The sequence below is a fragment of the Ruminococcus sp. AM26-12LB genome, from assembly GCF_003480785.1.
GTDB classification, from domain to species: domain Bacteria; phylum Bacillota; class Clostridia; order Lachnospirales; family Lachnospiraceae; genus Blautia_A; species Blautia_A fusiformis.
The window spans coordinates 148298-203870 of record NZ_QUJX01000004.1 but is presented as its reverse complement, the minus strand read 5'-3'; the positions used below and the strand labels follow the sequence as shown (position 1 = coordinate 203870).

The window sequence follows — 55573 nt, the reverse complement described above, 5'->3', positions numbered from 1 at the left end:
AGGAATTTCCTCTGACTCTGCTGTTTTCCGCAGTGGATGACAAGGACTATACGGATATGATCCGCACGATCTGTAGCAGGATCCGTTTTCGACATGTGATCGTCACACAGGTAGGCGGATACCGTAAAGTTCCGGTAGAAGAGCTTGCGGAGATCTTCCGTGAAGACGGAGTACCGGAAGTGGAAGCAATAGAGGATGTTCCAGCAGCTTTTGAACGGGCAGTAAAGGAAAAAGGTGAGGATGGAATGCTATTCTGTGTAGGATCCCTTTATCTGGTCGGTGAGATCAAGGCTGTGATCAGGAGGAAAAAATTATGATCGATTACGAAGAGGAACTGAAGAAATTTGAACCATGTCTGGATGTGGCAGATGTAGAAGGTGTCATTTATGACCGGGAGATCACAGATATCATGGATGTACTCCAGGAGATGCTGCGTGAGGTCAAGAGCAACAGACGTGTAAGATAAGGAGAAGTGGATGAACTGCATAAACTGTGGAGCGTTCCTGACGGATACAGATCTGGATTATTGTCCGCACTGTGGAGCCAATGTACTGATCCAGAAGAAGGTGGATTATCTTTCCAAGCTTTATTATAATCAGGGGCTGGAAAAAGCCAGCATCCGGGATCTGTCCGGGGCGATCAGCTGTCTGAAGCAAAGTCTTGCTTATGACAAACGGAATATCCGTGCAAGAAATCTTCTTGGTCTTGTATATTTTGAGACCGGTGAGGTGGTTGCCGCACTGAGTGAGTGGGTCATCAGCAAGAATATCCAGAAGAACCGAAATCTGGCTTCAGAATATATTGCCAGGCTTCAGGCAAACCAGAACAAACTGGAAACAATCAACGAAAGCATCAAGAAATATAACAATGCCCTCGCCATGTGTAGGGAAGGCCATGAGGATATGGCGGCCATCCGCCTGAAAAAGATCCTGTCCCAGAATCCCAAGCTGATCAAGGGGTATCATCTTCTTGCTCTGATCCAGATGAAGAATCAGGAGTGGAATAAGGCGAGAAGAACCCTGAAAAAAGCAGCCAGGATCGACAAGACCAATACCACCACACTTCGTTTCCTGCGTGAAGTTGACGAGCAGACGGGTGTTACCACAAAGATGGAAAAACGGCGTAAGGGCTTGTTTGGAAATGAAAAAAATGAGAATGATAATATTTCAGGAGAAATCGTTGTAAGGCCGTCGTCTTATAAAGAAAGATCAAAGATATCACTTTTCTTTACCACGGTACTTGGATTTGCGGCAGGGGCGGCAGCATTCTGGCTCCTTGTACTGCCGGCTGTGAAACAGGATATTTACAGGCAGGCCAATCAGCAGATCATACAGTACAGTGATTCTCTTTCCAGCCAGAGCGTGGAGCTTACCAAAGCTCAGGGAGAAGCTGCCCAGTCCAGTGATACGGCAGATGCAGTTGCCAAGCAGGCAGAGGAAGAGCAGAAACGCAGTCAGAGCTATGAGGCTTTGTTTAATGCATATACTGCCATGCAGCAGGAGGATTTGGATACAGCGGCGCTGGAACTACAGAAGGTATATGTGGATACACTGTCAGATTCTGCAAAGGGGATTTACAGTACTATCAGCGGAAAGACCGGTGTAAGCGGGATCGAGAGCGGAGCTTCTGGCGGAACGTCCAGTGCTGACAGCAGCACAGATGGAACAGCTGAAGCTGGAGCGGATGCCGCAGCTTCGGCGGGAGAAGATGCACAGAGCCCTGACGGAGATTCCGGAGAAGACAGCAGCTACAGTGACGGAGGAGATGAGGATTCCTCTTACGATGGAGGTTATACAGAATAAAAAAGATCATAACTCATACAGAGGAGAAACCTCGGATAAGGGGAATGTGCGTTGGCGCATTCCTCTTTTTTTACCCTTTGGTCATGAGAAATGGAATAAAAAATCAAAAATGGGGGAATGATAGAATGACATCAGGTTTTGAAAAATCCGGAACCGTGCTGACTGTACATCTTCCGGCGGAACTGGATCATCCGGCTTCTGATGAGATTCGGAGAGATTCAGACCGAATTATTGGACATAACTATATAAAAAATATGATTTTTGATTTCTCAGAGACCGTTTTTATGGACAGTTCCGGGATCGGTCTGCTGATGGGTAGGTACCGGGCACTTGGCATGAGGGGGAAATGTGTGCAGGTTGTCAATGTGAACAGTCATATTGCAAAGCTTTTACGGCTATCCGGAGTGGGAAAATATATTGAAATCTGTGGAATTAAAAAATCGGCAGGTGAACAGGAGGGTGTTTATGATGGAAAACACAAATGAAATGACGATCATTTTTGACAGCAGACCGGTAAATGAAGCACTGGCAAGAGTTGCTGTGGCTTCATTCTGCACACAGCTGAATCCTACGCTGGAGGAAATTTCGGATCTGAAGACCGCAGTATCGGAGGCAGTGACCAACTGCATCATACACGGGTATGAAGGAGAGATACATAAGATCCGGGTAGAATGTCGTCTCCGGGGGCAGGAGCTTCAGGTAGATGTGACAGATCACGGAGCCGGGATCCCGGATATCAAAAAAGCCATGGAGCCTCTGTTTACCACAAAGGCTGATAAAGACCGCTCCGGTATGGGGTTTACATTCATGGAGGCGTTTATGGATGAGCTTCAGGTGGAATCGGAGGTTGGCCGTGGAACTACAGTGCACATGAAAAAGATCATCAGGAGGTAACTATGGATCGTACTCTTGTCCTCATCGGGCGTGCACACCAGGGGGATAAAGCGGCAAGAGATCTTTTGTTTGAGGAAAATACAGGACTGATATACAGTGTGGCAAAGCGTTTTCTGGGACGAGGGGTGGAGATGGAGGATCTGTTCCAGATCGGCAGCATCGGACTTCTGAAAGCTGTGGATAAGTTTGACATGTCCTATGATGTGAAATTTTCCACCTATGCCGTTCCCATGATCATCGGAGAGATCAAACGTTATCTCAGGGACGACGGGATACTGAAGGTAAGCCGTTCTCTGAAGGAAAACCACTACAGGATCTATCAGGTGAGAGAAGCACTGACACGCCGGCTGGAGCGGGAACCTACGACGGGAGAAATGGCAGAGGAAATGGGAATTTCCATAGAAGAACTGGTAATGACCATGGAATCCGGTGCAGAGGTGGAATCTCTTCACAAAACGATCTATCAGGGTGAGGGAACGGAGATTTCTCTGATGGACAAGCTTCCGGAAAAAGAAAATCGGCAGGAAAAAGTACTGGACAGGATTTTTCTGGAAGAGATACTGGGGACTCTGGAGGCAAAGGAGCGGAGGTTGATCTATATGCGGTATTTTCAGAACATGACCCAGATGGAGATCGCCCATGAGCTTGGCGTATCCCAGGTACAGGTATCCAGAATGGAAAAGAGGATCCTGCGCAGTCTGCAGGAATCCGCAGAGAAAAAATAAAAGAGAGCCATGAGAAATGCTGCTGTTTTCTCATGGCTCCTTTTTGTGGGCAGCAGATTTAGTCAGACTGCTGCTTTTTTATGAAAAAGTACATTTTTGTATTTGGAAAGTGCTCCAAGAAGGATCATACCGATCACACCGGCTGAGATAAATTCGCCGGCTCCTACTGTGAGCATCATAAACGGGATAGGAAGGTTAATGCCATATCCGTAACGAAGCACAAGAGGAACGATCACAATGTTGGAAACGATCGGCGGGATCGGGGCTGTCCATTTGCCTGTATTGCGAAGCTTGTAGGTAAAGAATGCACCGATAAGTGTGGCAATGCTTCCGAAAATGATGTCAACCGGAATCGCACCGCCAAGAAGATTGGCAATGATACATCCCACAAACAGTCCCGGGATGGCAGCCGGTGTGAAGAACGGAAGCACGGTCAGCGCCTCGGAAAACCGGATCTGAACTTCACCGAAGCTAAGTGGCGCGAATACCAGTGTCAGGACAACATATACAGCTGCAATGGCAGCTCCCTGTACCAGAAAATGAGTACCTTTGTTTTTCATGTTTTTTATTCTCCTTTAGTTTTGTTTTACGAGTGGAAGGTCACGAACACTCGGCACATTTATAGGCGGTGACCGCCTTGTAAGCCCTGTACGACCTTGGTTTTTGCGGGCTTTTGCAGCGAAACTGAGTATAGCATAAGGGACGTGGAAATGCAAGGTACGATTCTGACTATTTGATAACCCTGGCCTGTGTGGACAGACCCTGGCTCTGAAACAGCTTTTTGTAAGAGGAAAGTCTGCTTGCCGGAACCTTTACAGTCAGTTTTTTGTAATTATTCTGACCTGCTCTTGTGAAGATATATTTACCTGAGCTTTTGGAAGTAAGACGTCCTGTCTGTATGGTGACAGAGGTAAGGGCCTTACAGTCACAGAAAGCTTTTGTGCCGATCGCAGAAACTCGGGAACCGATTTTTACAGTACGAAGACTTGTGCATCCCTGGAAGGCTCCGGCACCTATGCTTGTGATATTTCCTGAAATCGTTACCTGTTTCAGGTTTTTACAGTTTTTGAAGGCATTGGCTGCAATGGCTGTGACTTTGTAGGTTTTTCCGTTAGCTTTGACAGTGGCCGGAATCTTTGCAGTGACAGTATTGCGTGAACGTGGTCCCTTTAGTGCTACGGAAGTCCCGGTGGTATTGACTGTGTAGACATTATAAGCATCCCGGAATGTTTTTGCAGTCTGTGGCTTTGGTGTGGCTGCAGGAGTGATCTGGAAATTTAAGGTGATGGTTCCGTAGAAATGGTTATCACCGATGATCTTCAGGGTAGCAGTTCCTGCTTTTTTATTGTTCTGGTATGTCACATGATAATCATTGATGCCAGAAAGCTTTGCTTTTCCAAGAGTTACGGTTGGAACGGGCTTTATGTCAGAGCCTGTATAGGTATATGTTTTTTTGATCCCTGTTACAGCTGCATCGGAAATATTGCATGCATAGCTGATATTGTTTTTCTTGGCATATGTAACTGCGTAAGATCCGTACGGAGCATGGATCTTGCAAAAATATGCATGAGAGCTGTCAGACCAGTAATAGCCGCACCACACAGCATCCGTTCCAATGCTTTTAACAGTATCAGGTATGTTGATCCTGGATAGCTTGTTACAGTAGGCGAAAGCTTCTTTTCCGATCTTTGTGACCCCTTTCTGGATGTCCACTTCTTTCAGCTCAGGAAGATAAACAAAGGCCCTTTCGGAAATACTTGTGATCCCGGGCTTTATTATTACCTTTCTGATCTGGTTTTTGATAGCTTTCCAGGAGGAATCGTTGGAGAAGATAAACCAGCCTTTTGTTGAAGAGACCGGGTATCGTTGGTTTTCCTCTGTGGAAATAGAAAGTGGTCCGTAGCCGGAGATCGTAAGGATACCGTTTTTGAAATTCCAGGTTGCGTTGTCACCTGCGATATGGTAAGTTTTTTTGTCAGCTTTTCCGTTGTCGGAATTAATGGAATAAAAGTTCAAGGTGTTGGAGTTTGAAGCATAATAAACGACCCTGGAATCCTTTACCACAGGCTGACAGTCAGAAATCGGAGCAGCTGTTGTAAACTCTTTGCTGAGACTCTTTCCCTTTCCGTCCACAAAAAGATAATGAAGGGTGCTGGAAGAGAGCGGATCGTTAGCGGAAGAGTTTTTCTTGTTATCGTCGGAGACGTATTCTTCCCAGGAAATCATAAAACGGTTGTCATTTATTTTGGTGATCTTTACGCCCGCAAAGCTTTTTCCTCCGCCTGTAAAGTTGGTAAGCTTCCTGGTAGTGGTTGCTTTTTCGGAAAAGTCAGACATTGGTGTGACGGACAGATAAAGGTTATGAGGCGTGTTTTCAGATACCTTATCATATTTGGACTGATCGATGGAAGTGCCAACGCATAATACACTGTCAGAGGAAACAGCCATGCCGTCAACGCTTGCGTAGCAGGCCAGTGCCCACACAGAAGTATGTGAGCCTCCGTATGGCAAAAGCTCTATGGTGGTGCAGGCAAGTGTAGTGCTGTCGTATCTGGAAAGCTTTGTACATCGTGAACCCTCACTCTGCTCCAGTACGTAGAGATAAGAACCTTGTGATTTGATATACTGTGCAAAGGAATGCCACAGATCGCAGGAAACGATCTTTCCTTTCATGGTTGCCTGGTCGATCTCGGCCATAAGGAAGCCCTGATGTCCCTGACCGACAGAGGGATCCACATATCCTTCGTGACCGGTAACAACATAGAGTTTGCCGTTGCTTTCTGTCATTTCCACACAGCCATAGTCAAAGGGCGTGCGGACCTCACCGCCAAAAAGCTCCGGGTTACTGGTAATTGCTGCTGCACCGTTCCGGTTCCAGTTTGTATCGTAGCGGATAACGCGGATGACCTCAGCGGAATCGTTTTCTTTGTTGTTTGTCTGGCCTTCTACCAGATAATATCCGTCAGATCCGGCATAAAAGCCACCCCACAGTGGAAGCTCCATGTTGATCTTGCGCTTGCTTCTGATCTTCAGATCATTATCGTAATATTCAACGCCGACAGAATTTTTCTGGTGGAAGATCCTCATGTATCCGCCAGAAACAGGAATAAGATCAGAGGTACGGCGTAACCTGACATTGAGATTGTCCTGTGCGGTTGGCGTAAGAGAGCCTGCCCGGGCTGTCTGTGGAAACAGGATCAGACAGAAGCAAAGACAGCAGAACAGAAATAGCAGAGATGTTAATTTTTTTAGCTTTTTCATAAGTTTCTCCTTTGTATGTGTTTTTAGATGATCTCCTGTTTAGATTATAATTCATGGGACAGAATTTACAATACAAAATCGGGAGTTATGGAACTCCCGATCCTCAGGATTTCTGTAAATTCTGTTCACAAAAACATCTTGAGGAAATACTGCTGGTGGGCAGTAACATCAGCAGCAGGAACCTTATGGAAACAGGGGCTTTTTTCTTGACAGTTTTTTGTGATATTGATAAAATATATTACAGTATATAGGTTAAAGGGGCATTGGTTTTGATCTAAATCAATGTCTCTTTATTTTATATATCACACATATTACACCAGGGAGGTAGAAAGATGTTAAAAGTATGGATCGCAGGTGCCAACGGACAGATCGGACGGGCACTGAATGATGTTCTGGATCCAATGCAGATCGAGACTCTGAACACAGATCTTGATGAGCTGGATATCACAGACACAGATGAAGTGATCAACTTCGGTTCCATTAACCGTCCGGATGTGATCATCAACTGCACCGGTATCACAGATACCGATGAGTGTGAGAAGAATCCGGAACATGCATACCGTGTCAACGCACTGGGAGCAAGAAACTTAAGCATCGTGGCAAGAAAATGCGGGGCAAAGATCGTCCAGCTTTCCACAGATGATGTTTTCGACGGAAAGAGCAAAAAACCGTATACAGAGTTTGACGATACCAATCCGCTGACTGTTTACGGCCGTTCCAAGAGAGCCGGAGAGAACTATGTAAAAGAGTTTACACACAAACATTTCATTATCCGAAGCAACTGGGTATACGGAAAAGGCGGAAACAATTTTGTAAACCGTGTGCTGGAGACAGCAGAAAAAGGCCAGGCGCTTTCCGTTGCTTCGGATCAGTTCGGATCACCGACCAGCGCCAAGGATCTGGCAAGAATGATCCTGTATCTTATCGATACCAACGAATATGGAACTTATCACGTAACCTGCAGCGGTGTATGCAACCGTTATGAGTTTGCAACCGAGATCCTTCGCCTTGCAGGAAAGGAGATCGAACTGAGATCCGTGCCGACAGAGCAGTCAGATCTTTCTTCTGTCAGACCGCCATATGCTGTCCTTGATAATTTTATCCTCCGTATTATTGAAGTGTATGACATGCCGGACTGGAAAGCATCGCTGAAAGAATATATGGATGAAAGAGCGGAGGACTAGAATGAAAGAGAAAAATATAAAAGAGAAAACACAGCAGAAAAAGAAAATGGGCCTTACCACGAAGATCTTTGTGGCGCTGATCGCAGGTGCGATACTGGGAATCATTCTCTGTTACCTGGTTCCTGACAGCAGCTTCAAGAAAGATGTGATCGTGGAGGGAATCCTTTATGTGATCGGACAGGGATTTATCCGTCTGATGAAAATGCTGGTTGTACCGTTGGTATTCTGTTCCCTTGTCTGCGGAAGTATGTCCATCGGTGATACCAAGAAGCTTGGAACCGTAGGTGTGAGAACACTGGTATTTTATCTGGCAACTACAGCTCTGGCTGTTTCGGTTGCTCTGACGGTAGGTAATCTGATCAATCCGGGTGTGGGACTCGATATGAGCTCTATTCAGTCCTCCGCTTCCTCTGTGGAGACTATGGAGGCGACCTCTCTTACGGATACCATCCTGAATATCATTCCGGACAATCCGATCAATTCCCTGGCAAGCGGAACCATGCTTCAGGTTATCGTATTTGCCCTGATCGTGGGTGTGATCCTTGCGAAAATGGGAGAGCGCGCAGAGACAGTAGCGAACTTTTTCAGCCAGTTCAATGACATCATGATGGAGATGACCATGATGATCATGGCACTTGCACCGATCGGTGTATTCTGCCTTATCAGCAGAACCTTTGCAAACATCGGTTTCAGCGCATTTATCCCACTGGCAAAATATATGATCGGTGTTCTCCTTGCACTGGCAATCCAGTGCTTCGGCGTATACCAGATCCTGCTGAAGATCTTCACAGGACTGAATCCGATAAAATTCATCAAGAAATTTTTCCCGGTTATGGCATTTGCATTCTCAACAGCTACATCCAATGCCACGATCCCGATGTCCATTGATACCCTGTCCAAAAAAGTGGGTGTTTCCAAGAAGATTTCTTCATTCACCATTCCTCTTGGAGCTACCATCAACATGGACGGTACCTCTATCATGCAGGGTGTTGCCGTAGTATTTGCGGCACAGGCTTTTGGTATCCACTTAAGTCCGATGGATTATGTGACAGTTATCGGAACTGCAACCCTTGCTTCCGTAGGAACTGCCGGTGTACCAAGTGTTGGTCTTGTTACTCTGACCATGGTATTTAACTCTGTAGGACTTCCGGTTGAGGCAATTGGTCTGATCATGGGTATTGACCGTATCCTGGATATGACCAGAACAGCGGTTAACATTACCGGTGATGCAGTCTGCACAACCATCGTTGCACACCAGAACGGTGCACTGGATAAAAACGTGTTCAACGAATCAAACTAAATATCCGGTTCAAAAAAAGATCCGACCCTGTCGGGTGAGAAAAAAACGAAAAACGGCTGTACATATCGTAAGAGCGATATGTGCGGCCGTTTTTTTACTGGATCAGGTAAGTCCCCTGCTTATTCCTGTTCCAGAACACCCATGACAGAGGGCAGTTCTAGCTGCTGATAGGTGTGAAGGATCTTTTCCAGCTCAAAGATAGCAGGGGTAAGAAATTTATTCTTGTGATAGACCAGCTTGAATTTCCGGTTCCATTCCCCTGCTTCGTTGCAGAAGACCCGGACTGAACGGTGACGGATCTCATGATGCATAAGACGTATGGACATAACAGAGAGCATTTGGTTATACAGCACTGCGTTCAGCAGTGCCTGCGGACTGTTGGCTTCCCAGGCAGTCCGGATTTTCAGATCATGGCGAAGGGTGTAATCCTCAAAAAGCTGTCTGGTACCGCTTCCATATTCCCGGACTGCAAATTTCTGGTTGTTCAGCTCCTGGACATGGATGCGTCCTCTGCGGTAAAACGGATGCTTTTTTCCGGTGGCAAGGACCAGACAGTCGTCGATGATGGGAAGAACGACAAGGTCCGGGGAATGGATCTCACCTTCTACCACAGCAGCGTCCAGCTCAGAACGCAGAAGCTTCTGTTCGATATTTTGCGTGTTGGTGACAAAGGAGTAAACGTCAAGGTCCGGGATTTTTTTCTGCAGATCCAGGATAATGGATGGGGTCAGGCAGGTTCCCACAGTGAGGGTGGAGCCAAGCTTCAGGGTGGAAGACTGTCCCTGGTTCTGCATCAGCTCTTCCAGCTGCTGAAACTGGCGGATCATTTCACGGGCATGGGGAAGAAGAAGCTTTCCCCGTTCTGTGAGATAAAGCTTTTTTCCAAGACGTTCAAAGAGAAGGCCGTTATAATGAGCTTCCAGCTCACGGATGGCCTGACTGACTGTTGGCTGGGAAAGATAAAGATGTTTGGCAGCAGCACTCATGGAGCCCTGTTCCGCAACGGCCGCAAAAACAGTGAGATGGCGGATGGTCATATGGAATCTCCTTTTATTGTAAATTGGTATATAGGTAAAACCTATCATTTTTATAAAATAATATCATTTCTCAAATACATCTTCAAGTGGTATAGTAGGAAGTACGTGAAAACGATTTCAACATTGCAAAATACAGGGCAACGATACCGTGGGAAAGTATCGGAATGCCGGTGAGACCAGGAGGAGGAAATATGTCAGCATTAACTGTAAGCAAAGAGGAAGAGAAAAGACTGAAGGGGCAGGGTTTTTTAAATAACCGGGGAACCGATGAATTTTCTGCACGGGTGATCACTGTAAACGGAAAGGTGACAGCGGCACAGCACAGATGTATGGCGGAAGCAGCAGAGAAATTCGGCAACGGAAATCTTACCTACACGACCAGGCTTTCCGTGGAGATCCAGGGAATCCCCTACGAAAAGATCGAAGAGTTTCAGGAATTTATTGCGAAGGAAGGTCTGGAGACAGGAGGAACAGGAGCAAAGGTCCGACCGGTAGTATCCTGCAAGGGAACCACCTGTCAGTATGGACTTCTGGATTCCTATGCAATTTCAGAAGAGATTTTCCGGAGATTCTATAAAGGCTACCGTCAGGTTGCACTGCCGCATAAATTTAAGATCGCAGTAGGCGGATGCCCGAATAACTGTGTGAAACCAAATCTGAATGATGTGGGGATCATCGGACAGAGGATCCCGCACTTTGACAGCGAGGCATGCAAGGGCTGCAAAAAATGTGCCATTGAAGCTGCATGTCCAAACAAAGTGGCGAAAGTCGTTGACGGGAAACTGCACATTGATGAGGAGCTTTGCAGACACTGCGGAAGGTGTGTGGGAAAATGTCCATTCCATTCCATCCCGGACGGTACCTACGGATTCAAGATCTATATCGGTGGACGCTGGGGAAAGAAAATTTCTCATGGAAAGGCCCTGAACCGGATCTTTACGTCAGAGGAAGAGGCACTGGATGTTATTGAGAAGGCAATCCTGCTTTTTAAGGACCAGGGATTAAAGGGAGAACGTTTTGCCGAGACTATAGAACGAATTGGATTCGAAAATGCAGAAAAACAATTATTGGAAAAAAATCTTCTGGAAAGAAAAATGGAAATTTTGTCCAAATAGAGATATAAAAAACTTCCTATTATATAAGCTGTCTGAAACTGAAAAAATGCGAGCAATAATATAAAAAATTTTTATCCCATTTATATAAATTTTTATTATATCACAATATTAATAAAAAACTAAGTGAAAATTCTATTTGAAATATGCAAAATAATGTGATAAAGTATTAACAATACATGAACGGAGGTAAAAAGAGTGGAAAACTACATGTATTTGGTGCCGGTGGCAGCAGTACTGGCACTTCTGTTCGCAGCATACCTTGCAGCGAAGGTCAGCAAGCAGGATGCAGGAACAGACAGAATGAAGGAGATCGCAGGTGCGATCGCAGAAGGTGCCCGCGCCTTCTTAACAGCAGAGTACAAGATCCTGGTTATTTTTGTAGCCGTACTTTTTGTACTGATCGGAATCGGAGTTGGAAGCTGGGTAACAGCAATCTGCTTCGTAGTAGGTGCTCTGTTTTCAACAATCGCAGGATACTGCGGTATGACCGTTGCAACAAAGGCTAATGTAAGAACAGCAAATGCAGCAAAAGAGGGAGGAATGAACAAGGCTCTTTCCATTGCATTCTCCGGCGGTGCTGTTATGGGTATGTGTGTTGCAGGTCTTGGTGCACTGGGTGTCAGCGTTGTGTATATCATCACAAAGAACGTTGACGTACTTTCTGGATTCAGCCTTGGTGCTTCTTCCATCGCACTGTTTGCACGTGTTGGTGGTGGAATCTATACAAAGGCAGCTGACGTAGGAGCTGACCTTGTAGGTAAGGTTGAGGCAGGAATCCCGGAGGATGACCCTCGTAATCCGGCTGTTATCGCGGATAACGTAGGTGATAACGTAGGTGATGTTGCCGGTATGGGTGCAGACCTTTTTGAGTCCTATGTAGGATCTCTGGTATCTGCCCTTACACTTGGTGCGGTAGCCGGAGCAGTTTCCGGTGTTCTCTATCCGCTGGCTATTGCAGGCTGTGGACTGATCGCATCCATCATTGCAACATTCTTTGTAAAAGGTGATGATAATTCCAATCCGCAGAAAGCCCTCACAAGAGGAAGCTATGTATCTGCAGCACTTGTTATCATCGTGTCCCTGATCCTCAGCAAGACTCTCTTCGGAGACATGAAGGCAGCCATTGCTGTGATCGCAGGTCTTGTTGTCGGTGTCATCATCGGAAACATTACAGAGTATTACACATCTGCAGATTACAAACCGGTTCAGGGAATCGGCGAGCAGTCTGAGACAGGTGCAGCTACAACTATCATCAGTGGTATCGCAGTAGGTATGAAATCTACAGCATTCCCGATCCTGCTGATCTGTGTTGGTATTTTTGTAGCATACGGTGTGGATGGATTATACGGAATCGCTCTTGCAGCAGTTGGTATGCTTTCCACAACAGGAATCACAGTTGCCGTTGACGCGTATGGACCCATCGCTGACAATGCCGGTGGTATTGCAGAGATGTCAGGTCTGGATGAGTCAGTTCGTGAGATCACAGATAAGCTTGATTCTGTAGGTAACACAACAGCAGCTATGGGTAAAGGCTTCGCGATCGGTTCCGCAGCTCTTACAGCGCTTGCTCTGTTTGTATCTTATGCGAATGCAGTAAATCTGGATGCGATCAATATCCTTGCTCCTCGTGTTACGATCGGTATCTTTATCGGTGGTATGCTTACATTCCTCTTCTCGGCCTTCACAATGGAATCCGTTTCCAAGGCTGCTTACAAGATGATCGAGGAAGTAAGACGCCAGTTCCGTGAGAAACCGGGTATCATGAAGGGTACCGAGAAACCGGATTACAAATCATGCGTTGCGATCTCCACAACAGCAGCTCTTCACGAAATGATGCTTCCTGGAATCATGGCGGTCGTTGTTCCGGTTATCGTAGGTGTTGTTCTTGGCGTTGAGGCTCTTGGAGGACTTCTTTCCGGTGCGCTTGTAACAGGTGTACTGATGGCAATCTTCATGTCCAACGCAGGTGGTGCATGGGATAATGCAAAAAAATACATCGAGACAGGTCATCATGGCGGAAAAGGCAGCGAGGCGCACAAAGCAGCCGTTGTCGGCGATACAGTCGGCGATCCGTTCAAAGATACATCAGGGCCTTCCATTAACATCCTGATCAAGCTTATGACTATTGTATCACTGGTATTTGCTCCTCTGTTCTTATCCATCGGAGGACTTCTGTAAATATCATTTCAGAAAAAAAGTAAACCCATATTATATAAAAAAAGCTCTTTGCAGAGAAATCTGCAGGGAGCTTTTTTTGTGCGACAGGCGGCGGAATTGTACGGATATGAGAGTGTGCTCTGGTTATGATTCAGTTTCTGGATTTTCTGTTCGTGCAGCCTGTTCGATCAGTGTCCGGTTTACATCATCCTCATAGGTCCGCATCTGCACCTGCATAGGTGTGGGATCATCGCTTAGCTTCAGATGCCCGAAATGATTAAAGAAGATCAGTACGCCGAGGCCGATCCCGATGGAGTAGGAAATCTCCAGGATGGTAAAGCCGGAGGAACTTTTTCCCGTAACAAGAGTGTAAAACTGGCTAAAAAGGCTACCCATATCTACGTCATTATTAAAGGTCATAATGGAAAAAGCGGCGCCGAAAAAGGAAACCAGGCATACAAAAAGGATTTTTACATACCGGAAAATTTTCCCTGTGGCAGAGCTGATGCGGTAGGTGATGATAAAATCCGTTTCCCCGATGGGAGAAATATCAATGGAGGGTTCCAGCTTCTGGATCTTTTTCAGAAGATCCGAGACAGACATCACATAGCGTCCGGGCTTTTTCGCATCCAGAACGATCACAGGCATGACCCGCAGACGATTGAGGATTTTGGGGTCACTCATGGAAAGTGCAGCAATATCTTGAAGATATACATGTGGGTTGGTGACTTCAATGTTCTGATCCAGCTGCAGATAAAGAGTATCACTCATGAGAAAAAACTCCTTTCCCGGAATATTATTTTTTCATTTTTGGACGGAAGAAGAGACTGGCTAGATAAGAGAAGATCAGGGCGGAGGAAACTCCGGCAGCACAGGCAGTGAAGCCTCCTGTAAAAAGCCCAAGGATGCCGTCTTCTTCAATGGCTTTTTTCATACCCTCCCATAATACATGTCCGAAACCGATCAGCGGGACGGAGGCCCCGGCACCTGCAAAATCCACCAGCGGCCGGTAGACGCCAACGGCACTTAACAGGGCGCCGCTGCATACCAGAAGTACCATCACACGGCCAGGCATCAGCTTTGTCTTGTCTAGAAGGATCTGGATCAGGGCACAGACAAGGCCGCCGAACCAGAATGCGTTAAAGTAATCCATGCTCATACCTCCATATGCTCGATGACAACTCCGTGGGCAATACCCGGAATACTGTCACCTTCATTAAAGCTTACTTTGGAAAGAAGCGCTCCTGTTGGTACAAAAAGGATCCGCTTCCATTCTCCGGATACAATCTTCGGAAGGATATAGGAGGCAAGGACTACAGCAGAACAGCCGCAGCCGCTTCCTCCTGAGTGGGTGTCCTGAGAAGGATTGTCATAGATCAGGATACCGCAGTCTTTATGAATGGGAGAAAGCCGGATATTTTGTTCCTCCAGAAGATCCAGGAGAATTTTCTGCCCGATGATCCCCAGATCCCCGGTAAAGACGGCATCATAATCCGAAGGCGTCCGCCCGAAATCCGAAAAGCTTCGTGCAATGGTATCGCAGGCTGCAGGAGCCATACAGCCTCCCATGTTCATGGAATCCCTGAGACCGTAATCCATCACACGGCCGGCAGTAAGGCCGGTGATAGCAGCACAGCTTTTGCCGGAGCGCAGAGGAGCTTTTTCTCCGGGAGGAGATGTACTTAGGATACAGGCACCGCTTCCGGTTACTGTCCAGGTGGCAGAAAACGGCCGCTGGTTTCCGTATCCCAGGGGAAAACGAAATTCTTTTTCCGCACTTGCGAAATGGCTGGAGGTGGCACATAAGACCCGTGTGCCGAATCCGGCGGTCAGAGCAAGGGAACCGAGAGAAAGTGCTTCCCCTATGGTGGAGCAGGCGCCGTAAAGACCGTAAAAGGGAATTCCAAGTCCAGCGGAGCCGAAACAGGTGGCTGATGTCTGAGCGAGAAGATCTCCGGCGAACATCAGATGGATATCTTCGGAGCTCAGTCCGGCTTTGCTTATGGCCTGAGTGGCAGTTTCTTTCTGCAGTGTGCTTTCCGCAGATTCCCAGGTGTCACAGCCAAACATGGGATCTTCACAGACCAGGTCAAAAAGATCTCCAAGAGGACCGTCCGCCTCTTTCTGACTGACGATGGATGCGGCGCTTTCGATATACAAAGGCTGTGAAAATGCAATGCTGGCTGCGCCAAGTCTGAGATTTTTGCTCATGATATCACCTCCAGGATCTTCAGGATATAATAGATCACACCCAGTCCCCAGGCGCTTAAGATGCCGTAGAGGATCACAGGACCTGCAATAGTAAAGATCTTGCACCCTATGCCGAAAACCTGTCCTTCTGCCCGGAACTCAATGGCGGATGCAGCCACTGAGTTGGCGAATCCGGTAATGGGAACAAGACTTCCTGCACCGCCGAATTTGCCGATTTTGGGATAAATACCAAAGCCTGTGAGAAGGACGCTTAAGAGAATGAGAATGACAGAACACCAGGTTCTGGAATCGGAAGCATCTGCACCGAGAGCCTGTGCTGTGTTTAAGATAACCTGTCCAAGAAGACAGATCAGTCCGCCTGTGAGAAAAGCTTTTGCCATATTCAGCGGCAGACTGTGGGTGGGAGTAAGCTGCTTGACATATTGTTCATATTTTTTTTTGTTGATATTTTGCATATGGAAAATCCTTTCGTGAGATGGTAGAGTGACAGTAAGAATTACATCCAGCTCATGGCATAATAAAACAGGGAGCCCAGGGCTTTTCCGGCAGCAATGGAAATTATTACCGGAGAAAGCCCCTGAGAGAGCTTCAGCCGTCTGGCAAAGACGGGAAAGACTTTTGCGATTTCTGCCAGTGCAAGGATCCAGCCGCCCAGGAAAATTCCGAAAAATACTCCGCAGACAGCCAGGAAAAAAGGTCCCAGCGGAATTCTGATCGGAAACAGGGTGACCACGGTTCCGGCAACTGTTCCCAGAAGTGTCAGATCTTCATAAAGAAAAATCTGGTCAGCTGTATGCGTGATACCTGCATAGCGGGGAACAATGGAAAGGCCGATCAGCAGTCCGGAGACACCTCCTGCAACGATGATCCCGGCACAGAAACCGATAAAGCACAGAATCAGCTGTTGAAGCATGGACAGAACCTCCTTGTGGGATTGTATGGGAATAGTATGAGAAAATATAAATTTTTTATGCGAAAATCTTAAAAAACAAGAATATCTGTACATTTACGGACAGAGATAGTATAATAAAAAAGAATATAGACAGCGGCGGACAGGCGCTGTCTTTCTCAATCAAAAGAAAAAACAGTGTCAGGAGGACGGATATGCAGGATGCTTTTTCACGTATGGAATTGCTCGTTGGAAATACAGGTGTAAAAAAACTCAGCAGGGCGAAAATTGCAGTATTCGGTCTTGGCGGAGCCGGATCACAGGTGGCAGAGTCACTTGCGCGCTGCGGTGTGGGGAGTCTGACACTGATCGATCATGAAAAGATCACATTGACGAATATCGGAAGCCAGGTGCTGGCACTTCATTCTACTCTGGGAATGAGCAAGGTAGAGGCGGCCAAGAAGAGAATCCGGGATATTGATGAGAATATTTTGGTGCATACCTACGAAACCTTTTATAATGAGGAGACTGCGGGAATGTTTGAATTGCGTTCCTTTGATTATATTGTGGATACAATGGGAACACTGTCGTCAAAACTGCTTCTGATCAGCAGAGCAAGGGAGGGACGTGTGCCTGTGATCTCCTGCCTGGACATTGGGGACAAGATAGACCCGTCTAGACTTGAGGTTGCGGATATCAGTAGGACCACAGTATGCCCGGCGGCCAGGATCATAAAAAAAGAACTGCGTAAACAGGGAATACGTAAACTCAAAGTACTGTATTCCAGAGAACAACCGGCAAAAGAAAAGCTTTTCAGACGGAGAAGAACTATGGTGAAGAAGCCTGCCGAAGGAAATATTTCCTTTGTGACAGGGACTGCGGGATATCTGCTGGCGGGAGAAGTTGTGCGGGATATACTGTCAGCCGGAAACGTTTCACACAGCTGACAGCAAATGAGAAATTGAGCGCAGATCACGGACAGATCCAGTTCATGAGCATGAGTCAAGGCGGAACAGTAATGTCTGCTTTACAGAAATAAAACAGAAAGACTGAGGAAATAAAAAGTGAATTCAGAAATCATAAAAAAGTTCTGCGATCTTCTTGGAGAAGAACGTGTTTTTACAGGCGAAGCAATGAGCCGTCATACAACTTTTAAGATCGGAGGTCCGGCGGATTATTTTCTGATGCCGGATAAAGACACAGATGTGGGGCGTATCGTAAAAATCTGTAAAGAAAGTGCAATCCCTTATTTTATCCTTGGAAACGGAAGTAATCTTCTGGTAGGAGACGGCGGTTACCGTGGCGCGGTTATCCAGATCTACAAAAATATGTCTGCCGTTACCGTAGAAGGAACAGAGATCACCGTACAGGCAGGTGCGCTGCTTTCATCGGTGGCAGCAGCAGCAAAAAATGCAGCGCTTACAGGCTTTGAGTTTGCAGGCGGGATCCCGGGAACTATGGGCGGTGCGGTTGTGATGAATGCAGGTGCCTATGGCGGCGAGATGAAGGATGTTCTCACAGAGGTAACTGTGATGGATGAAGAGGGAGAGATCGTTACCCTTCCGGCAGATAAACTGGAACTGGGATATCGTACCAGCATCATCAAAACCGCAGGTTATATCGTGCTGGAAGCAAAGCTGCAGCTGAAGGAGGGAAATCCGGAAGTGATCCGTGAGACCATGAAAGATCTGACGATCCGTCGTACCACCAAACAGCCGTTGGAGTATCCCAGTGCTGGAAGTACCTTTAAGAGACCGGAGGGATATTTTGCAGGTAAGCTGATCATGGACAGCGGTCTTGCTGGATATCAGGTAGGTGGTGCACAGGTTTCTGAGAAACACTGTGGCTTTGTGATCAATGCAGGCGGTGCAACTGCCAGGGATGTCCGCACGCTGATGGATAATGTCAGGGATATCGTTTATAAGAAATATGGAGTTACGCTGGAACCGGAGGTGAAGTTCCTGGGTGATTTTGAAGCCTGATGACCATTTCTGGTACATCGTTTCAAAATAATTATACCACTTACTTGTCTGTGGATCCGATTGCACAGACCTAAAAGGCTCAGCGTAGTCCGGCTTTCAGGTACCCAGGATACGAAACAGAGGGAACAGGAATGCGTATGTACGCTTTGCATATAACGGAAGAAGAAATGGAAAGGAAGAGAGACTATGCGTTTTGTGATCGTTACAGGAGTGTCAGGAGCAGGAAAAACAGCTGCACTTAAAATGTTGGAGGATATGGGATATTTCTGCGTGGATAATCTTCCAATCCAGCTTCTGGAAAAATTTGCTTCCCTTCTTCCTGAGATGCAGAGCGAAAATGTTAGAAATGTGGCTCTGGGGATCGATGCCAGAAGCGGAAGTGCCCTTGATGAACTGGAAGTAGTTCTGGACCGTATGAAGCAGACCGGGTATGATTACGAGATCCTGTTTATGGATGCAGAGGATTCTGTCCTTGTAAAACGCTATAAAGAATCCAGAAGAAGCCACCCGCTGGCAAGAGCAGGAAGAGTGGATGAGGGAATCCGCCTAGAACGTGAGAAAACAAAATTTCTCCGGAAACGTGCGGATTATATCATTGATACCAGCCATCTGCTTACCAGGGAGCTTCGCCAGGAAATCGAAAAGATCTTTGTGGATGACAGAGAGTTCAGCAATATTATGATCTCTGTGCTTTCCTTCGGCTTTAAGTATGGAATCCCGGCAGATGCAGATCTTGTGTTTGATGTGCGATTTCTTCCCAATCCCTATTATGTGGATGAACTGCGTCCTCTGACAGGCCTTGACGATGAAGTGTTCAATTATGTGATGGCCAGTGATACGGCGAAAGCCTTCGCGGACAAACTGGAGGATATGATCCGTTTTCTGATCCCTAACTACATTAAAGAAGGGAAAACAAGCCTTGTGATCGGTATCGGATGTACAGGGGGAAAACATCGTTCTGTTACTATTGCCAGAGAACTTTTTTCCAGGCTTTCCAAATCGGATGAATACGGCATCCGCCTGGAGCACAGGGATGCGGAGAAGGACAGACTTCTGAAAAAATAACTGCCGCGATGAAAAGAGTGGCAGGGAAACAGTAAAAGAGGGTTCGGGATGTCATTTTCAGGAAAAGTCAAAGAAGAACTTGCAGGACAGCTTAGTCTGGCCAGGCACTGTCAGGTAGCAGAACTGGCGGCACTGCTCTGCGGCTGTGGCCGTGTGGAAAAAATGTCGGATGGAAACAGAAAACTATGGATCCAGACAGAAAATGAAGCAGTTGCAAGAAAAAGCTTTACATTATTGCGAAAAACCTTTAATATAGAGACAGCGATTGTTATCCGGGAAGGGTCTCATCTCAAACGGGGTAAGGTATATCTTGTTGAGGTTACGGATCCTGCCAGAACAGAGGAAGTACTGCAGGGGACAAAGCTTTCTGTGGATAACGAAACCGGTTTACTTGAAATGGATAATTCGCTTGTGGTTCAGATGAACTGTTGCAAGCGGGCATTTATTCGCGGTACTTTTTTGTCGTCCGGTTCGATCAGTGATCCAGAGAAAGGGTATCATTTTGAGATCGTGTGTCCGGACAGCAGGAAAGCAGAACAATTACAGGGGATTATCCGCAGTTTTCACGTAGAAGCTAAAATTGTGGTGCGCAAGAAATCATATGTGGTCTATGTGAAGGAAGGCGCGCAGATCGTTGACATGCTGGCAGTCATGGAGGCGAACGTAGCCCTTATGGATCTGGAGAACATCCGGATACTTAAGGAAATGCGTAACACGGTAAACCGTAAGGTGAACTGTGAGGCTGCGAATATCAATAAAACGGTAAATGCGGCAGTGAGACAGGTGGAAGATATACAGCTGATCAGCAGAACTATCGGCTTTGAGAGCTTAAGCGATGGACTGGCACAGATAGCCAGGCTGAGACTGCAGTATCCGGATGCCACACTGAAAGAATTAGGTATGATGTTGAATCCGCAGGTGGGCAAATCAGGTGTGAATCACCGGCTTCGCAAGCTGAGTGAGATCGCAGATGAGCTGCGGGAGAACAAGGAGGAGCTATTATGATTAAAAAACCAATCACTATCAACTTATCCACTGGACTGGAGGCAAGACCTGTAGCACAGCTTGTTCAGGTGGCAAGCCAGTTTAACAGTGAAATTTATGTTGAGATTGGCAAAAAAAGAGTCAATGCAAAGAGCATTATGGGAATGATGACCCTGGGACTTGACGCTGGAGAAGAGATTACACTGTCTGCCAACGGTGATGATGAGAATGCAGCGATGGAGAGCATTGAACAGTATTTAAGCAACCAGTAATCAATTGGGACAGAGCAGTCCGCGGGAAGGGTAGATTCCTGCGGATGTGGAATATAAAGGGATACAGACGGAAAGGAAGACCGATTCCCGCTGTATCCCTTTCCGCTTCAAAGTACCTACAAATATGAAAGAGGAAGATTACCTATGTCAAAAGTATTGAAATTTATCGTACATTTTGTTGTGATATGCACACTGATCTGTGTACTGGGACTTGTTCTTCCGCCGTTCTTCGGGGTGAGAACAGTGATCGTGGATAAATCCGATAAGGCAACGAACCTCCCAGTCGGATCTGTTACATATGCGATCCCGGAGAAGAGTTCTGCGATCAGCGCAGGTACTCCGATCCTTGTACAGAAAGATTCCGAGACATATAAATATACGATCACCAATCTCGATGCCTCCAAGGGAACCGGAACAGTAACAGATCAGTCCGTTTCCGGAGGAAAGACTTTTACCATTAAGGTTGGAGATTATGTTCCGAAAGTTGTAGTTACCATTGGCTATGTGGGATATCTTATGGTGGCTACAGAAAGTATTGAAGGCCTGATCATTCTTGGTCTGGTCGTATTGTTCCTGATCATCCTGTATGTGATCGCAGAACTCTGGAAGAAAGAGCCGGATGATATTGAGGAAGATGTGAACGATCCGGAACCGGGTTATGTGAAGTCCAGGAAAGAACTGAAGCAGGAAGAAAAAGCACGTGCCAGAAGAATGAAGGAAGAAGAAAAAGAGATCATTCAGGAAGAAAAGGCACGAAAACACAAAAATAAAAAAGCAGATAAGCGTAAGGTCCGTACGGGCGGTTTCGTAGATGAGATTGACGAAGAGGATGTTACAGGCTATTCGGAGAATAAAAAGAAGGCTGCCATACAGCAGACTGCACAGACTGCCGCAAGTGAAGCTCATGCGGAACTTAAGAAAGAGATTGCAGCAGCCACTTCAGAAGAAGCAGATATGCTTTCCAGACTGGAAATGGCAGAACGTACGGTTGAAGAAAACAGAAAGCCGCATCCGGCCGGAAAGGTCGAAGAGGTTCCGGAAGAGGAAGAGGAGCCGGTTACCATTGGAAGCCTTGCGATGCCGTCTTATTCCGCAGCGCAGCTTGCAAGCCGCGTAAAGAAGGCCGGTGATGCACCGGATATCGTTAAGGATGACATCACGAAGGTTACACTGTTTGATTACTCGGATATCATCAGTGGTGATGTGGACGATATGGAAGAATAAAATAAGTACCTATTATATAAGAAGAAAATGGTTCAGAAATGAGCCATTTTCTTCTTTTTTAAAAAAAATCAAAAAAATTAAAAAAAAGGCTTGCATTCTGAAGAATCATCGTATATACTAATCCTTGCTGTGACATTGATAGCTATGAAGCGCGAGGTTGCTGCCACACTGGCAGGTTTTCCGTGGAGCGAATGTCAAGTTAGGAAACTGACGACAAGTCACTGTACAAAGTTCAATAACCATCTTGGGATGGGACGTGTGTGCAAATATACCATGACACACACGGAGATGTGTACAGTCGCCGCTTGTCGTACTGCTATATAAGTACGAATAGGAGGAGACTTTTTTTATGGCAAATCAGGTAATGAGAATCACATTAAAGGCATATGATCATCAGCTCGTTGATGCATCTGCAGCAAAGATCATCGAGACAGTAAAGAAGAACGGAGCAATGGTAAGTGGACCGGTTCCGCTTCCTACTAAGAAAGAGGTTGTTACAATCTTAAGAGCTGTTCATAAATACAAAGATTCCAGAGAGCAGTTTGAGCAGAGAACACATAAGAGACTTATCGATATCCTGACACCAACTCAGAAAACAGTAGATGCACTTTCCAGACTGGAAATGCCGGCTGGTGTTCACATCGATATCAAGATGAAAAACCGCTAATAATGTCATTTGACATTAACTATATGATTACCGAATGGTAATCCGCTATAAGGAGGAAGAAAGAAATGAAGAAAGCTATTTTAGCTACTAAAGTCGGAATGACTCAGATCTTCAATGAAGATGGGATGTTAATTCCGGTAACTGTTTTACAGGCAGGTCCTTGCGTTGTAACTCAGGTTAAAACTGAGGAGAACGATGGATACACATCAGTTCAGGTTGGCTTCGGCGAGATCAGAGAGAAACTGGTCAACAAACCGGAGAAAGGCCACTTTGACAAAGCTGGTGTAGCTGTAAAGAGATTTGTAAAAGAGTTCAGATTTGACAATGCCGGCGAGTATGAGGTTGGACAGGAGATCAAGGCTGATATCTTTGCAGCAGGAGATCATATCGATGCTACTGCAGTTTCCAAAGGTAAAGGCTTCCAGGGCGCCATCAAGAGACATGGCCAGTCCAGAGGACCTATGGCTCACGGTTCTAAATATCATCGTCATGCAGGTTCCAACGGCGCTTGCTCCGATCCGAGCAAGGTTTTCAAAGGAAAACATATGCCAGGTCACATGGGACATGTTCAGGTAACTGTTCAGAATCTTGAGATCGTACGTGTAGATACAGAAAATAACTTACTGTTAGTTAAGGGTGCTGTTCCAGGACCTAAGAAATCTTTGGTTACAATCAAAGAGACAGTAAAGTCCTTATAATAGGAAAGGAGGAGCATCAGAATGGCTAATGTAACTGTTTATAATATGGAAGGCAATGAAGTTGGCACAATGGAGCTGAATGACGCAGTATTCGGCGTTGAGATCAACGAGCATCTCGTTCATCTTGCAGTTGTTCGTCAGCTTGCAAATAACCGTCAGGGAACTCAGAAAGCGAAAACTCGTTCTGAGGTAAGAGGCGGCGGAAGAAAACCGTGGAGACAGAAAGGAACAGGTCATGCAAGACAGGGTTCCATCCGTGCACCACAGTGGACAGGCGGCGGTGTTGTATTCGCTCCGGTTCCGAGAGATTATGAAGTAAAAATGAACAAGAAGGAAAGAAGAGCAGCTCTTAAATCCGCTCTGACATCCAAGGTTCAGGATAATAAACTTGTTGTTGTTGACAGCCTTGCACTTGCTGAGGTTAAGACAAAAGAGATGCAGAAGGTTCTTACAAACCTGAAAGCAGAGAAAGCTCTTGTAATCACAGCTGACAACGATCAGAACGTAGTTCTTTCCGCAAGAAACATCGCTGACGTGGAAACTGCAACACCGGCTACAATCAACACATACGATGTTATGAAACACAACACCGTAGTTGTTACAAAGGATGCCGTTGCATCTATCGAGGAGGTATACGCATAATGGCAAGTATTCAGTACTATGACGTAATCATCCGTCCGGTTATCACAGAGAAATCCATGGCAGACATGGGTGAGAAGAAATATACATTCCTTGTACATCCGGAAGCTAACAAGACTCAGATCAAAGAGGCTGTTGAGAAGATGTTCGAGGGAACAAAAGTTAAGAGCGTAAACACCATCAACAGTGATGGAAAGAAAAAACGCCGTGGAATGGTAGTTGGAAAAACTGCTAAGACTAAAAAAGCTATCGTAGCTCTTACAGAAGAGAGCAAAGATATCGAGATTTTTGAGGGACTTTAATTAATAGATAAGTCCGAATATGTGCACGAAAGCACGAGAACAAATTCGAAAGGAGAAACATCATGGGAATCAAAAGCTATAACCCATATACACCGTCAAGAAGACATATGACTGGTTCCGACTTCTCTGAGATTACAGCTGCAAAACCAGAGAAATCCCTCGTTACTTCCCTTAAGAAGAACGCTGGACGTAACAATCAGGGTAAGATCACTGTAAGACATCAGGGTGGCGGAAGCAGAAGAAAATACAGAATCATCGACTTCAAGAGAAGAAAAGATGGAATCCCTGCAACAGTTAAAACAATCGAGTACGATCCGAACAGAACAGCTAACATCGCTCTGATCTGCTACGCAGATGGCGAGAAAGCTTACATCCTCGCTCCAGAGGGACTTAAAGTAGGCCAGAAGGTTTACAATGGTCCGGAAGCTGAGGTTCGTGTTGGAAACTGCCTCCCACTGGAGCTTATCCCGGTTGGTACTATGGTTCACAACATTGAGCTTCATCCTGGAAAAGGCGGACAGATGGTTCGTTCTGCAGGAAACGGCGCACAGCTCATGGCTAAAGAAGGAAAGTACGCAACACTTCGTCTTCCTTCCGGTGAGATGAGAATGGTTCCGATCGTATGCCGCGCAACTGTTGGTGTAATCGGAAACGGAGATCACAACCTTATTAACATCGGTAAAGCCGGACGTAAACGTAACATGGGTATCAGACCTACAGTTCGTGGTTCCGTAATGAACCCGAATGACCATCCACATGGTGGTGGTGAAGGTAAGACCGGTATCGGACGCCCAGGTCCTTGCACACCGTGGGGCAAACCTGCTCTCGGCCTGAAGACCAGAAAGAAAAACAAACAGTCCAACAAGTACATCGTAAGAAGACGCGATGGAAAAGCATTATCGAAATAATAAGGAGGAGAAAGCATGTCTCGTTCACTGAAAAAAGGACCTTTTGCAGACCAGAGCTTACTTAAAAAAGTAGACGCTCTTAACGCTGCAAATGATAAATCCGTAATCAAAACTTGGTCTCGCCGTTCCACAATCTTCCCGTCTTTCGTAGGACACACAATCGCTGTTCATGACGGAAGAAAACATGTGCCGGTATATATCACAGAGGATATGGTAGGACACAAACTTGGTGAGTTCGTTGCAACAAGAACTTACAGAGGACACGGAAAAGACGAGAAGAAGTCCGGAGTACGCTAGTCATCAGATTTATAACTGCCCGCTGTCAATTTAAGACAGCTGGCAGATAACTTAGATATCGAATTTAAGAAAGGAGGCACTTTAAGATGGCAAAAGGACATAGAAGCCAGATAAAGAGAGCCAGAAATGAGAATAATAGAGAGACAAGGCCGTCTGCAAAGTTATCTTATGCAAGAATTTCTGTTCAGAAAGCCTGCTACGTATTAGATGCGATCCGTGGCAAAGATGTACAGACAGCACTTGGTATCCTGACATACAATCCGAGATACGCTTCCAGCGTGATCAAAAAACTGCTTGAGTCAGCAGTAGCAAACGCTGAGAACAACAACGGAATGAACGCAGACAACCTTTATGTTGCAGCATGCTATGCAGATAAGGGACCTACAATGAAGAGAATTCAGCCGAGAGCACAGGGTAGAGCTTACAGAATCGAGAAGAGAACTAGCCATATCACAGTTGTGCTTGATGAAAGGTAAGGAGGAAAAGCATGGGACAGAAAGTTAATCCGCATGGCCTTAGAGTCGGAGTTATCAAGGATTGGGATTCCAGATGGTATGCAGAAGACAAGTTTGCTGACTACCTGGTAGAAGACTACAACATCAGAACATTCCTTAAAAAGAAATTATACAGCGCAGGTGTTTCCAAAATCGAGATCGAGAGAGCATCTGACAGAGTTAAGATCATCATCTACACAGCAAAACCTGGTATCGTAATCGGTAAGGGCGGCGCAGAGATCGAGAAAGTTAAAGCTGAGCTTCAGAAATACACAGACAAGAAGCTTATCGTTGACATCAAAGAAGTTAAGAGACCGGACAAAGATGCACAGCTGGTTGCTGAGAACATTGCTCTTCAGCTTGAGAACCGTATTTCCTTCAGACGTGCTATGAAGTCCACAATGCAGAGAACAATGAAGGCTGGCGCTAAGGGAATCAAGACTTCCGTATCCGGACGTCTCGGCGGAGCTGATATGGCTCGTACAGAGTTCTACAGCGAGGGAACAATCCCGCTTCAGACACTTCGTGCAGATATCGACTATGGCTTTGCGGAAGCAGACACCACATACGGTAAAGTTGGTGTTAAGGCATGGATCTACAATGGTGAGATTCTTCCGACAAAAGGAACTAAGGAAGGGAGCGATAAATAATGTTAATGCCAAAAAGAGTAAAACGTCGTAAACAATTCCGTGGCTCCATGAGAGGAAAAGCCCTTAGAGGCAATGTTATCAACTATGGTGATTTCGGTCTTGTTGCTACTGAGCCATGTTGGATCAGATCTAATCAGATCGAGGCAGCCCGTGTTGCTATGACCCGTTACATCAAACGTGGCGGTAAAGTTTGGATTAAGATTTTCCCGGATAAACCGGTAACAGCTAAACCAGCTGAGACTCGAATGGGTTCCGGAAAAGGCGCTCTGGAGTACTGGGTAGCAGTAGTAAAACCAGGTCGTGTTATGTTTGAGATTGCAGGCGTGTCCGAAGAGGTTGCCCGTGAAGCATTACGTCTTGCAATGCACAAGTTACCATGTAAATGTAAAATCGTTTCTCGTGCAGACTTAGAAGGCGGTGATAACAGTGAAAATTAATAAGTTCGTGGAAGATTTAAAAGCAAAGTCAGTTGCAGAACTGAATGAAGAATTAGTAGCTGCTAAAAAAGAGCTTTTCAATCTGAGATTTCAGAATGCAACAAACCAGTTAGACAATACAGGACGAATCAAAGAGGTTCGTAAAAATATTGCCAGAATCCAGACAGTAATCACTGAGCAGGCAAACGCTTCCAAATAGGACAGGAGGACATAATCGTGGAAAGAAATCTGAGAAAAACCCGCGTGGGTAAGGTTATCAGCGACAAAATGGATAAGACCATCGTAGTTGCAATTGAAGACCATGTAAAACATCCTCTTTACAAAAAAATCGTGAAGAGAACATATAAATTAAAAGCTCATGACGAGAACAATGAGTGCAACATCGGAGATACCGTTAAGGTAATGGAGACCAGACCGCTGTCCAAGGACAAGAGATGGAGACTGGTTGAGATCGTAGAGAAAGCTAAATAAGGAGGAAACCAGTATGATTCAGCAGGAAACTAGACTGAAAGTTGCCGACAACACTGGTGCAAAAGAAATCCTTTGTATTCGTGTTATGGGCGGCTCTACAAGAAGATATGCAAACATCGGTGACACAATCGTTGCTACGGTTAAAGATGCAACACCAGGCGGCGTTGTTAAAAAAGGTGACGTTGTTAAAGCTGTAGTTGTTAGAACTAAAAAAGGCGCTCGTCGTAAAGACGGATCTTACATCCGTTTCGATGAAAATGCTGCCGTAATTATCAAGGATGACTTAACTCCGAGAGGAACACGTATCTTTGGACCAGTTGCCAGAGAGCTTCGTGAGAAGAAATTCATGAAGATCGTTTCCTTAGCTCCGGAAGTATTATAGGAGGGTGCCGAATGTCAGCTATGAAAATTAAAAAAGGTGATACTGTAAAGGTAATCGCTGGAAAAGATAAAGGTAAGGACGGAAAGGTCCTTGCAGTTAACGTAAAAGACAACACAGTAGTTGTTGAGAACGTAAACATGGTTACAAAGCACGCTAAACCGTCCGCAGCTAATCAGAACGGTGGAATCGTGACAAAAGAAGCTCCGCTTCATATCTCCAACGTAATGCTCGTTGTAGACGGAAAAGCTACAAGAGTTGGATTCAAGATGGATGGAGACAAAAAAGTTCGTGTTGCCAAAGCAACAGGAAAGACAATCGATTAATTAAGAGAGGAGGCATATAAAGGTGAGTAGATTAAAAGATCTTTACAAGAACGAGATCATGGATGCCATGACCAAGAAATTCGGATACAAAAACGTAATGGAAGTGCCAAAACTCGAGAAAATCGTTGTTAACATGGGTGTTGGCGAGGCAAAAGAGAACGCTAAACTTCTTGACGCTGCAATCGCAGATATGGAACTTGTTACAGGACAGAAAGCAATCGCTACAAAAGCTAAAAAATCTGTCGCTAACTTCAAAATCAGAGAGGGTATGCCAATCGGATGTAAAGTTACTCTGAGAGGCGAGAAGATGTATGAGTTCGCTGATCGTCTTATCAACCTTGCTCTTCCACGTGTACGTGACTTCCGTGGTGTTAACCCGAACGCATTCGACGGCAGAGGAAACTATGCTCTTGGTATCAAAGAGCAGCTGATCTTCCCAGAGGTTGAGTACGATAAGGTTGATAAAGTAAGAGGAATGGACGTTATCTTCGTTACAACTGCTAAAACAGATGAAGAGGCACGCGAATTACTGACATTATTCAACATGCCATTTGCTAAATAGGAGGAAAAGATTCATGGCTAAGACAGCAATGAAAATTAAACAGCAGCGTAAAGCTAAATTCTCTACAAGAGAGTATACTCGCTGCAGAATCTGTGGCCGTCCACATGCATACCTGAGAAAATACGGAATTTGCAGAATCTGCTTCCGTGAGCTGGCATACAAAGGTCAGATCCCGGGTGTTAAGAAAGCTTCCTGGTAGGCCGAGGCGAAAGCAACTTTTTAATCATTTAAATAATATTCACACGACATGTAAAGTCTGAAGAAAGAGGAGGAAACTTACATGACAATGAGCGATCCGATCGCAGATATGCTTACAAGAATCCGTAACGCAAATACTGCAAAACATGACACTGTAGACGTACCGGCATCCAAGATGAAAATTGCTATCGCAAACATCCTTGTAGATGAGGGATACATCGCAAAATATGATCTGGTTGAGGATGGAGTTGTTAAAACTCTTCACATCACACTGAAATATGGTGAGGACAAAAACCAGAAGATCATCACAGGACTTAAGAGAATCTCCAAACCAGGTCTTCGTGTATACGCAGGCAAGGATGAGCTTCCGAAGGTTCTTGGTGGACTTGGTATCGCAATCCTTTCCACAAACAAAGGCGTTATCACTGACAAAGAGGCTCGTAAGCTTCAGGTTGGTGGCGAGGTACTTGCATTCGTTTGGTAGGCCAAAGCCGCTTAACGAAGCAGTCATATAGCTTTTAAACTGAAAACAGAGAGGGCATGGGCCCTCTCCGACAATCTAAGTAAGGAGGACAAATTTATGTCACGAATCGGAAGACTTCCGGTTGCAATTCCAGCTGGCGTTGAGGTTACAGTCGCAGATGGAAACGTTGTAACAGTAAAAGGACCTAAGGGAACACTTGAGAGAGCACTCCCGACAGAGTTAGAGATCAAAGTTGAAGACGGTCATGTAGTTGTAACAAGACCGAACGACTTAAAGAGAATCAAAGCCCTTCACGGCTTAACAAGAAGCCTTATCCACAACATGGTTGTTGGTGTAAGCGAAGGATACAAAAAAGAGCTTGAGGTTAACGGTGTTGGTTACAGAGCTGCTAAGCAGGGCAAGAAACTTGTACTTAACCTCGGATATTCTCACCCGGTAGAGATGGAAGATCCAGAAGGTCTTGAGTCCACAGTTGACGGAAACAAGATCATCGTATCTGGTATCAGCAAAGAAAAAGTTGGCCAGTACGCAGCTGAGATCAGAGACAAGAGAAGACCTGAGCCATACAAGGGCAAGGGAATCAAGTACGTTGACGAAGTTATCAGACGTAAAGTCGGTAAGACCGGTAAGAAATAATTAAGGAGAGTGAGAATATGATTAACAAAGCATCCAGAAGCGAAATTCGCGAAAAGAAGCATAGAAGATTACGTCATCATTTAAACGGAACTGCAACTACTCCTCGTCTGGCAGTATTTCGTTCCAACAAGCACATCTATGCACAGATTATTGATGACACAGTTGGTAAAACTTTAGTATCCGCTTCTACTCTCCAGAAGGACGTAAAAGCAGAGCTTGAGAACACTGATGATGTACAGGCTGCAGCAAAAGTTGGAACAGTGATCGGTAAAAAAGCTGTTGAGGCTGGTATCGAGAGCGTTGTTTTCGACAGAGGTGGATATATCTACCACGGAAAAGTTAAAGCACTGGCAGATGCAGCAAGAGAAGCTGGACTGAAATTCTAAGAGGAGGAAAAGAACACATGAAACGTAATCTTATTGATGCTAGTCAGTTAGAGTTAGAAGATAAAGTAGTATCAATCAAGCGTGTTACCAAGGTTGTTAAAGGTGGTCGTAACTTCCGTTTCACAGCTTTAGTTGTTGTAGGTGACGGCAATGGACACGTTGGTGCAGGTTTAGGAAAAGCAGCAGAAATTCCGGAGGCGATCCGCAAAGGTAAAGAGGACGCTATGAAGAAGCTTGTTACTGTTGCAAGAGACGAGAACAATTCCATTACACATGACTTCATCGGAAAATTCGGAAGCGCTGAGATGCTTCTGAAGAGAGCTCCGGAAGGTACTGGAGTTATCGCCGGTGGCCCGGCACGTGCCGTAATCGAGCTTGCAGGTATCAAAAACATCCGTACAAAATGTATGGGTTCCAGAAATAAACAGAACGTAGTTCTGGCAACAATCGCAGGCCTGAGCCAGTTAAAGACTCCGGAAGAGGTTGCAAAGCTCCGCGGAAAATCTGTAGATGAGATTCTGGGTTAAGGAGGATATGGAAATGGCAGATACAATCAAGGTTACACTGGTAAAATCTCCAATCGGTGCAGTACCGAAACACAAAAAAACTGTAAAAGCTATGGGTCTTACAAAGATGCATAAAACAGTTGAGATGCCAGACAACGCTGCAACCAGAGGAATGATTCAGCAGGTGCAGCACCTGGTAAAAGTAGAAGATTAAGGAGGTGCCAGAATGGAATTATCAAACTTAAGACCCGCAGAGGGTTCCAAGCATAGCGATAACTTCAGAAGAGGCCGTGGACATGGTTCAGGAAACGGCAAAACTGCTGGTAAAGGACATAAAGGACAGCTTGCTCGTTCCGGACATAAGAAACCGGGATTCGAGGGAGGTCAGATGCCTTTATACAGACGTCTTCCTAAGAGAGGTTTCACTAACAGAAACTCTAAAGAAATTATCGCAATCAATGTAGACGTTCTCAATCGTTTTGAGGATGGCGCAGAGGTTACAGTTGACAGCTTACTTGCAAGCGGTGCAATCTCCAAGATCGGTGATGGTGTTAAGATCCTTGGAAACGGCGAGCTTACAAAAAAACTTAATGTTAAAGTAAACGCTGTCAGCGAGACTGCAAAAACAAAAATTGAAGCTGCTGGTGGTACAGTAGAGGTGATCTAATGTTTGAGACTCTTAAGAGTGTTTTCAAAGTAAAGGAAATGAGAAGAAAGCTTCTCTATCTGATCTGGATGATATTCGTGATCAGAATCGGATCCCAGCTTCCTGTACCGGGAGTCGACAGTGACTTCTTTAAGCAGTGGTTTGAATCTAATACCGGTGACGCATTCAATTTCTTTGATGCGTTCACCGGCGGTTCCTTTACTCAGATGTCAATTTTCGCATTGAACATCACACCTTACATTACTTCTTCCATTATCATTCAGCTTCTTACCATTGCCATTCCGGCACTGGAAGAGATGCAGCGTGACGGAGAAGAAGGAAGAAAAAAGCTTACAGCAATCACACGTTATGTAACGGTTGGTCTTGCTCTGTTTGAGTCTGTTGCCATGGCAATCGGATTTGGACGTCAGGGTATGATCCCGAACATGAGCTTCCTTAAAGGAATCGTAGTTGTTGCAAGTTTAACAGCGGGTTCCGCAATGCTTATGTGGCTGGGCGAGCGTATTACAGAGAAGGGCATTGGAAATGGTATTTCCATCGTCCTGACTATCAATATCGTGTCCAGGATCCCGAGTGATATGTCCCTTCTTTATGAGAACTTCGTCAAGGGCAAAACAATTGCAAAAGGAATGCTTGCAGCCTGCATCATTGCTGTGATTATTCTGTTTGTTGTAGTGCTCGTACTTATCCTCAACGGAGCAGAGAGAAGAATTCCGGTTCAGTATTCCAGAAAGATGGTTGGACGTAAAATGATGGGCGGTCAGTCCACAAACATCCCGCTCAAGGTAAATACTGCCGGCGTTATCCCGGTTATTTTTGCTTCCTCTATCATGTCTTTCCCGTCGATCATTGCTCAGTTCGCTGGCAAAGGAAACGGAACGGGCATCGGAAGTGAGATCTTAAGAGGACTTTCCTCCAATAACTGGTGTAATCCAAGTCAGATCCAGTACAGCTGGGGTCTGATCGTGTATGTGGTACTTTGCGTATTCTTCGCATACTTCTATACATCAATTACCTTTAATCCGTTGGAAGTAGCCGATAATATCAAAAAGCAGGGCGGTTTTATCCCAGGCATCCGTCCGGGAAAACCGACTTCAGATTATTTGACTAAAATCCTGAATTATATTATATTTATAGGTGCAGTAGGTCTTGTTATCGTGGCCGTTATACCGTTCTTCTTCAACGGTGTGTTCGGTGCGGATGTTTCCTTCGGCGGTACATCTATCATCATCATCGTAGGTGTTATCCTGGAGACCGTTAAGCAGGTGGAATCTCAGCTGCTTGTACGTAATTACAAAGGCTTCCTGAACTAATTGAAAATGAAGGTTGCGGTGCGAAAGTGTCGCAGCCTTGATTTGTAAACAGGACTGTCTGAAAATCAGGCAGAAAACAGGAAAATGGAGGGTATGCTATGAGAATTATTATGTTGGGTGCACCGGGGGCAGGTAAAGGTACTCAGGCTAAGAAAATTGCGGCGAAATATGGGATTCCGCACATCTCCACAGGAGATATTTTCCGTGCTAACATCAAAAACGGTACCGAGCTTGGAAACAAAGCAAAAACTTACATGGATCAGGGACTTCTTGTTCCGGATGAACTGACCTGCGACCTTGTTGTTGACAGAATCCAGCAGGATGACGCAAGGGAAGGGTATGTTCTGGATGGTTTCCCGAGAACAATTCCGCAGGCAGAATGTCTGACAGAGGCTCTGAACAAACTTGGAAGCAAAATTGACTATGCGATCGATGTGGATGTGCCGGATGATAACATCGTGAAACGTATGGGCGGACGCCGTGCATGTGTGAAATGTGGTGCAACTTATCACGTTGTATTTGCAGCACCGAAGACAGAGGGGGTCTGCGATACCTGTGGTGACAAGCTTGTACTCCGTGATGATGACAAGCCGGAAACAGTTCAGAAGCGTCTGAATGTTTATCATGAGCAGACACAGCCATTGATTGACTATTACACCACACAGGGTGTTTTGAAGACGGTAGACGGAACCAGGGATCTGAATGAGGTATTCCAGGAGATCGTTGACATCTTAGGAGAATAAGAATGTCCGTAACAATTAAGACACAGCATGAAATCGAACTTATGAGAGAAGCAGGCCATCTTCTTGAGAAGGTGCATGACGGTTTGATCCCTTACATCAAACCGGGTGTCAGCACCAAAGAGATTGATAAGATCGGGGAAGAAATGATCCGGTCTATGGGCTGTATTCCGAACTTTCTGAACTACGGAGGTTTTCCGGCTTCTTTCTGCATCAGCCTGAATGATGAGGTTGTGCATGGAATTCCATCCGAGGAGAAGATTATCCAGGACGGGGATCTGGTTAAGATCGACGCCGGCCTGATTTATAAGGGCTACCATTCTGACGCAGCACGTACCTATGCGGTAGGTGAAGTATCCAAAGAAGCACAGCAGCTCATTAAGGTTACAAGAGAGTGCTTTTTTGAAGGACTGAAAATGGCAAAAGCCGGAAATCATTTAAATGATATTTCCAAAGCCATCGGAGCCCACGCAGCGAAATACCGTTACGGTATTGTACGTGACCTTGTAGGACATGGAATCGGAACTCATCTTCATGAGGATCCGCAGATTCCAAACTTCCCGCAGAAGCGCAGGGGCATCAAGCTCCTTCCGGGAATGACCCTGGCCGTCGAGCCCATGATCAACCTTGGTCGTGCGGACGTGGCATGGCTGGACGATGAGTGGACAGTGGTAACCATGGATGGTTCACTTTCCGCCCATTATGAAAACACGATCCTCATCACCGATGGGGAACCAGAGATTCTGACGCTTACGAATCTGTAAGCAGCAATTGTTGTCATGACATAGGAGGTAAAAAATGTCAAAAGCAGATGTGATCGAAGTAGAAGGCACTGTTCTGGAGAAACTGCCTAATGCGATGTTTAAAGTGGAACTGGAAAACAAACATGTGGTACTTGCACATATCAGTGGCAAGCTCCGTATGAATTTTATCCGTATTCTCCCGGGAGATAAAGTAACGATCGAACTTTCTCCGTATGATCTTTCCAAAGGAAGAATCATCTGGAGAGATAAATAAGAAATATTGTAAAGGATGACCTGGTGGCGTCAAGCTGCCGGGTCTTTTTTTGCCTTTTCTGCAGAAAAGAATCTGAAGTGGAATTTATCACTCACATTTTTTTACGTTTCTCAGGCAGCGATACGGCTGCATCTTGGTCTGACTATGAAGTGGAGAAACCGGATACACTCTAAGAATGTAGAATAATTGGAAATCAGTGTAAAACTTAAACTTGTTGACAAACTGTGAAGTGAGTGTATTCAGGATATGCAGCAAATCGAAAATCCTGGCTTTACGAATATTATAAGATAAAACATAAAAATCCCTCGGAAATGATTAAAAAATCATTTTTCGGGGGATTTGTTTATGCAGATAATTTTTTATTTTACTTATGTTATCACCTTATCATCCGATCCCGCCCAGCACAACACCAAGGATCAGCACCAGAAAGCACACCGGAATATAAAGATATTTACACACCGGGTAAAAATATTTCGTGAATGGTTTCTCGCGGCCTTTGTTGACCTGACTTTCCACATAGCTCCGGCCGAAGATCCAGAAGAACATGATCCCTGCAAGTCCTGCGCCGAGAGGACAGATATAGATGGAAAGCACATCCATCCAGTCAGAAACAATGCCCTGGATAAGAAGCGAAACCACAACGCCGATCACTGAGATCACCATGCAGGAGGGAATCCGGCCAAGACCTGTTTTTTCCTGAACTGTGGCAATAGGAGCTTCATAAAGGTTCATAAGCGAGGTCATGCCTGCAAGGAACACAGCTACGAAAAAGATGATGGCAATGATCCGTCCGCCAGGCATGGTTTTGATCAGGTGCGGCAGGTAGATGAACAGAAGTCCGGGACCGCCCTGGTCAAGCTTGGCACCTGTGGTAGCCATGGCCGGAATGATAACAAGTGCTGCCAGCATAGCAGCCAGAGTATCAAAAAGTGCTACCCTTGCAGCAGATGCAGGGATATCTTCGCTGTCCGGAAGATAAGATCCGTAGATCAGTGTACCGTTGCCTGCAACAGACAGGGAGAAAAATGCCTGTCCAAGTGCGAAGATCCAGGTGGAAGGCTTTGCCAGAACTTCCGGCTCCACGCGGAAGATATAGCGGTATCCGGCAGCAGCTCCCGGCTGAAAGGCAACATAGATGCCAAGGATCACAAACAGTATAAAGAAGATAGGCATCATCACTTTATTGGCCTTTTCGATGCCGCTTCCAACGCCGTACATCAGGATAAACATGCAGATCACAAGAGCAGCCAGCTGCCAGAGATTATTTCCCCAGGCAGAGGCCATGCCTCCGAATTTGGTGCCAAAGGACTCAATATCTGCCGGTGCCAGGGTGGAGCCTGTAAAGGCTCCAAGCATATATCGGAAGATCCATCCCATAACAACGGTATAACCGATAGCCATGGCCAGTGCACCGATCACCGGTATCCAGCCTAGTGTTTCACCCAGCCTTCGTCTGCCTCTGGTTTCACAGGCCATGCCGAAGGCGTCAATGGGCCCGGAACGTGTCCCGCGGCCAAAGCTCATCTCACCGATCACCCCGGTAAAGCCGATCAGTGCCACAAAAATAAAATACGGGATCAGGAACGATCCCCCGCCATACAGGGAAACTCTGGTGGGAAACATCCAGATATTTCCCATTCCAACCGCAGACCCGATGCAGGCCAGAATGAACCCCCAGCGGCTGTTAAAAGATTCTCGTTTTTTCATAAAAATAAAATTTCCTCTCTCCGTTGATCGTTTCAGTATAACATAATTTTGGAAAATAGGAAACTACAGCATCTATACAGATCTAGGCGGATATTTGTGAGCCACATTTGTCACCTGCTCATAACCGTATAGCTGCGAAGCAGTTATGAGCCTGGCTCATCGGCGCAGGGCATTATCATAAAATCGAAAATGATCCGGTCTGTGCCGTGACTGGGTATATTCAAACATCACACCGTCACTGTTATAAGTCTGGCTTGACACCACAGCCACGCAGTTATAATCCTTTACATTCAGATGAAGATATTTTTCATCAATTTCTGTAACCTTTTCCACAGTCATGATACGTTTGCTGTTGACAATGGTCATATGAAGCACCTGTTCCAGATATTCATAGATAGAATGACTGGCAATCTCGGCAGTAAGGCCGGGAACGGATTCCTTCAGAAAATAATTATGGTTGATGATCAGCGGGATATCTTCAAGATAATGGATACGCTGAATATAATATACTTCTGCACCAGCGGGAAATCCTGTGTAAGCTGACTGATTTTTGCTGATACAAAGCTCTGTAAAAAGAGCCACCTCCGTATGGGCATTCTGACCGTTCCTTGCAGCAGATTCCTTGAAGGTTTCGATCTCTCCGATGGTGAAAGCAGTCTTCTCGTTTGGACGGTAGATATTGCGGACACCTTTTCCCTGCATGGTCTGTACATAGCCGTCACTGACAAGAAGACTGACCGCACGTCGCAGGGTATTGCGGGAGCAGCCGTAAGTCTGGATCAGAGTGTTTTCGGAAGGCAGAAGCTCCTGATAGGCAAAGGTGTTGTCCTCTATTTTCATTTTCAGATCTTTATAGATATCTTCGTAAATACTTTTGGGCATTTCAATTCTCCATTCATGTTCGGTCAAAAATATATAGCAGGATTTATGATTTCTGGAATAATTATAAAAGATTTTCCCGGTAAGCGCAATGTAAATACCGTGGAATGTTTAAACAAGTTACAGAGCATATTGATATGTTATGAGGATAGTATGAGAAATATAGATGAAATCAATTTGCGGCCATTCAAAATCATGATACTGGATTTCGAACGCATATAAGCTGTAAGCGCCAGAGGGGCTTACGCGTAAACAAAAAAGGAAATGTGACAGTGTAAAAACAGATCACATTTCCTCTTATTTTATCAAAGCTAAAATAAAGTCAGGCCTCTTTTTTCTTATAGGAAAGATTTCTGAAGCTGCTGCCGTCAGAAGCGCTGCTTCGGGTAACTGCCGGTGTATCGGCTGCGGTATTCCGGTCTGCACTGATCAGCCATACAGCATAGAAGGCAGGAACCAGACAGAGCCATACGCCTGAGAGACCGCAGGTCATATACAGGATCAGAGACAAAGCTGCACCTGTATGAAAAGAAAGCAGCGTCATTCCGTAGAATTTTGCTTTATCGCACTGTGCGCTGTCATTTTTCATAAGGAACTGAGTGACAGCTGTGGTGAACTGGCGAAGGTTGTTGGTGGAAAAGATCGTGGAGCTGTTATATCCGCCGGGAGCCTTGAAGGTACACCACTGGAAAGGCATTGCAAAGAACACGGGGTAAAGAGCCACAACCGGAGACATTCCGGAAGGAAAGAATCCCAGGAGCAGGATCGCAAAGATATCGATCCCGATACTGATAAAACGAAGATCTGTGGAAAAATGCTCTGGGATCCAGACCGTAAGGATAACAGCAGCCATATATATGAGAAGCGCACCCACACGCAGAAGCATATCCGAAAAATTCCTGCCTATGAGATCCCGCACAACACCAATAAGATTGGCTGTCTGGGCATTGCCAAAAAGATCTGCTCTTGACACAATGGCATAAAGCCCCAGGTATCCACCGATAAAAGATAAGGTGTAATGTATCAGAAAACGATATTTCATTTCCGTATGCATATGTAAAGATTCCTTTCATTAAAATAGGCAGATTCCATATGTCTGCCGGACTTTGCCACCCATTATAATACAGCCTGCAAAAAAAATCAAAAATTTTTTAAATTTTTTCTTGCATTTCAGGAAAACAGGTGTTAGTATATATTTTAAGCGCGCAAATACTGTGTATGAGTGCGCCTGTGAAACTGCAGATATGAGACTAATTTACGGAAGGAGGATTTCCAGTGAAAGTAAGATCATCTGTAAAGCCGATCTGCGAGAAGTGCAAGGTCATTAAGAGAAAGGGATCCATCAGAATCATCTGTGAGAACCCGAAGCACAAACAGCGTCAGGGTTGATTTCCATATCGGAACTTCTTTGGAATGTTTGTGAAACGTGCGGCTGCAGTATGAAACACCCGGTAGGGTTGTTCTACTGAACAGATAATAAGCATGTATTGCCTAATACCGAGAGGCAACAGCGGTTAAGATCCGCAATTTCGGAAAGGCTGTGATTCGCCAATTACAGCTGGGTGTTTTACCGAGGCACCCCAATTAGGAAACTAGAAAAGAAAGCGGCAGGTCGATATGTCCCATTTCACCTTGCGAGAGCAAGTGACATACGATATGCGGAACTTTCAGAAACAGAAAATGGAGGAAACAGTACATGGCTCGTATAGCTGGTGTAGACTTACCAAGAGAGAAACGTATTGAAATCGGTCTTACCTACATTTATGGAATTGGTAGACCAAGCGCAGACAAAATTCTTGCTAAAGCAGAGGTTAATCCTGACACACGTGTCAGAGATCTGACTGATGACGAGGTTAAGAGACTGAGTGCTGTTATTGATGAGACAATGACAGTAGAAGGTGATCTGAGAAGGGAAATCGCCCTTAACATCAAGAGACTGCAGGAGATTGGATGCTACAGAGGTATCCGTCATCGTAAAGGACTCCCGGTTCGTGGTCAGAAGACTAAGACAAATGCGAGAACTCGCAAGGGACCGAAGAGAACTGTTGCAAACAAGAAAAAATAATTTATAGATATAACTAATTAATTTCAATAAAAGGAAAGTGTAGGTTAGTTTTAAAATGGCAAAAGTTACAAAGAAAACGACAAAACGTCGTGTCAAGAAAAACGTTGAACACGGACAGGCACACATTCAGTCTTCCTTCAACAATACAATCGTCACACTGACAGATAACGAAGGAAACGCTCTTTCATGGGCAAGTGCCGGTGGTCTTGGATTTAAAGGTTCAAGGAAATCTACCCCTTATGCAGCACAGATGGCAGCAGAGACTGCAACAAAGGCTGCTTTAATTCATGGATTAAAAACAGTAGACGTTATGGTAAAAGGCCCGGGCTCAGGCCGTGAAGCTGCAATCCGTGCGCTTCAGGCATGCGGACTTGAAGTAACCAGCATTCGTGACGTAACTCCGGTTCCTCACAACGGATGCCGTCCACCAAAACGCAGAAGAGTCTAATTAGGAGGTAGTTGAAATGGCAGTAAATAGAGTACCTGTTCTGAAAAGATGCAGATCCCTTGGCCTGGATCCGATTTACTTAGGAATTGATAAGAAGTCCACAAGACAGTTAAAACGTGCAAACCGCAAGGTGTCTGAGTATGGTCTTCAGTTAAAAGAGAAACAGAAAGCAAAATTTATCTACGGAGTTCTTGAGAAACCTTTCCGTAACTACTACAAGAAAGCCGACAGAATGCAGGGCCAGACAGGTGAGAACCTTATGGTTATGCTTGAGAGCAGACTTGACAACATCGTTTTCCGTATGGGATTTGCCAGAACAAGAAGAGAGGCTCGTCAGATCGTAGATCACAAGCACGTACTTGTTAACGGAAAATGTGTAAACATTCCGTCCTACCTGTGCAAAGCAGGAGACACAATTGAGATCAGAGAGAAGAGCAAAGGCTCTGAGAGATATAAAGGAATCCTTGAGATCACTGGCGGAAGACTTGTTCCGGAGTGGATCGACGTTGATCAGGAGAACCTGAAGGGTGTAGTTAAAGAGCTTCCTACAAGAGAGCAGATCGATGTTCCTGTAAACGAGATGCTTATCGTCGAGCTGTATTCTAAATAATTAGTAACTGTTTACTGTGTCTACAGTTATAAAAATTGGTAATACCCTCGAATGTTGATTAACCCAGAAGGAGGGAACCTTATAGTGTTTGATTTCAATAAACCAAAAATCGAAATTACCGAAATATCCGAAGATAAGAAGTTTGGAAGATTCGTTGTAGAGCCTCTGGAAAGAGGTTATGGTACTACCCTTGGCAATTCTTTAAGAAGAATTATGCTGTCCTCCCTTCCGGGAGCTGCAGTAAGCCAGGTGAAGATCGATGGTGTACTTCATGAATTCAGCTCCATTCCGGGCGTGAAGGAAGATGTGACCGAAATCATCATGAATCTGAAATCTCTTGCCATTAAGAATCACAGCAGTGACAATGAGCCGAAGACCGCATACATTGAGTGTGAGGGCAAAGGTGTTGTTACAGCAGCTGATATCCAGGCAGATCAGGATATTGAGATCATGAACCCGGATCAGGTGATCGCAACCCTGAACGGTGGAAAAGACTGCAGACTGGCCATGGAGCTTACCATTACCAAGGGTCGTGGCTATATCAGTGCAGACAAAGGCAAAACCGATGACATGCCGATCGGTATGATCGCAGTGGATGCGATCTACACACCGGTAGACAGAGTCAACATGATCGTAGAGAATACACGAGTTGGTCAGGTAACTGACTTCGACAAGCTTACACTGGATGTATATACCAATGGAACACTTGATCCGGATGAGGCAGTCAGCCTTGCAGCGAAGGTTCTCAGCGAGCATTTAAACCTGTTCATTGATCTTTCCGAGAATGCTAAGACCGCAGAGGTTATGATCGAGAAAGAAGACAATGAGAAGGAAAAGGTCCTGGAGATGAGCATTGATGAGCTTGAGCTCTCTGTTCGTTCCTACAACTGCCTTAAGAGAGCCGGTATCAATACGGTTGAAGAATTATGCAACAAGACTTCTGACGATATGATGAAGGTTCGTAATCTGGGCCGCAAATCCTTAGAGGAAGTACTTGCAAAACTCAAAGAGCTGGGACTTCAGCTCCAGCCTACAGAGGAATAATCCGGAAACAGAGTAATGAGTGGGGTGTCAGCAGCAGGGCAGTAAGACCGAACAAGCATGTCCTGGTGTCCCACAGATGGAGGATAATAAAATGGCAAAATATAGAAAATTAAGCAGAACATCTAACCAGAGAAAAGCACTTCTCAGAAATCAGGTTACAAACCTTCTTCATCACGGAAAGATCGTGACAACAGAAGCTAAGGCTAAAGAGATCCGTAAGATCGCTGAGGGACTTATCGCTATGGCTGTACGTGAGAAAGACAATTTCGAGACAGTTACAGTAACAGCTAAGGTTGCTCGTAAAGATGCTGACGGAAAACGTGTAAAAGAAGTCGTAGACGGCAAAAAGAAAACAGTTTACGATGAAGTTCAGAAAGAGATCAAGAAAGATGCTCCTTCCAGACTTCATGCACGTCGTGAGATGATGAAAGTTTTCTATCCTGTAACAGAGGTTCCTGCTAAGGGCGCTGGCAGAAAGAAAAATACAAAAGAAGTTGACATGGTTGACAAGATGTTCAGCGAGATCGCTCCGAAATACGCAGATCGTAACGGTGGTTACACAAGAATCGTTAAGATCGGACAGCGTAAAGGCGATGCAGCAATGGAAGTTCTTATCGAGCTTGTATAATTTACTTCTGACCGATTTAAAGGACATTTGCAGAAATGCAGATGTCCTTTTTTAATATTCCAAAAAACTCGAAAAAATGCATAAATTGTGGGCTTTCGACCATAAATTACATTAAGATATCATAATTTGAATAACAAATCATGGTATAATATATAGAACAAAAAGTAACAATGATGGAGTAAAAGGGGATACATAAATATGACGATGATGACCATTGCCATTTGTGATGATATGCAGGCGGATGCGAGAAAACTTCACAAACAGCTTGAGCGGATCGTTCCAGGGTCAGAAATTCGGATATTTAAAAGCGGCGAGCTTTTATTGGAAGAATTGGAAAAGAAAAGGAAACCTGAGGTAAGCTGAATGACTTCGAAAAACAGCTTGACGACGGTACATTTTTGCGGTGTCATCAGAGCTTTATAGTAAATATGGAACGGGTCACAGGAGCTGAAAATGACAGCTTCCATATCGGAGAGCATGTAATACCGATCTCCCGATCCTATAATCGGAATGCACACGAGAAATATGATGAATATCTGAGACTTCAGCAGGAATATGACGAGGAAGAAGAGGATTAACTTGATTATTATCCTTTTTTAGCGTACAATCGGTAATGTATGAAATACGACTACACGTATGCGAAAGGATGATAAACATGGTCGGTGGGACTTTTGGTATTACCGGACAGAAACAATATAGGAATGGTTTGGGACAGGTTCCCGGATATGATAAATTTGCAGAAGATAAAAAGGAAAGCAGCGAGGAAATGTTTTCCTTTACGTCTTGTGCATTTTTTTGTTGCCTGAGATGATGCGACGTTTTATACTGACATTGGAAATACTGTTTGTATCGCTTTTTCTTCTGGGAGGAAGTTTTCCGGAAACAGAAACTGCCCGGAATACATCAGGAGGATTTAGCTGGAAGGACTACAGGACCATTGCACATGCTCTGGGAGGTATGGACGGAAAGGATTACCTGAATTCCAGAGAGGGATTTCTGTTCATGTATGAACAGGGAGTTCGTCTTTTTGAATTGGATCTTTCCAGGACATCCGATGGAGTATGGGTCTGCAGGCATAACTGGAACGATTCCATGGGACAGTGGGATGGCAACGGAAAAAAAGTCCTTACAGAAAAGGAATTCAGACAAAGTAAAATATATGGGAAATACACCCCCATGACACTGGAGGATTTTTTCCTTCTTCTGAAAGATTATCCGGATGCATATGTGCTGATCGATTCCAAACAGTATTCTCTTCGCAATTATCAGAGAACACTGGAGGATTACAGTGATTATGTGGAAATCGCCAGGAATGCAGGTGCCGGTGAGACGCTGGATCGGATCATTCCGGAAATCTACAATGAAGCAATGTTTCCCGGAACGGCCATGCTCTATTCTTTTCCTTCCTATGTATATTCACTGTGGCAGGAGTATTCTGTGGAAGAGCTGGAGTATATTGCATCCTTCTGTAAAGAAAAGGGAATTCCGGCAGCAACAGTATACTGGGAGTATTGGTCAGAAGAAACGGAGAAGATCTTTGAAAAAAACGGGATCAGTCTGTATGTTTATACGGTTAATGACCGTGACCAGGCCAGAAGATACATTTCGCAGGGAGCAGAAGGAATCTGTACCGATTTCCTGACAGCGGAAGATCTGTGGTAAGAGAAATAAAAACAAAGGAATCAGAAGATTATGAAAATAAGAACAACCATTGCTGTGATGGCAGCAAAGATCACAGGACATGTCTGTAAGCTTATGGGCCGGCAGGGTGTGACCTGGGCCGGTAAGGTCGCGATGAAGATCTGTCCGGATATCCTGGAAGAGCTTTCTTCTCAGGTAAGAGAAAAAATATTTGTAGTATGCGGAACAAACGGAAAGACCACAACCAATAACATGCTGTGCGCAGGCCTTGAGGCAGAGGGAAAAAAGGTCATCTGCAATCATACCGGTTCAAACATGCTCAACGGAGTTGTGGCAGCCTTTGTATTGGGGGCAAAATTCAGCGGAAAACTGGATGCGGATTATGCCTGTATCGAGGTGGATGAGGCATCCACAAGACATGTGTTCACAAGGATCAGACCGGATTATATGGTTATGACCAATCTGTTCCGTGATCAGCTGGACCGTTATGGCGAGATCGATATCACTATGAACATCCTGGAAGAAATGATGAAAAAGGTTCCGGATATGAAGGTCATTGTCAATGGTGATGATGCACTGTCTGCATATCTTGCCATGGACTGCGGAAATCCTTTTGTAACCTACGGGATCAGCAAACCGGTGATCGAGAACAAAACAAACGAGATCCGTGAGGGCCGGTTCTGTAAGTGCTGTGGAGAAAGGCTGATCTACAGCTTCTATCATTACAGTCAGCTGGGAGACTACAGATGTCCGAAATGCGGCTTTAAACGTCCGGAGATCGACTTTGATGCCACAGATGTGAAGGTGGATGATCAGATTGCCTTTACAGTGGAGGATAAACGGATTGTGGCCAATTATAAGGGATTCTATAATGTGTATAATATTCTGGCTGCCTATGCGGGAATTCGTACCGCAGGCTTTAAGGCGGAGCATTTTAATGAGATGCTCCGGAAGTTTAATCCGGAAAACGGACGCAATGAACAGTTTCGGATCAAGGGCACCAGTGTTGTTCTGAATCTTGCCAAGAATCCGGCTGGTTTTAACCAGAACATTTCAGCTGTGATGCAGGACGGATCACCAAAGGATATCATCATTGTGATCAATGATAATGCACAGGATGGAAAAGATATCTCCTGGCTCTGGGATGTGGATTTTGATCTTTTCGGAGGGGACAATATCAATTCCATTACAGTCAGTGGTATCCGGTGTCAGGATATGCGCCTCCGTCTGAAATATGTGGATATCCCGTCCATACTGGAAAATGATGTGGAGACAGCCATCCGCAAACGAATCGGGGATGGATGCGGCAATCTTTATGTACTTGTAAATTATACGGCGCTGTTTGGCACCAGAAATATCCTGAAGAAACTGGAGGGTGAGAAATGAAGATAACGATAGGGCATTTATATCCGGATCTTCTGAACCTTTACGGTGACAGAGGAAATATCCAGTGTCTGATGAAGCGCTGTCTCTGGAGAGGAATCGAGGCAGAAACCATAGCTTATGAACTGGATGACAGAATCGATTTTTCCAAACTGGATATCGTACTTCTTGGCGGTGGCTCCGACAGAGAACAGATGCTGGTATGTGAAAAGCTGAAGGAAATCCAGAAGGATTTCAAGGCGTATGTGGAAGATAATGGAGTTGTGATCGCAATCTGTGGAGGGTATCAGCTCCTTGGAAATTATTATAAGACGGATCAGGGAATGATCGAGGGTCTGAAGCTTGTAGATATGAGCACTGAGCAGGGAAAAGGCCGCCTTATTGGAAACATTGTGATGCAGAGCGATCTTTTTGATATGCCCATCGTAGGTTTTGAAAATCATGGAGGGCGTACCACCATCGGAAACAACAGATCCCTGGGAAAGGTTCTGTCAGGATACGGAAATGACGGACAATCCGGTGAGGAAGGGGTTGTATACAAAAATGTGATCGGTACGTATCTTCACGGACCGCTTCTTCCCAAGAACCCGCAGCTTGCAGATCTTCTGATCAGCCGTGCACTGGAAAAGAAATACGGTAAAAAGATCGAACTTGAGAAACTGGACGACAGCGAGGAACAGGAGGCAAACTCCTATATTTTCCATCGCTTTGTAAAAAACGAAGGATAAGAGGACAGTATGGCAAAATCAAACAATCAGAAGGCGAAGATCCTGTACCTTGAAAAAATGCTGCGGGAAACAGGGGAGCATCGGGTAATATCTATGCAGAAGATCCTTGAGAATCTTGAGAAACAGGGAATCCGTGCAGAGCGAAAGAGCATTTATGATGATGTGGAGGTATTACGTTCTTTTGGAATGGATATCCGTTATACAAGAGAACGGCCGGGTGGGTATTATCTTGCCGGTGAGAGTGCCGGAGAGGAACAGCCGTCTGAAGAACCCGGGCTGACTGCGGAAGCTAAGGAGATTCATGAAACTAAAGATATTCATGAGACCTCTGTGACAGGGTACCGGAAGCTTCTTGAGGCTTCAGCCGGAACCATAAAAAAAGAAATAAAACTTCTCTGTACCGGAGCTGTACAGGCGGAGGTGCGTGACTTTTTCGGTACAGATGCAGAATATAAGATGAAAGATAGCGGAGATCTGACGGTAACTGCAGAGCTTCCGGAAAATGGAAAATTCTACGGCTGGCTGACCGGGATGGGCGGCAGTGTACGTATCCTGAAACCCAAGAAATCTGTAGCCGCCTACAGAGACTATCTGAAATCACTGGCAAAGGACTATAAAGGCTTATAGGAGAGATTTGATCATGAAGAAAAAAACAGCAATCCTGCTTGTGGGAGCTTTTGTCTTTACAGCAGCCTTTTCCGGCTGTGGAAAAAACAAAGAGGCGACAGAGGCAGCCAATGAAAGTGTGGAGTCTGAAGACCCGGAGGGAAAAGCCAAAAACAGCAATGATGCAGAGGAAGAAGAAAAAAAAGAAGCAAAAGAAACTGCGGCAGCAGATAAGAAAGTAGGTGTGTTTCTGCCTTCATCAGCAGATGATCCCCGTTGGTCTGCTGATGGAGAAACTCTTCAGAATACACTGGAAGATGATGGATATGATGCAGAGATATTTTGGGCAGATGAAGACAGTGATACGCAGGTATCACAGATCCAGTCCATTCTGGACGATGAAGAGCTTTCTGCACTTGTCATCGCACCTTCAGATGCTTACAGCCTGAACGATGTGCTGGAGCAGGTGTATGAGAAATCTATCCCTGTGATTTCTTACGATCAGCTGATCATGGATACAGATAAGGTCAACTATTATGTTACCTTTAATACAAGAAAAGCCGGAAAAATGGTGGGAGATTCCATCATAAAAAAAATGGATCTGGAGAAAGCCCGGGAAGAAAAGAAAACTCTGACCATTGAGTTCCTTATGGGCTCTCCGGATGATCGTGACGCACTGTTTTTTTATAATGGCGTGATGGAGAAGCTTCAGGAATATTTCGACGACGGAACACTGGTATGTACTTCAGGAAAGCTGACCTTTGATGATACTGCAGTGATGCGTTTCGGAAGAAATACCGCAAAGAATGATATGGCGGAGATCCTTTCTCAGAATTATACAGAGGGTGCGCCGGATATTATCTGCACAGGTGCCGACGACCTTGCACTTGGGGCTGTGGATGCCCTGGAGGATGCAGGACATGTGTCTGGAGAGGATGGTTGGCCTATGATCACAGGAGGCGGCTGTGAGGCAGAAGCAGTGACCGCTGCGATCCAGGGAAAGATTGAGGATGATCTGCTGTTTGATAACCGTGTACTGGCACATGACTGTGTGACGATGGTGGATGCTCTTCTGAAAGGGGAGAAGCCGGAGATCTCCGATTATGAGCAGTATGACAACGGGACCAAGATCGTGGGAACTGTGACCAGTGATATCCAGCTGATCGATGCAGATAATTATCAGATGCTTGTGGATGACGGATATTATGAAGAAAAAGAGATCATGCCGGAGGCAACTGCCACACCAACGCCGACAGTGACATCGGAAGCTACGGTGACGGAAGAACCGGATATAGATGAAAATACACCGGAAGCTGCATCGGCTTCATCGGAAAAGGAAGAAACGGAAATTTCCGGAACACCGACACCGGAGGAAACAGTAACTCCGACACCTTCAGAAAAGTCGGAAAAGGGTGCAGATGCGTAGATCAGAAATGATATCATGATCTGGCTGTGATAAAAATAAAAATACTCCCGGAAACAATGTATATAAGTTTCCAGGAGTATTTTTTATGATAAATCTTATTCACGGAAAGTAAGTTTGCCATCAGCAATGGAATCAATGATAGCAAGGGATTCCAGATGGATACCCATGTCACGGATGGTCTGTCCGCCGGACTGGAAGCCTTTTTCGATAACGATTCCGGCTCCTTCAAGAGTTGCGCCGGATTTCTTAACGATGTCGATCAGACCGAGAAGTGCACAGCCATTGGCAAGAAAATCATCGATCAGGAGTACGTGATCTTCCGGTCCGAGAAATTTCTTGGAAAGGATCACATCGTAAACTTTCTTGTGGGTGAAAGACTCTACCTTGGTGGTGTACATCTCGCCGTCAAGGTTCACACTCTGTGCTTTCTTGGCAAATACAACCGGTACATGGAAATACTGTGCCGCAATACAGGCAATACCGATACCGGAAGCCTCGATGGTAAGGATCTTGGTGATTGGACAGTGGTCAAAACGTTTCTTGAATTCTTTGCCGACCTCGTTGATCAGGTCAATATCCATCTGATGATTCAGGAAGCTGTCCACTTTTAAAATATTTCCTTCTTTTACTACGCCGTCTGTCAGAATTCTGTCTTTTAAAAGCTGCATGAAATTTATCTCCTTTGATTTATCACATTAATATATGTTTACTGCCCACGGACAGAGCAGTAATATTTTTAATATGTATCATACGACAATATTTGCGTGAGTGCAATTATTTTTGACAAAAAAACATAAAATTATTATAATGGATAGGATGACTAAGAAAGGAACAGGCACAGATGAAAGAGTACGAAGTAATCTGGGAAATTTTTAACAAATGTCCGAGAAATCAGATGCGTGATGTATTTGTGGAAGAAGTGGAGATTGCAGATCCGGAAGCGTATGTGAAACAGAAATTTCAGGGGAAGGATGTCTCCTACGAGAAGACAGTACTGGAAGACGGAACCATCATTTTTGACATTCAGACATCTATGATCCGGCAGCGCTGTTCTTTCACGGAGATCTGAAGGAGGAAATACACATGAAAGAAACACATGTGCACGTTCTCGAGGATGGAACCGTTCTTGAACATACCCACGGGGATCAGGAACATGTGCATACTCACGATGGCACACATCCTCATCATCACAGCCACGCACAGACCAAGGCCGTGCTCAACAGACTTTCCAGGGCCATCGGGCATATGGAATCCATTAAGCGTATGGTGGAGGAAGGACGTGACTGCAGCGAAGTGCTGATCCAGCTGTCAGCCGTAAAATCTGCGATCAATAATACAGGCAAGATCATCCTGCAGGATCATATAGAACACTGCATCGTGGATGCAGTGGAGCATGGAGACAGGGATGCTATCAAGGAACTGGAAAAAGCGATCGACAGATTTATGAAGTAAGGTAAGGAGTTCATGAGAGATCGTGAATGAGAAAAATATACGGACAGAGAGCCAGTTCTGTCTGTGTAAATACAAAGAATGAGAGGAATCTATTATGGCAAAAGAGTGTAGCAATACATCCTGCAACAAATCAAGCTGTGAAGGCTGCGGACAGAAACAGCCCCAGAGCCTCATGGCAGAACCAAACGTTTTTTCTGACGTAAAACATGTGATCGGAGTTGTCAGCGGAAAGGGAGGCGTGGGTAAATCCTTCGTAACAGGCTCCCTGGCAAACCTGATGGCTTCCAAGGGATATAAAGTGGGCATTATGGATGCTGATATCACCGGTCCGTCCATCCCGAAGATGTATGGCATCAAGGGCAATGCACAGGGCAGTGACAATGGGATATATCCGATGCCAACTGCAAACGGAATCGAGGTTATGTCTGTAAACCTTCTTCTCCCGGATGAGGAGACACCGGTGATCTGGAGAGGTCCGGTCCTTGCAAATATGGTAAAACAGTTCTGGAGTGATGTGATCTGGGGTGAATTGGATTATCTCTTTGTAGATATGCCGCCAGGAACCGGAGATGTTCCGCTGACAGTATTCCAGTCCCTGCCGATCGAGGGTGTCGTGATCGTTACTTCTCCGCAGGATCTGGTCCGCATGATCGTCAAGAAGGCCTATAACATGGCTGATATGATGAAGGTTCCGGTCCTTGGAATCGTGGAGAACTATAGCTATGTGAAATGTCCGGACTGCGGAAAAGAGATCAAGGTCTTTGGCGAGAGTCATATCGATGAGATCGCTGCAGAACTGAAGGTTCCGGTCCTGGGCAAGATGCCGATTGACGTGAAGCTTGCAGAGCTTGCAGACAGCGGCCTGTTCAGTAAGATCGAGAATGAGTATATCACTGCGGCAGCAGACGTGATGCCGAAGGCTGAAGCGTAAGTAATAAGAATAATATCTGACCGATATCAATAACAGAAAAGACCACCGGAATTGAGTACATAAGGATCGTAATAACCTTATGGCAGATTCCGGTGGCTTTTTTACTGAATCAGGGAAGTATCCTGCTTCGATCGCGAAAAGCAGTAAGCGGCAGGAACTTGATCGTATCAGATCTGGGAAAAATATTTAAGAAAGCACTGGGCAGCCTGGGAAAGCTGCAGTGCTTCATGATGAGCGATCACGGCACTTCTTGCGGGCAGAGGTGTTTTCAGATGGACAGGTTCTAGACCCGGACGGTTGCGGAGCATATAATCCGGGATACAGGCAATACCAAGTCCGATCTCTGCAAGATCGATCAGCAGATCGTTGCTGTTCAGTTCAACCTCAGGCAACAGCTTCAGTCCCTGGGCTGCAAACACCTGATGAAGATATTCGCTGGTGGTACTCTTTGGAGCGAGCATCAGGATGGGATAATCCAGAAGATTTTCCATGGAAAGAGGCGATTTGCCCATGGTGAAATAGTCCGGATTTGCCACGAAGATATCCCGGAATTCCAGCACAGTCTGAAGCTTGGTGTGGGCTGAAAGCCGGGAATTCGGGTAGTTGGTGACAATCAGCTCAGCCTGGCCGTTTTCCAGAAGTTCCGCACATCCGATGGAGGTACTGTTGATGATCTTGATTCGTACCTCCGGATGATCCTTGTGGAAACGGCGGAGATAGGGGATGAGAAAATAGCGGCACAGAGTATCGCTGGCACCGATCCGCAGCTGACCGGTAAGATTTCCTTCTCCGGAAAGGACAGCCTCTCCCTCGTTTAGCATGGAAAGGGCCGGCTTTACATGCTGGAGAAGAAGCTCTCCCTCCGGAGTCAGGATGACCCGTTTGGTGCTGCGCACAAACAGAGTATGGCCCAGCTTTTTTTCAAGGTTTTTGACGGCCTGGCTTACTGCAGACTGTGAGATAAAAAGCTGTCTGGAAGCCTCCGAAAAGCTCAGCGTCGTGGCCACGTAATAAAACACTTTGTAAAGTTCAAGATTGATATCCATATGTGAAAAATCCTCCGCTTATAAATGATATAAGATATATTAATTTTACTAATGATATTTCCTATGATACTATATTTTCAGCAGAAAAGAAAGACTGAAATGCTTTCTGCACGTTTACCATCCTTATTATCGGATATAGAGAAAGGAGCCTTCTATGAGCAACGTAAGACGTGTGTATGTAGAAAAGAAACCTGCCTTTGCAGTAAAAGCAAAGGAACTGAAACATGAGATCAAACATTATCTTGGTATCAGCACTGTGACAGCAGTCCGTGAGCTGATCCGTTATGACGTGGAGAATATCTCCGATGAAGTATTTGAGAAAGCCTGCAAGACCGTATTTGCAGAGCCGCCGGTAGATGATCTGTATCTTGAAAAATTTGATGTGGCAGAGGGCGCACGTGTATTTTCCGTAGAATTCCTTCCTGGACAGTTTGACCAGAGAGCCGATTCTGCAGTGCAGTGTGTACAGTTCCTGGATGAGAATGCAGCACCGATCATCCGTTCAGCAACTACTTATGTAATCGAAGGAAACGTTACAGATGCAGAGTTTGAGGCGATCAAACATCACTGCATCAACCCTGTGGATTCCCGTGAGACAGGTCTTGAGAAGCCGGAAACACTGGTAACAGTATTCCCGGATCCTGAGGATGTGAAGATTTTTGACGGATTCAAGGATATGGCTGAGGCTGATCTGAAGGAGCTGTACGCTTCTCTGAACCTCGCCATGACATTTAAGGACTTCCAGCATATCCAGAATTATTTCAGAAATGAAGAGAAACGCGATCCTTCCATGACAGAGATCCGTGTTCTGGATACCTATTGGTCTGATCATTGCCGTCATACTACTTTCTCCACAGAGCTTACCAGCGTGAAGTTTGACGAAGGTGATTATAAGACTCCTATTGAAAAAACATACAAAGAATATCTGGATGCCCATAAGGATATGTACAAGGGACGTGATGATAAGTTTGTCTGCCTGATGGATCTTGCACTTATGGCAATGAAGAAACTGAAAGCAGAAGGCAAGCTTGCAGACCAGGAAGAGTCTGATGAGATCAATGCCTGCAGTATCGTGGTACCGGTGGACGTGGACGGGAAAGAAGAAGAGTGGCTGATCAACTTCAAGAACGAGACACACAACCATCCGACGGAGATCGAGCCTTTTGGTGGTGCGGCAACCTGCCTTGGCGGAGCCATCCGTGATCCGCTTTCCGGACGTACCTATGTATATCAGGCAATGCGTGTGACAGGTGCAGCAGATCCTACCGTATCCGTAAAGGAAACTCTGAAGGGTAAACTTCCGCAGAAGAAGCTTGTCCGCAGCGCAGCCCACGGCTACAGTTCCTACGGAAACCAGATCGGTCTTGCAACCGGTGCTGTAAAAGAAATCTATCATCCGGACTACGTTGCAAAACGTATGGAGATCGGTGCGGTTATGGGTGCGGCTCCGAGACGTGCGGTCATCCGTGAAAATTCCGACCCTGGAGATATCATCATCCTTCTTGGCGGACGTACCGGTCGTGACGGTATCGGCGGTGCAACCGGTTCCTCCAAGGTCCACACAGAGGCTTCCATCGAGGTCTGCGGCGCTGAGGTGCAGAAAGGTAACGCGCCTACCGAGCGTAAGATCCAGAGGATGTTCCGCAGAGAGGAAGTCAGCCATATCATCAAGAAATGTAACGACTTTGGTGCAGGCGGTGTTTCCGTTGCCATCGGCGAGCTGGCACCGGGACTTCAGATCGACCTCGACAAGGTTCCGAAAAAATACGCAGGTCTTGACGGCACTGAGATCGCCATCTCTGAGTCTCAGGAGCGTATGGCTGTTGTAGTTGACCCGAAAGATGTGGATACTTTCCTGAAATTTGCAAATGAAGAGAATCTCGAGGCAATTCCGGTTGCAGTTGTAACGGAGGAGCCACGCCTTGTCCTTAACTGGAGAGGAAAAGAAATCGTAAATATCTCCCGTGCATTCCTGGATACCAACGGTGCACATCAGGAGACCTCCGTTGAGGTTGAGATCCCGTCAAAGGACGGAAATCTTTTCGAGGAACGTCCGGATGTAACAGATGTAAAGAAAAAATGGATGGATACTCTTGCTGACCTGAATGTATGCTCACAAAAGGGTCTTGTGGAGATGTTTGACGGCTCCATCGGCGCAGGCAGTGTATTTATGCCTCACGGTGGCAAATATCAGCTGACAGAGACACAGTCCATGGTTGCAAAGGTTCCGGTACAGAACGGAAAAACAGAGACTGTTACCATGATGAGCTACGGCTTTGATCCATACCTTTCCTCATGGAGTCCGTATCATGGAGCTGCCTACGCAGTAACCGAGTCTGTTGCCAAGATCGTTGCAACCGGTGGTGACTATAAGAAGATCCGTTTCACCTTCCAGGAATACTTCCGTCGTATGACAGAAGATCCTAAGAGATGGAGCCAGCCGTTCTCCGCACTGCTTGGTGCTTATGCGGCACAGATCGGATTCGGCCTTCCTTCCATCGGCGGTAAGGACAGTATGTCCGGAACCTTCAATGACATTGATGTTCCTCCGACACTGGTGTCCTTCGCAGTGGATGTTGCAAAGGTAAAAGATGTGATCACACCGGAGCTCAAAAAAGCAGGAAGCAAGCTGGTATGGCTCCGTGCACCGAAGGATTCCTATGATCTTCCGGATTACCCGGCTCTTATGGAGCAGTATGATAAATTACACCAGGATATCCAGGCAGGCCGTGTGATCTCCGCATATGCACTTGACCGTCATGGAATCGCTGCTGCAGTCAGCAAGATGGCCTTTGGTAACGGCATGGGTGTAAAGATCGAGCATAACCTTGATCCAAGAGATTTCTTTGCTCCGGCATTCGGCGATATCATCTGTGAGGTTCCGGATGGAAAAGTCGGTGAGCTTGCCATTACCTATACTGTGATCGGTGAGGTTACGGATAATGCGAAGTTCACCTACGGTGATACAGAGATCACTCTGAAAGAGGCGCTTTCCACATGGGAAGGAACTCTGGAGAATGTATTTAAAACAGCAGCAGGAACCGAGGACGTCAAGGCAGATGACGGTTCCCTTTACAAAGCAGACAGCATCTATGTATGCAAACATAAGGTTGCAAAACCGCGTGTATTTATTCCGGTATTCCCTGGAACAAACTGCGAGTATGACAGCACCCGTGCATTTGAGAGAGCAGGCGCCGAGGTAGACGTAAAGGTATTCAAGAACCTTACAGCAGAAGATATCCATGATTCTGTAGAGCTCTTTGAGAAAGCCATCGATCAGGCACAGATGATCATGTTCCCGGGCGGCTTCTCAGCCGGAGATGAGCCGGACGGATCCGCGAAATTCTTTGCTACCGCGTTCCAGAACGAGAAGATCAAGGAGGCAGTTATGAAGCTCCTCAATGAGCGTGATGGTCTTGCTCTCGGTATCTGCAACGGATTCCAGGCACTGATCAAACTGGGACTGGTACCGTACGGTGAGATCTGCGGACAGAAAGAGGATTCTCCGACACTGACCTACAACACCATCGGACGTCACGTATCCAAGATGGTTTACACCAAGGTTGTCAGCAACAAGTCTCCATGGCTTCAGAAAGCACAGCTTGGCGGCGTATACTGTAATCCGGCTTCTCATGGTGAGGGACGTTTTGTCGCAAATGATGAGTGGCTGAAGAAACTCAAGGAAAATGGACAGATCGCAACAGAGTATGTACCGGTAGATGAGACAGGATATGAGGGTGAGTTTAACGTAAACGGCTCTTATATGAACATCGAGGGTATCACAAGCCCGGATGGACGTGTTCTCGGAAAGATGGCACACAGTGAGCGTCGTGACGCAGGCGTGGCTGTCAATATCTACGGAGAGCAGGATATCAAGATTTTCGAATCTGGTGTTGAGTACTTTAGATAATATCAGGATTGCGTGAGCTGCATGCAGTGGCAGGGGATTTCAGACCTCCCTGCCACTGTAAAAATACAAAAAAGCATATATTTTTTAAAAAATTAAAAAAAGTGAAAAAAACTGTTGACACAAGTCACAAACCATTATATAATAGCAAAGCGAGTTGCGGAACGGAAGAGTTCCTAAGACGAACAACTGT

General features: G+C 45.6%; 71 protein-coding genes (1 of these 71 only partly in view). 58 read left to right on the top strand and 13 right to left on the bottom strand.

Annotated elements, in window-relative coordinates; translation table 11 throughout:
* From DW694_RS04330 to DW694_RS04310, 6 genes are all read left to right on the top strand, one after another.
* A protein-coding gene (locus tag DW694_RS04330) for a folylpolyglutamate synthase/dihydrofolate synthase family protein (protein ID WP_114002463.1) crosses the window boundary here: on the top strand, window positions 1–317 show its 3' end. It extends 982 nt beyond the left edge of the window; the window shows 317 of its 1299 coding nt (coding positions 983–1299); the start codon falls outside the window, past its left edge; it ends in the stop codon at window positions 315–317.
* The gene (locus DW694_RS16850; RefSeq protein WP_015526890.1) at window positions 314–466 is read left to right on the top strand and encodes a hypothetical protein; all 153 of its coding nucleotides are present in this window, start codon (window positions 314–316) and stop codon (window positions 464–466) included. Before DW694_RS04330 ends, DW694_RS16850 begins: the two co-directional genes overlap by 4 nt.
* Window positions 467–476: 10 nt before the next feature.
* On the top strand, window positions 477–1802 hold the full coding sequence (locus DW694_RS04325) for a hypothetical protein (protein ID WP_118752597.1): 1326 nt from the start codon (window positions 477–479) through the stop codon (window positions 1800–1802).
* A gap of 125 nt (window positions 1803–1927) precedes the next feature.
* Window positions 1928–2287 carry an anti-sigma factor antagonist gene (locus DW694_RS04320; RefSeq protein ID WP_044961012.1) on the top strand — a complete coding sequence of 120 codons (360 nt, stop codon included), beginning with the start codon at window positions 1928–1930 and terminating at the stop codon, window positions 2285–2287.
* A complete protein-coding gene (spoIIAB, locus tag DW694_RS04315; protein WP_015526893.1) occupies window positions 2271–2696 on the top strand; it encodes an anti-sigma F factor in 426 nt (141 codons plus the stop codon). The genes DW694_RS04320 and spoIIAB overlap by 17 nt, the downstream gene beginning before the upstream one ends.
* 2 nt (window positions 2697–2698) lie before the next feature.
* Complete coding sequence (locus DW694_RS04310; RefSeq protein WP_021650746.1) at window positions 2699–3421, top strand: SigF/SigG family RNA polymerase sporulation sigma factor; 723 nt, start codon at window positions 2699–2701, stop codon at window positions 3419–3421.
* Window positions 3422–3483: 62 nt separating this feature from the next.
* On the opposite strand, the gene DW694_RS04305 is transcribed toward DW694_RS04310, so the two are convergent.
* Together DW694_RS04305 and DW694_RS04300 are read right to left on the bottom strand one after the other, a co-directional pair.
* Window positions 3484–3981 (bottom strand): QueT transporter family protein, encoded by a 498-nt coding sequence (locus DW694_RS04305; RefSeq protein ID WP_015526895.1) that lies wholly within the window; start codon window positions 3979–3981, stop codon window positions 3484–3486.
* Window positions 3982–4150: 169 nt separating this feature from the next.
* Complete coding sequence (locus DW694_RS04300; RefSeq protein ID WP_118368438.1) at window positions 4151–6682, bottom strand: leucine-rich repeat domain-containing protein; 2532 nt, start codon at window positions 6680–6682, stop codon at window positions 4151–4153.
* A 332-nt stretch (window positions 6683–7014) separates the two neighbouring features.
* Between DW694_RS04300 and rfbD the strand changes: the two genes are divergently transcribed.
* Both rfbD and DW694_RS04290 read left to right on the top strand, forming a co-directional pair.
* Window positions 7015–7866, top strand: a complete 852-nt coding sequence (gene rfbD / locus DW694_RS04295) for a dTDP-4-dehydrorhamnose reductase (RefSeq protein ID WP_015526899.1) — start codon at window positions 7015–7017, stop codon at window positions 7864–7866.
* Between the two features lies 1 nt (window position 7867).
* Window positions 7868–9166, top strand: coding sequence for a dicarboxylate/amino acid:cation symporter (locus DW694_RS04290; protein WP_015526900.1), 1299 nt, complete (start codon window positions 7868–7870; stop codon window positions 9164–9166).
* Window positions 9167–9285: 119 nt separating this feature from the next.
* On the opposite strand, the gene DW694_RS04285 is transcribed toward DW694_RS04290, so the two are convergent.
* Window positions 9286–10203, bottom strand: a complete 918-nt coding sequence (locus tag DW694_RS04285; protein ID WP_118368439.1) for a LysR family transcriptional regulator — start codon at window positions 10201–10203, stop codon at window positions 9286–9288.
* A gap of 191 nt (window positions 10204–10394) precedes the next feature.
* On the opposite strand from DW694_RS04285, the gene DW694_RS04280 reads away from it, so the two are divergent.
* Window positions 10395–11318, top strand: coding sequence for a 4Fe-4S binding protein (locus DW694_RS04280; RefSeq protein WP_021977051.1), 924 nt, complete (start codon window positions 10395–10397; stop codon window positions 11316–11318).
* Window positions 11319–11513: 195 nt separating this feature from the next.
* Window positions 11514–13496 carry a sodium-translocating pyrophosphatase gene (locus DW694_RS04275; RefSeq protein ID WP_044961021.1) on the top strand — a complete coding sequence of 661 codons (1983 nt, stop codon included), beginning with the start codon at window positions 11514–11516 and terminating at the stop codon, window positions 13494–13496.
* Between the two features lie 123 nt (window positions 13497–13619).
* Here the strand turns inward: DW694_RS04275 and DW694_RS04270 are convergent, their stop codons facing one another.
* Genes DW694_RS04270 through DW694_RS04250 form a run of 5 tightly spaced genes read right to left on the bottom strand, consistent with a single transcriptional unit; the run spans window position 13620 to window position 16599 of the window.
* Complete coding sequence (locus tag DW694_RS04270) at window positions 13620–14246, bottom strand: stage V sporulation protein AA (protein WP_118512999.1); 627 nt, start codon at window positions 14244–14246, stop codon at window positions 13620–13622.
* A gap of 25 nt (window positions 14247–14271) precedes the next feature.
* The gene (locus DW694_RS04265; protein WP_059085334.1) at window positions 14272–14628 is read right to left on the bottom strand and encodes a SpoVA/SpoVAEb family sporulation membrane protein; all 357 of its coding nucleotides are present in this window, start codon (window positions 14626–14628) and stop codon (window positions 14272–14274) included.
* Between the two features lie 2 nt (window positions 14629–14630).
* The gene (locus DW694_RS04260) at window positions 14631–15686 is read right to left on the bottom strand and encodes a stage V sporulation protein AD (RefSeq protein WP_118752596.1); all 1056 of its coding nucleotides are present in this window, start codon (window positions 15684–15686) and stop codon (window positions 14631–14633) included.
* Window positions 15683–16141 carry a SpoVA/SpoVAEb family sporulation membrane protein gene (locus tag DW694_RS04255; protein WP_092069540.1) on the bottom strand — a complete coding sequence of 153 codons (459 nt, stop codon included), beginning with the start codon at window positions 16139–16141 and terminating at the stop codon, window positions 15683–15685. Before DW694_RS04255 ends, DW694_RS04260 begins: the two co-directional genes overlap by 4 nt.
* Window positions 16142–16182: 41 nt before the next feature.
* The gene (locus DW694_RS04250; RefSeq protein ID WP_015526908.1) at window positions 16183–16599 is read right to left on the bottom strand and encodes a stage V sporulation protein AB; all 417 of its coding nucleotides are present in this window, start codon (window positions 16597–16599) and stop codon (window positions 16183–16185) included.
* Window positions 16600–16790: 191 nt separating this feature from the next.
* Between DW694_RS04250 and DW694_RS04245 the strand changes: the two genes are divergently transcribed.
* The 31 genes from DW694_RS04245 to infA all read left to right on the top strand — a co-directional run bounded on the left by DW694_RS04245 (window position 16791) and on the right by infA (window position 34879).
* Window positions 16791–17522 carry a tRNA threonylcarbamoyladenosine dehydratase gene (locus DW694_RS04245; protein WP_044961026.1) on the top strand — a complete coding sequence of 244 codons (732 nt, stop codon included), beginning with the start codon at window positions 16791–16793 and terminating at the stop codon, window positions 17520–17522.
* 117 nt (window positions 17523–17639) lie between these two features.
* The gene (gene murB / locus DW694_RS04240) at window positions 17640–18557 is read left to right on the top strand and encodes a UDP-N-acetylmuramate dehydrogenase (RefSeq protein ID WP_021650759.1); all 918 of its coding nucleotides are present in this window, start codon (window positions 17640–17642) and stop codon (window positions 18555–18557) included.
* Between the two features lie 186 nt (window positions 18558–18743).
* Window positions 18744–19622: an RNase adapter RapZ gene (rapZ, locus tag DW694_RS04235; RefSeq protein ID WP_015526911.1), complete on the top strand. Its 879-nt coding sequence runs from the start codon at window positions 18744–18746 to the stop codon at window positions 19620–19622.
* Between the two features lie 48 nt (window positions 19623–19670).
* The gene (gene whiA, locus DW694_RS04230; RefSeq protein ID WP_015526912.1) at window positions 19671–20627 is read left to right on the top strand and encodes a DNA-binding protein WhiA; all 957 of its coding nucleotides are present in this window, start codon (window positions 19671–19673) and stop codon (window positions 20625–20627) included.
* On the top strand, window positions 20624–20878 hold the full coding sequence (locus tag DW694_RS04225) for an HPr family phosphocarrier protein (RefSeq protein ID WP_015526913.1): 255 nt from the start codon (window positions 20624–20626) through the stop codon (window positions 20876–20878). Before whiA ends, DW694_RS04225 begins: the two co-directional genes overlap by 4 nt.
* Window positions 20879–21022: 144 nt before the next feature.
* Window positions 21023–22102 carry a hypothetical protein gene (locus DW694_RS04220; protein ID WP_022427085.1) on the top strand — a complete coding sequence of 360 codons (1080 nt, stop codon included), beginning with the start codon at window positions 21023–21025 and terminating at the stop codon, window positions 22100–22102.
* Between the two features lie 349 nt (window positions 22103–22451).
* Window positions 22452–22769: a 30S ribosomal protein S10 gene (gene rpsJ, locus DW694_RS04215; RefSeq protein ID WP_015526916.1), complete on the top strand. Its 318-nt coding sequence runs from the start codon at window positions 22452–22454 to the stop codon at window positions 22767–22769.
* Window positions 22770–22834: 65 nt separating this feature from the next.
* Window positions 22835–23467 (top strand): 50S ribosomal protein L3, encoded by a 633-nt coding sequence (rplC, locus tag DW694_RS04210; RefSeq protein WP_015526917.1) that lies wholly within the window; start codon window positions 22835–22837, stop codon window positions 23465–23467.
* Between the two features lie 21 nt (window positions 23468–23488).
* Entirely contained in the window at window positions 23489–24109 is a 621-nt protein-coding gene (gene rplD / locus DW694_RS04205) for a 50S ribosomal protein L4 (RefSeq protein WP_015526918.1), read from the top strand.
* Window positions 24109–24408, top strand: coding sequence for a 50S ribosomal protein L23 (rplW, locus tag DW694_RS04200; RefSeq protein ID WP_015526919.1), 300 nt, complete (start codon window positions 24109–24111; stop codon window positions 24406–24408). Before rplD ends, rplW begins: the two co-directional genes overlap by 1 nt.
* 62 nt (window positions 24409–24470) lie before the next feature.
* Entirely contained in the window at window positions 24471–25316 is an 846-nt protein-coding gene (rplB, locus tag DW694_RS04195) for a 50S ribosomal protein L2 (RefSeq protein ID WP_015526920.1), read from the top strand.
* A 15-nt stretch (window positions 25317–25331) separates the two neighbouring features.
* The gene (gene rpsS / locus DW694_RS04190) at window positions 25332–25613 is read left to right on the top strand and encodes a 30S ribosomal protein S19 (protein ID WP_015526921.1); all 282 of its coding nucleotides are present in this window, start codon (window positions 25332–25334) and stop codon (window positions 25611–25613) included.
* A gap of 86 nt (window positions 25614–25699) precedes the next feature.
* The gene (gene rplV, locus DW694_RS04185) at window positions 25700–26089 is read left to right on the top strand and encodes a 50S ribosomal protein L22 (protein WP_015526922.1); all 390 of its coding nucleotides are present in this window, start codon (window positions 25700–25702) and stop codon (window positions 26087–26089) included.
* Window positions 26090–26100: 11 nt separating this feature from the next.
* Window positions 26101–26757, top strand: coding sequence for a 30S ribosomal protein S3 (gene rpsC / locus DW694_RS04180; RefSeq protein WP_015526923.1), 657 nt, complete (start codon window positions 26101–26103; stop codon window positions 26755–26757).
* Window positions 26757–27194 carry a 50S ribosomal protein L16 gene (rplP, locus tag DW694_RS04175; RefSeq protein ID WP_015526924.1) on the top strand — a complete coding sequence of 146 codons (438 nt, stop codon included), beginning with the start codon at window positions 26757–26759 and terminating at the stop codon, window positions 27192–27194. Before rpsC ends, rplP begins: the two co-directional genes overlap by 1 nt.
* Window positions 27184–27393: a 50S ribosomal protein L29 gene (gene rpmC, locus DW694_RS04170; protein ID WP_021650762.1), complete on the top strand. Its 210-nt coding sequence runs from the start codon at window positions 27184–27186 to the stop codon at window positions 27391–27393. The genes rplP and rpmC overlap by 11 nt, the downstream gene beginning before the upstream one ends.
* 14 nt (window positions 27394–27407) lie before the next feature.
* Entirely contained in the window at window positions 27408–27665 is a 258-nt protein-coding gene (rpsQ, locus tag DW694_RS04165; protein WP_059085340.1) for a 30S ribosomal protein S17, read from the top strand.
* Between the two features lie 13 nt (window positions 27666–27678).
* Complete coding sequence (gene rplN, locus DW694_RS04160; protein ID WP_019162495.1) at window positions 27679–28047, top strand: 50S ribosomal protein L14; 369 nt, start codon at window positions 27679–27681, stop codon at window positions 28045–28047.
* Window positions 28048–28058: 11 nt separating this feature from the next.
* Window positions 28059–28370: a 50S ribosomal protein L24 gene (gene rplX / locus DW694_RS04155; RefSeq protein WP_021650764.1), complete on the top strand. Its 312-nt coding sequence runs from the start codon at window positions 28059–28061 to the stop codon at window positions 28368–28370.
* 22 nt (window positions 28371–28392) lie between these two features.
* Window positions 28393–28932, top strand: coding sequence for a 50S ribosomal protein L5 (rplE, locus tag DW694_RS04150; RefSeq protein ID WP_021650765.1), 540 nt, complete (start codon window positions 28393–28395; stop codon window positions 28930–28932).
* 13 nt (window positions 28933–28945) lie between these two features.
* Window positions 28946–29131, top strand: coding sequence for a type Z 30S ribosomal protein S14 (locus tag DW694_RS04145; protein ID WP_015526927.1), 186 nt, complete (start codon window positions 28946–28948; stop codon window positions 29129–29131).
* Window positions 29132–29212: 81 nt separating this feature from the next.
* Window positions 29213–29614 carry a 30S ribosomal protein S8 gene (gene rpsH, locus DW694_RS04140; protein WP_015526928.1) on the top strand — a complete coding sequence of 134 codons (402 nt, stop codon included), beginning with the start codon at window positions 29213–29215 and terminating at the stop codon, window positions 29612–29614.
* A 96-nt stretch (window positions 29615–29710) separates the two neighbouring features.
* Entirely contained in the window at window positions 29711–30250 is a 540-nt protein-coding gene (rplF, locus tag DW694_RS04135; RefSeq protein ID WP_015526929.1) for a 50S ribosomal protein L6, read from the top strand.
* Window positions 30251–30267: 17 nt separating this feature from the next.
* Complete coding sequence (gene rplR, locus DW694_RS04130) at window positions 30268–30636, top strand: 50S ribosomal protein L18 (RefSeq protein WP_015526930.1); 369 nt, start codon at window positions 30268–30270, stop codon at window positions 30634–30636.
* A gap of 17 nt (window positions 30637–30653) precedes the next feature.
* Window positions 30654–31163 (top strand): 30S ribosomal protein S5, encoded by a 510-nt coding sequence (gene rpsE, locus DW694_RS04125; RefSeq protein WP_015526931.1) that lies wholly within the window; start codon window positions 30654–30656, stop codon window positions 31161–31163.
* Window positions 31164–31176: 13 nt separating this feature from the next.
* Window positions 31177–31356, top strand: coding sequence for a 50S ribosomal protein L30 (gene rpmD / locus DW694_RS04120; protein WP_015526932.1), 180 nt, complete (start codon window positions 31177–31179; stop codon window positions 31354–31356).
* A gap of 12 nt (window positions 31357–31368) precedes the next feature.
* On the top strand, window positions 31369–31809 hold the full coding sequence (gene rplO / locus DW694_RS04115) for a 50S ribosomal protein L15 (RefSeq protein ID WP_015526933.1): 441 nt from the start codon (window positions 31369–31371) through the stop codon (window positions 31807–31809).
* On the top strand, window positions 31809–33122 hold the full coding sequence (gene secY, locus DW694_RS04110; protein WP_015526934.1) for a preprotein translocase subunit SecY: 1314 nt from the start codon (window positions 31809–31811) through the stop codon (window positions 33120–33122). The genes rplO and secY overlap by 1 nt, the downstream gene beginning before the upstream one ends.
* A gap of 98 nt (window positions 33123–33220) precedes the next feature.
* On the top strand, window positions 33221–33865 hold the full coding sequence (locus tag DW694_RS04105; protein ID WP_015526935.1) for an adenylate kinase: 645 nt from the start codon (window positions 33221–33223) through the stop codon (window positions 33863–33865).
* Between the two features lie 2 nt (window positions 33866–33867).
* Entirely contained in the window at window positions 33868–34626 is a 759-nt protein-coding gene (gene map / locus DW694_RS04100) for a type I methionyl aminopeptidase (RefSeq protein ID WP_015526936.1), read from the top strand.
* A 34-nt stretch (window positions 34627–34660) separates the two neighbouring features.
* On the top strand, window positions 34661–34879 hold the full coding sequence (gene infA, locus DW694_RS04095) for a translation initiation factor IF-1 (RefSeq protein ID WP_005428560.1): 219 nt from the start codon (window positions 34661–34663) through the stop codon (window positions 34877–34879).
* 384 nt (window positions 34880–35263) lie between these two features.
* Here infA and DW694_RS04090 read toward each other — a convergent pair whose 3' ends face one another.
* From DW694_RS04090 to DW694_RS04080, 3 genes are all read right to left on the bottom strand, one after another.
* Entirely contained in the window at window positions 35264–36586 is a 1323-nt protein-coding gene (locus tag DW694_RS04090) for a sodium-dependent transporter (protein WP_118752595.1), read from the bottom strand.
* A gap of 156 nt (window positions 36587–36742) precedes the next feature.
* On the bottom strand, window positions 36743–37468 hold the full coding sequence (locus tag DW694_RS04085; protein ID WP_059085343.1) for a UTRA domain-containing protein: 726 nt from the start codon (window positions 37466–37468) through the stop codon (window positions 36743–36745).
* Between the two features lie 319 nt (window positions 37469–37787).
* On the bottom strand, window positions 37788–38519 hold the full coding sequence (locus tag DW694_RS04080; RefSeq protein ID WP_118752594.1) for a YoaK family protein: 732 nt from the start codon (window positions 38517–38519) through the stop codon (window positions 37788–37790).
* 221 nt (window positions 38520–38740) lie between these two features.
* Between DW694_RS04080 and rpmJ the strand changes: the two genes are divergently transcribed.
* From rpmJ to DW694_RS04020, 13 genes are all read left to right on the top strand, one after another.
* A complete protein-coding gene (rpmJ, locus tag DW694_RS04075; protein WP_003022746.1) occupies window positions 38741–38854 on the top strand; it encodes a 50S ribosomal protein L36 in 114 nt (37 codons plus the stop codon).
* Window positions 38855–39161: 307 nt separating this feature from the next.
* Window positions 39162–39530, top strand: a complete 369-nt coding sequence (gene rpsM / locus DW694_RS04070) for a 30S ribosomal protein S13 (protein ID WP_008707282.1) — start codon at window positions 39162–39164, stop codon at window positions 39528–39530.
* 55 nt (window positions 39531–39585) lie between these two features.
* A complete protein-coding gene (gene rpsK / locus DW694_RS04065; protein ID WP_015526942.1) occupies window positions 39586–39978 on the top strand; it encodes a 30S ribosomal protein S11 in 393 nt (130 codons plus the stop codon).
* A 16-nt stretch (window positions 39979–39994) separates the two neighbouring features.
* On the top strand, window positions 39995–40588 hold the full coding sequence (rpsD, locus tag DW694_RS04060) for a 30S ribosomal protein S4 (protein WP_015526943.1): 594 nt from the start codon (window positions 39995–39997) through the stop codon (window positions 40586–40588).
* An 84-nt stretch (window positions 40589–40672) separates the two neighbouring features.
* A complete protein-coding gene (locus tag DW694_RS04055; protein WP_059085345.1) occupies window positions 40673–41632 on the top strand; it encodes a DNA-directed RNA polymerase subunit alpha in 960 nt (319 codons plus the stop codon).
* Window positions 41633–41723: 91 nt separating this feature from the next.
* On the top strand, window positions 41724–42260 hold the full coding sequence (locus DW694_RS04050; RefSeq protein ID WP_021976084.1) for a bL17 family ribosomal protein: 537 nt from the start codon (window positions 41724–41726) through the stop codon (window positions 42258–42260).
* 198 nt (window positions 42261–42458) lie between these two features.
* Window positions 42459–42623, top strand: a complete 165-nt coding sequence (locus DW694_RS16845) for a hypothetical protein (RefSeq protein ID WP_158526476.1) — start codon at window positions 42459–42461, stop codon at window positions 42621–42623.
* Between the two features lie 35 nt (window positions 42624–42658).
* Window positions 42659–42838 (top strand): LytTR family transcriptional regulator DNA-binding domain-containing protein, encoded by a 180-nt coding sequence (locus tag DW694_RS04045; RefSeq protein WP_235812329.1) that lies wholly within the window; start codon window positions 42659–42661, stop codon window positions 42836–42838.
* A gap of 379 nt (window positions 42839–43217) precedes the next feature.
* Window positions 43218–43922: a phosphatidylinositol-specific phospholipase C/glycerophosphodiester phosphodiesterase family protein gene (locus DW694_RS04040; RefSeq protein ID WP_227588377.1), complete on the top strand. Its 705-nt coding sequence runs from the start codon at window positions 43218–43220 to the stop codon at window positions 43920–43922.
* 30 nt (window positions 43923–43952) lie between these two features.
* Window positions 43953–45287: a MurT ligase domain-containing protein gene (locus tag DW694_RS04035; RefSeq protein ID WP_118608603.1), complete on the top strand. Its 1335-nt coding sequence runs from the start codon at window positions 43953–43955 to the stop codon at window positions 45285–45287.
* Window positions 45284–46012, top strand: a complete 729-nt coding sequence (locus DW694_RS04030) for a glutamine amidotransferase (protein WP_015526951.1) — start codon at window positions 45284–45286, stop codon at window positions 46010–46012. The genes DW694_RS04035 and DW694_RS04030 overlap by 4 nt, the downstream gene beginning before the upstream one ends.
* A 9-nt stretch (window positions 46013–46021) precedes the next feature.
* Window positions 46022–46639: a WYL domain-containing protein gene (locus DW694_RS04025; protein WP_118752593.1), complete on the top strand. Its 618-nt coding sequence runs from the start codon at window positions 46022–46024 to the stop codon at window positions 46637–46639.
* A 13-nt stretch (window positions 46640–46652) separates the two neighbouring features.
* A complete protein-coding gene (locus DW694_RS04020) occupies window positions 46653–48044 on the top strand; it encodes a sugar-binding protein (protein WP_118752592.1) in 1392 nt (463 codons plus the stop codon).
* 95 nt (window positions 48045–48139) lie between these two features.
* Here DW694_RS04020 and DW694_RS04015 read toward each other — a convergent pair whose 3' ends face one another.
* Window positions 48140–48712 (bottom strand): xanthine phosphoribosyltransferase, encoded by a 573-nt coding sequence (locus tag DW694_RS04015; protein WP_015526955.1) that lies wholly within the window; start codon window positions 48710–48712, stop codon window positions 48140–48142.
* A 173-nt stretch (window positions 48713–48885) separates the two neighbouring features.
* Here DW694_RS04015 and DW694_RS04010 point away from each other — a divergent pair, with 173 nt between their 5' ends.
* The 3 genes from DW694_RS04010 to DW694_RS04000 all read left to right on the top strand — a co-directional run bounded on the left by DW694_RS04010 (window position 48886) and on the right by DW694_RS04000 (window position 50427).
* On the top strand, window positions 48886–49113 hold the full coding sequence (locus DW694_RS04010) for a hypothetical protein (RefSeq protein ID WP_015526956.1): 228 nt from the start codon (window positions 48886–48888) through the stop codon (window positions 49111–49113).
* A gap of 14 nt (window positions 49114–49127) precedes the next feature.
* A complete protein-coding gene (locus tag DW694_RS04005; protein ID WP_118752591.1) occupies window positions 49128–49496 on the top strand; it encodes a metal-sensing transcriptional repressor in 369 nt (122 codons plus the stop codon).
* A gap of 94 nt (window positions 49497–49590) precedes the next feature.
* Window positions 49591–50427: an Mrp/NBP35 family ATP-binding protein gene (locus tag DW694_RS04000; protein ID WP_015526958.1), complete on the top strand. Its 837-nt coding sequence runs from the start codon at window positions 49591–49593 to the stop codon at window positions 50425–50427.
* Between the two features lie 167 nt (window positions 50428–50594).
* Here the strand turns inward: DW694_RS04000 and DW694_RS03995 are convergent, their stop codons facing one another.
* Window positions 50595–51473 carry a LysR family transcriptional regulator gene (locus DW694_RS03995; protein ID WP_021650784.1) on the bottom strand — a complete coding sequence of 293 codons (879 nt, stop codon included), beginning with the start codon at window positions 51471–51473 and terminating at the stop codon, window positions 50595–50597.
* Between the two features lie 154 nt (window positions 51474–51627).
* Between DW694_RS03995 and DW694_RS03990 the strand changes: the two genes are divergently transcribed.
* Window positions 51628–55383: a phosphoribosylformylglycinamidine synthase gene (locus tag DW694_RS03990; protein ID WP_118608599.1), complete on the top strand. Its 3756-nt coding sequence runs from the start codon at window positions 51628–51630 to the stop codon at window positions 55381–55383.
* Window positions 55384–55573: the final 190 nt, after the last annotated feature.

Coding starts and splice junctions, on each gene's coding strand:
- DW694_RS04305 (WP_015526895.1), bottom strand. CDS start 3,981: ATGAAAAACAAAGGTACTCATTTTCTGGTACAGGGAGCTGCCATTGCA.
- rpsS (WP_015526921.1), top strand. CDS start 25,332: ATGTCTCGTTCACTGAAAAAAGGACCTTTTGCAGACCAGAGCTTACTT.
- DW694_RS16845 (WP_158526476.1), top strand. CDS start 42,459: ATGACGATGATGACCATTGCCATTTGTGATGATATGCAGGCGGATGCG.
- rplW (WP_015526919.1), top strand. CDS start 24,109: ATGGCAAGTATTCAGTACTATGACGTAATCATCCGTCCGGTTATCACA.
- DW694_RS04025 (WP_118752593.1), top strand. CDS start 46,022: ATGGCAAAATCAAACAATCAGAAGGCGAAGATCCTGTACCTTGAAAAA.
- rplB (WP_015526920.1), top strand. CDS start 24,471: ATGGGAATCAAAAGCTATAACCCATATACACCGTCAAGAAGACATATG.
- DW694_RS04080 (WP_118752594.1), bottom strand. CDS start 38,519: ATGCATACGGAAATGAAATATCGTTTTCTGATACATTACACCTTATCT.
- DW694_RS04320 (WP_044961012.1), top strand. CDS start 1,928: ATGACATCAGGTTTTGAAAAATCCGGAACCGTGCTGACTGTACATCTT.
- secY (WP_015526934.1), top strand. CDS start 31,809: ATGTTTGAGACTCTTAAGAGTGTTTTCAAAGTAAAGGAAATGAGAAGA.
- DW694_RS04005 (WP_118752591.1), top strand. CDS start 49,128: ATGAAAGAAACACATGTGCACGTTCTCGAGGATGGAACCGTTCTTGAA.
- DW694_RS04245 (WP_044961026.1), top strand. CDS start 16,791: ATGCAGGATGCTTTTTCACGTATGGAATTGCTCGTTGGAAATACAGGT.
- rplD (WP_015526918.1), top strand. CDS start 23,489: ATGGCTAATGTAACTGTTTATAATATGGAAGGCAATGAAGTTGGCACA.
- DW694_RS04300 (WP_118368438.1), bottom strand. CDS start 6,682: ATGAAAAAGCTAAAAAAATTAACATCTCTGCTATTTCTGTTCTGCTGT.
- rplN (WP_019162495.1), top strand. CDS start 27,679: ATGATTCAGCAGGAAACTAGACTGAAAGTTGCCGACAACACTGGTGCA.
- DW694_RS04280 (WP_021977051.1), top strand. CDS start 10,395: ATGTCAGCATTAACTGTAAGCAAAGAGGAAGAGAAAAGACTGAAGGGG.
- DW694_RS04090 (WP_118752595.1), bottom strand. CDS start 36,586: ATGAAAAAACGAGAATCTTTTAACAGCCGCTGGGGGTTCATTCTGGCC.
- DW694_RS04285 (WP_118368439.1), bottom strand. CDS start 10,203: ATGACCATCCGCCATCTCACTGTTTTTGCGGCCGTTGCGGAACAGGGC.
- rpsJ (WP_015526916.1), top strand. CDS start 22,452: ATGGCAAATCAGGTAATGAGAATCACATTAAAGGCATATGATCATCAG.
- DW694_RS04325 (WP_118752597.1), top strand. CDS start 477: ATGAACTGCATAAACTGTGGAGCGTTCCTGACGGATACAGATCTGGAT.
- rplF (WP_015526929.1), top strand. CDS start 29,711: ATGTCACGAATCGGAAGACTTCCGGTTGCAATTCCAGCTGGCGTTGAG.
- DW694_RS04050 (WP_021976084.1), top strand. CDS start 41,724: ATGGCAAAATATAGAAAATTAAGCAGAACATCTAACCAGAGAAAAGCA.
- rplO (WP_015526933.1), top strand. CDS start 31,369: ATGGAATTATCAAACTTAAGACCCGCAGAGGGTTCCAAGCATAGCGAT.
- DW694_RS04145 (WP_015526927.1), top strand. CDS start 28,946: ATGGCTAAGACAGCAATGAAAATTAAACAGCAGCGTAAAGCTAAATTC.
- DW694_RS04020 (WP_118752592.1), top strand. CDS start 46,653: ATGAAGAAAAAAACAGCAATCCTGCTTGTGGGAGCTTTTGTCTTTACA.
- DW694_RS03995 (WP_021650784.1), bottom strand. CDS start 51,473: ATGGATATCAATCTTGAACTTTACAAAGTGTTTTATTACGTGGCCACG.
- DW694_RS04000 (WP_015526958.1), top strand. CDS start 49,591: ATGGCAAAAGAGTGTAGCAATACATCCTGCAACAAATCAAGCTGTGAA.
- rplP (WP_015526924.1), top strand. CDS start 26,757: ATGTTAATGCCAAAAAGAGTAAAACGTCGTAAACAATTCCGTGGCTCC.
- whiA (WP_015526912.1), top strand. CDS start 19,671: ATGTCATTTTCAGGAAAAGTCAAAGAAGAACTTGCAGGACAGCTTAGT.
- rplC (WP_015526917.1), top strand. CDS start 22,835: ATGAAGAAAGCTATTTTAGCTACTAAAGTCGGAATGACTCAGATCTTC.
- infA (WP_005428560.1), top strand. CDS start 34,661: ATGTCAAAAGCAGATGTGATCGAAGTAGAAGGCACTGTTCTGGAGAAA.
- rpsK (WP_015526942.1), top strand. CDS start 39,586: ATGGCAAAAGTTACAAAGAAAACGACAAAACGTCGTGTCAAGAAAAAC.
- DW694_RS04030 (WP_015526951.1), top strand. CDS start 45,284: ATGAAGATAACGATAGGGCATTTATATCCGGATCTTCTGAACCTTTAC.
- rplV (WP_015526922.1), top strand. CDS start 25,700: ATGGCAAAAGGACATAGAAGCCAGATAAAGAGAGCCAGAAATGAGAAT.
- DW694_RS03990 (WP_118608599.1), top strand. CDS start 51,628: ATGAGCAACGTAAGACGTGTGTATGTAGAAAAGAAACCTGCCTTTGCA.
- DW694_RS16850 (WP_015526890.1), top strand. CDS start 314: ATGATCGATTACGAAGAGGAACTGAAGAAATTTGAACCATGTCTGGAT.
- rfbD (WP_015526899.1), top strand. CDS start 7,015: ATGTTAAAAGTATGGATCGCAGGTGCCAACGGACAGATCGGACGGGCA.
- DW694_RS04220 (WP_022427085.1), top strand. CDS start 21,023: ATGTCAAAAGTATTGAAATTTATCGTACATTTTGTTGTGATATGCACA.
- rpsD (WP_015526943.1), top strand. CDS start 39,995: ATGGCAGTAAATAGAGTACCTGTTCTGAAAAGATGCAGATCCCTTGGC.
- DW694_RS04035 (WP_118608603.1), top strand. CDS start 43,953: ATGAAAATAAGAACAACCATTGCTGTGATGGCAGCAAAGATCACAGGA.
- rplX (WP_021650764.1), top strand. CDS start 28,059: ATGTCAGCTATGAAAATTAAAAAAGGTGATACTGTAAAGGTAATCGCT.
- rpsH (WP_015526928.1), top strand. CDS start 29,213: ATGACAATGAGCGATCCGATCGCAGATATGCTTACAAGAATCCGTAAC.
- map (WP_015526936.1), top strand. CDS start 33,868: ATGTCCGTAACAATTAAGACACAGCATGAAATCGAACTTATGAGAGAA.
- DW694_RS04225 (WP_015526913.1), top strand. CDS start 20,624: ATGATTAAAAAACCAATCACTATCAACTTATCCACTGGACTGGAGGCA.
- spoIIAB (WP_015526893.1), top strand. CDS start 2,271: ATGGAAAACACAAATGAAATGACGATCATTTTTGACAGCAGACCGGTA.
- rplR (WP_015526930.1), top strand. CDS start 30,268: ATGATTAACAAAGCATCCAGAAGCGAAATTCGCGAAAAGAAGCATAGA.
- rpsE (WP_015526931.1), top strand. CDS start 30,654: ATGAAACGTAATCTTATTGATGCTAGTCAGTTAGAGTTAGAAGATAAA.
- rapZ (WP_015526911.1), top strand. CDS start 18,744: ATGCGTTTTGTGATCGTTACAGGAGTGTCAGGAGCAGGAAAAACAGCT.
- rpsC (WP_015526923.1), top strand. CDS start 26,101: ATGGGACAGAAAGTTAATCCGCATGGCCTTAGAGTCGGAGTTATCAAG.
- DW694_RS04270 (WP_118512999.1), bottom strand. CDS start 14,246: ATGAGTGATACTCTTTATCTGCAGCTGGATCAGAACATTGAAGTCACC.
- DW694_RS04255 (WP_092069540.1), bottom strand. CDS start 16,141: ATGCAAAATATCAACAAAAAAAAATATGAACAATATGTCAAGCAGCTT.
- DW694_RS04290 (WP_015526900.1), top strand. CDS start 7,868: ATGAAAGAGAAAAATATAAAAGAGAAAACACAGCAGAAAAAGAAAATG.
- DW694_RS04040 (WP_227588377.1), top strand. CDS start 43,218: ATGGACGGAAAGGATTACCTGAATTCCAGAGAGGGATTTCTGTTCATG.
- DW694_RS04015 (WP_015526955.1), bottom strand. CDS start 48,712: ATGCAGCTTTTAAAAGACAGAATTCTGACAGACGGCGTAGTAAAAGAA.
- DW694_RS04265 (WP_059085334.1), bottom strand. CDS start 14,628: ATGGATTACTTTAACGCATTCTGGTTCGGCGGCCTTGTCTGTGCCCTG.
- DW694_RS04260 (WP_118752596.1), bottom strand. CDS start 15,686: ATGAGCAAAAATCTCAGACTTGGCGCAGCCAGCATTGCATTTTCACAG.
- DW694_RS04310 (WP_021650746.1), top strand. CDS start 2,699: ATGGATCGTACTCTTGTCCTCATCGGGCGTGCACACCAGGGGGATAAA.
- DW694_RS04105 (WP_015526935.1), top strand. CDS start 33,221: ATGAGAATTATTATGTTGGGTGCACCGGGGGCAGGTAAAGGTACTCAG.
- DW694_RS04085 (WP_059085343.1), bottom strand. CDS start 37,468: ATGCCCAAAAGTATTTACGAAGATATCTATAAAGATCTGAAAATGAAA.
- DW694_RS04010 (WP_015526956.1), top strand. CDS start 48,886: ATGAAAGAGTACGAAGTAATCTGGGAAATTTTTAACAAATGTCCGAGA.
- rpmD (WP_015526932.1), top strand. CDS start 31,177: ATGGCAGATACAATCAAGGTTACACTGGTAAAATCTCCAATCGGTGCA.
- DW694_RS04250 (WP_015526908.1), bottom strand. CDS start 16,599: ATGCTTCAACAGCTGATTCTGTGCTTTATCGGTTTCTGTGCCGGGATC.
- rpsM (WP_008707282.1), top strand. CDS start 39,162: ATGGCTCGTATAGCTGGTGTAGACTTACCAAGAGAGAAACGTATTGAA.